The sequence below is a fragment of the Candidatus Palauibacter polyketidifaciens genome, assembly GCF_947581785.1.
GTDB lineage: Bacteria > Gemmatimonadota > Gemmatimonadetes > Palauibacterales > Palauibacteraceae > Palauibacter > Palauibacter polyketidifaciens.
Genome location: NZ_CANPVO010000046.1, coordinates 1 through 57,671 on the forward strand (window position 1 = coordinate 1; position 57,671 = coordinate 57,671).

Genomic DNA, 57,671 nt, shown 5'->3' on the forward strand with positions numbered 1-57,671 from the left:
CCGTAAGTTCCGTATTATCGGCCAATGTCCAATACACGAAACGTGTCTCTGGATGCGCGGAGGGTGAGCGCAACGGAGGCGGCGAAGAACTTCGGATCGATCCTCACGGAAGTGCGGGAGCGCGGCGCCGAGTACGTCGTGGAGCATCGCGGGAAGGCGGTCGCCCGGATCAGCCCGGAGGAAGATCCGACGCTGACCGTGAAGGAGTTCTTCGAGTACATCGAGAATCGTTCCGTTCCTCCCGTCGGGGAGGAATATCTCCGAGCAGTCGAAGAAGGCATCGCGATCTGGAACCGCGAGGAAGTCCCCGGAGGGTCGTGGGAACGCTGATCGATACCAGCGTTCTGGTCGCGGCCGAACGGGGTCATCTGAATCGCGAAGCGGTGTTCGCGGCTATTGCCGACGAAGATGGCGGAATGGCGATGGCCGCCATCACCGCTTCCGAGCTCATGCATGGCGTCCACAGGCTTCGCGGTGCCGGGCAGGCGGCGGCCGAGCGCTCGTGCAGGACGTGGCTGTCGCTGCTTCCCGTGCTTCCGTTCGATCTCGATGTGGCCCGGGTGCATGCGACGCTGACGACGCACCTACGCGGTGCGGGCACTCCCATCGGCGCCCACGACCTGATTATCGCGGCCACCGCGGTCCACCACGGTCATGCCGTCGCGACGCGGGATCGGCGGAGCTTTGCCCGGATCGATGGACTGGAGGTCGAATACTGGTAGCCGACCGCAGGCGGGTGAGCCCCGACGTTCCCGCGGGAACGCGTCCCGGGGGAGCCGTGGACCGGAATCAGCCTCCCCCGCCCGCGGCGGCGACGCTCTCGCCCGGGGTCTCCAGGTTGCCGCTGTCGTCCACGGCGCGGCTCAGGATCGAGACCTCGTCGCCCGCCGTGGCGGGGTCGTACTCGTAGCTCCAGTCCGTCCGTCCGTGGGCGGGGTGCCACGTCTCGCCTCCATCGAGCGAGACTTCGACGGCCGCGACGACGCCACCGCCCGAATCCGAAGCTGTCCCCGAGATCGTGACCATTCCGCCTTCGGCGTCCGGCGCCGAAGGCGGCCCGAACGAGGACGCGGGCGCCTCGAAGTCCATCGACGCCGTCGCGCGAACGAGATCCGGCTGCATCGTGGCGGGCTGGACGCCCATGTCCGCGAACAGGTTCACCGTCGCCTGCTGCAGGACGAGGTCCGGACCGTGCGGATCCACGCCGACGCGCGTGTCCGCGCCGTTCATCCGTTCCGGCGGCACGCCGGTCTCGGTGTCGTGATGCGCATCGAGGCCCCACGACCACTGCAGCGTCCCCGAGCCGAACGTGAGTGCGCCGCTCTCGTGTCGATGGAGGACGGCGTGGTGCGTGGCGGTCCCCGTCTCGCAGCCCCGCCCCGGGTGTACGCAGTAGAGCGTGTTGTCGATCTCCGTCGCGGCCACCCGGAACAATCCGGGCGGGCGGAACCCGTTGTCGATGTCCGAGTCCCACTCGTGGCCCAGGATCCCCTTGATCGACACGTACCGCTCGCCGGGCCGCAGCCGGGCGACCTCGGTGTTTCGCCAGAACCTCAGGTCGGCGAACTCCGCGTCCACGATGATGGGGTCGTTCCGCCACGCGTTCACCGTGAACAGCGTCCCCGTCAGCGCGTTCTCGGGCCAGGCCCCCTCGGCGTTGATCGAGCGGTGGTCGCGGAACTCTCCCGTCCACTCCACCGGATCGAGCCGCCGATGATCCTGCGAATCCTTGTACGTGACGAGCGTCCGGTACGGCTCGCCGGAGCCGTCGATGCTCGCCTCCCACCGAACCTTCCAGTAGACCTCGTTCGAGCTGAAGAAGGCGAGGTGCATGCCGGCGGCCCGGGCCGCCTCCACGTTCCGCCGCTGTCGTCCGCTCCAGTACTCGTCGTGACCGACCGAAAGGAGGATCCTGTGCTCAAGCAGTTCCTCGCCCCGCCGGTCCGTGTCGATCCCCGAGGAATAGCTCACGTCGTAGCCGTTCCTCTCCAGCCACCGGACCATCGGGTATTCGGAGTTGAAAACCATGTTCACGGCCCGGTAGTGCCGCGTCTCGAAGGGCCGGTTGTAGCTCACCTTCGGCGCGCGGGGTTCCCCGCCGTGGAGGCGAAGGCGCTCCGGGTTGAGGCGTCCGTACACGCTGTGCCCCCCGTACCGGTTGTACGCCTGCCAGGTGACGTCCGACGTCTGGAAGAGCATGTCGGACTCGCCGTCATCGTCCCGCACGACGAAGTAGATGTGGCTTGCGCGCGGTTCGCGCAGCGGGTTCCGCATCACGGCCCGGAAGCCCGGCGCCTCCCACAGCGAGTCCTCTCCTGTCGGCGGGAGCGGCGTCGCCTCGAACTGGTCGTTCTTCACCCAGCCCTCGATCGGGTCCTCGCGCACGAGCCGGGCGAAGTAGATCCCGGAAGTCGCGTCCTCCGGCGCCTGCCAGGAGGCCGAGACCGCCCAGTTGCCGCAGTCCACAAGCGGGGCGGGCCAGGTTTCCATGCCACCGCCCTCGGCCAGCACCGGGATCGGGCCCCGCAGGCAGTCCGGCTGGATCTGCGGCAGCGTCGCGGCCGGATCGAAGGAGTCCACTCTGCGCGCACCCATGCCGCCGTAGTAGCCCATGCGGTAGATGTCGATGCGATAGTCGTCCGAGTCCGTGTCGATCTTGAACTCGATCGTCTCGCCCTGCGCGATCGCGATGTCGGTGCCGAACCCCTGGATGCTGGGGTCGCCATAGCTGTTGATGTCCCACTCCGTGGGCGGGTGCCCCTCGAGACAGTTCTCGGCCACGATCTCGTTGGCGGGGTTCACGCACGGATCACCCGCCATCGAGACCTGCAGTTCGCAGCCGGCCGCCGCGACAGCCGCGACCAGGAAAACGGAGGATGCGGGGAGCGGACGAGAGCGGGCTGCTACGGACGCGATCATGGCGACATCTCCGGACCAGAGCAGGGCGTCGGCCGACACCCGGCCGCCGCGTTCCCGCAACATGCCCCCGCCGTCGGCCGTCTACAACGGCAGCGAAGGCTCGGGTCGGCTCAGGTCGAGTCCGTTCAGCCGTCCTCGCCCGGGGTCTCCAGGTTGCCGCTGTCGTCTACGGCGCGGCTCAGGATCGACACCTCGCCGTCCGTCGCATCCGGATCCCACGCGTAGCTCCAGTTCGCGCGGCCGCGGGCCGGGCGCCACGTCATCCCTCCGTCCAGCGACACCTCGACCGCCGCCACGACGCCACCCCCGGCGTCTGACGCCGTCCCCATGATCGTCATCATGCCGCTCTCCGGATCGGGCCCCGAGGGCGCCTCAAACGAGGAGGTCGGCGGCACCTCATCGGTCGAAGCCGTGGCCGGCACGAGATCCGGCTGCAGGGTGGCGGGTTGCACGCCCATGTCCGCGAACACGTTGAGCGTCGCCTGCTGAAGGACGAGGTCCGGGCCGTTCGGATCGACGCCGACCCGCGTGTCCATGCCGTTCTGACGCTCGGGGGGGACGCCCGTCTCCGTGTCGTGGTGTGCGTCGAGTCCCCACGGCCACTGCAGCGTCCCCGTGTCGAAGACGAGTGCGCCGCTCTCATGCCGGTACATGGTCGCGTTGTGCGTGGCCGAGCCCGTTTCGCACCCCCGCCCGGGATGGACGCAGTACTGCAGGTTGTCGATCGTCGTCGCGGAGAGGCGGAAGAGCCCCGGCGGGCGGAACCCGTTGTCGATGTCCGAGTCCCACTCGTGGCCGAGGATCCCCTTGATCGACACGTACCGCTCGCCGAGCTGCAGCCGCGCGACCTCCGTGTTGCGCCAGAACCTCAGGTCGGCGAACTCGGCGTCGACCATGAGCGGATCGTTCCGCCACGCGTTCACCGTGAACAGCGTCCCCGTGAGTGCGTTCTCCGGCCACGGACCCTCCGGGTTGATCGAACGGTGATCGCGGAACAATCCCGTCCATTCGACCGGATCAAGTTTCCGGTGGTTCTGCGTCTCCTTGTAGGTGACGAAGGTCCGGTACGGCTGCTCCGATCCATCGATGCTCGGCTCCCAGCGCACCTTCCAGAAGACATCGTTCGAACCGAAGAAGCCGAGGTGTACGCCGGCCGCGCGCGCGGCCTCCACGTTGCGCCGCTGTTGGCCCGTCCAGTACTCGTCGTGTCCGACGGAGAGGAAGACCTTGTGCTCCAGCAGTTCCTCGCCGCGCCGATCCGTGTCGATTCCCGACGAGTAGCTCACGTCGTAGCCGTTGCGCTCCAGCCAGCGGACCATCGGGTACTCGGAGTTGAACACCATGTTCACGGCGCGGTAGTGCCGCGTCTCGAAGGGACGGTTGTAGCTCACCTTCGGCGCGCGCGGGGGTCCTCCGTGGAGCCTGAGACGCTCGGGGTTCAGCCGCCCGTACACGCTGTGGCCCCCGTAGCGGTTGTACGCCTGCCAGTTGAGGTCCGAGGTCTGGAAGAGCAGATCGGACTCGCCGTCGTCGTCCCGCACCACGAAGTAGATATGGCTGGCGCGCGCCTCGCGCAGCGGGTTCCGCATCACGGCGTGGAAGCCCGGCGCCTCCCACAGCGAATCCTCGCCGGTCGGCGGGAGCGGCGTGGCCTCGAACTCGTCGTTCTTCACCCAGCCGTCGATCGGGTCCTCGCGCACGAGGCGGGCGAAGTAGATGCCCGAGGTCGCGTCCTCCGGAGCCTGCCAGGAGGCCGATACGGCCCAGTTCCCGCAGTCCACCAGCGGCGCGGGCCACTCCTCGATTCCGCCACCCTCGGCCAGCACCGGGATCGGACTCCGCAGACAGTCGGGCTGGATCTGGGGCAGCCTCGCGGCGGGCTCGAACGAGTCGACACGGCGCGCACCCATGCCGCCGTAGTAGCCCATCCGGTAGATGTCGATCCGGTAGTCAGGGGAGTCTGTGTCGATCTTGAACTCGATCGTCTCGCCGCGGTTGATCGCGATGTCGGTCCCGAACCCCTGGATGCTGGGATCGCCGTAGCCGTTGATGTCCCATTCGGTGGCCGGGTGCCCCTCGAGGCAGTTCTCCGCCACGATCTCGTTGGCGGGATTCGAACACGCCTCCTCCATCGTCATCCGCGGAGGCGCGCAGGCGGTCGCGAGGAGTGCGGCCGAAGTGGTGAAGGCGAGGAAGGACGGACGGAAGCGCGGGCGTGGCTGGGTCATGGCGACATCTCCGGGCCCGGGTCAGCATGCGGACGGCCGACCCTCCGGCCGCCCCTTCCCCGCAACATGAGCCCGCCGTCGGAAGTCTACAACGCCGCTTGAACGCAGCGGGGTTCTTGCCACGGGCTGCTAGGGGAGACGCAGGGCCTCGGAATAGGGGCGGCCGAAGCGGTCCGTGGCCTCCACGCGCACCTCCGCCACACCGGGTTCGACGGGCGCGTAGAACATGTGGTTGGTGATGCGGGGCTCGACCCACGGACGATGCGGGGGCAGGTCGTCGCCGGAGTGAAGCTCGACGCTCAGCGGGTCGCGTCCCGGCCGCCGGGCCATGAGGCCGCGGGGATCGCCATCGGCGAACCAGCGCACGGTCCACTCGGGGTCCCAGTCCCACACGTTCGCCACGATCTCGTCCGGCGCGGAGGGATCGGTCCCCGGCGCGTAGATCCGCATCTGGTGGGCCGCCTGGAATCCCGTGGACTTGTAGCGCCACGAGATTTCCTCGCCCGCGGCCTCGTAGACGCAATAGCCGTTCGGGGCGCCGTCCCAGCAGATCGGTCCGCTCCACCAGGCGCCGCAGATCGCGCCCGCCACATGCTCGTGCGTCCCCGCCTCGAAGACGTGCTCGAGTTCGTGCGTGTGTCCCGTGAGGATGTGCGCCTGGAAGGGCTCCAGCAGCCGGTACAGCGCGTCGCGGTTCATGATCGCGCCCGGCGGATCGGGCGAGGTCAGGCCGCGTCGAACGTGGTTGCTCCCGAGCGCCGGGATGTGCGTCGCTACGATGACCGGCGCCCCCGCCTCGACGCGGTTCAGATCCGCCGCCAGCCAGGTCAGCGCGTCCGCGTCCAGATAGCCGAGGTACCCGCTCCCGTGCCAGAACACGTCGTCCAGCACCACGTAGTGCACGGCGCCGCGGTCGAACGAGTAGTAGCGCGGCCCGAAGTGGCGCGAGAAGGTGTCCGTCGAGGCCTCGTCCGTACGGCTTTCCATGTCGAGGTCGTGGTTCCCGATGACCTGGAAGAAGGGGACGCCGATCCGCTGCACGCCGCGCTCGTACTCCGGATACAGTTCGAGACGGTCGTACATGATGTCGCCGTCGGAGATGCCGAAGACGTGCGTGTCACCCAACTCCCGCACTGTCTGCTGGAGGTCGGGGACGGAGCGCTCGTGGAACCACCCCATCTCTTCCTCGGTCTGGGTCTGGATGTCCCCGAGGAGGAGCAGCGTGTGCCGCTCATCCGACACGCCCAGCGGCGCGAGGTCGAAGGCGACGGACATCTCGCTCGCGGACGGATCGATGCGCTCGTAGAAGCGCGCGGTGCCGGACGGGTTCAGCGGGATCTCGTATCCTGCCGGCACCCGAACCCACACGAAGTCGCGGTCCGCCGAGGTCACGAGTTCGAAGCGGCCATCGGCGTCGGAATCCACGACCTGGAGTCCATCGGAGACCGACACGCGGCCCAATCCGCGACCTTCCCCCCGGACCATCCCTCGCACGCGAATCCGGTTCGCGGTCCGGCGAGCGACGGGAAGAGGATCGCAGGGCGCCGCGAGGAGGGACTCCGCACGAGTCGCCAGCGCGGCCGCGGAGAGGGCGCCGGTCTTCAGGAACGTCCGCCGGTTCAGCATTCGTCGTACCGTCAGCTGAAGTCGCGGCCCAGGATGACGGCGACGATGATCGCGCCCACCGCGATCGGCGCCACCCAGCGGATGAAGAAGCGCCACGCCCCGTAGTGGAACCAGCGCGGCTCCGTGCCGTCCACCAGTTCCTGCTCCGTCGCCTTCCGGGTCATGAACCACCCCGCCGCGAGCGTGATCGCGAACCCGCCGGTGGGCAGCATCCAGTTGGAGACGAAATGGTCGACGGTCGAGAACCAGCCCACCTTGCCTGCGAAGATCTCCAGCGTGGCCAGGAACGGCGTGCCCGTGAACGAGAGCGCCGCGAAGATCGTGAACACGAAGATCGCCGCGCCGCAGAGGACCGTCGCCTTGTGTCGAGGGATGCGGTGCTCATCGATGACGTAGCTCGACACGACCTCGAGCAGCGAGATCGTCGAAGTCAGCGCCGCCAGCGCCACGAGCACGTAGAAGAGCGGCCCCAGCACGACGCCGAACGGCACCGCGGTGTAGAACAGCTCCGGCAGCGAGATGAAGAGCATCCCCACCGGTGAGCCGCTGACCTGGTCGCTCATCCCCGTCACCGAGAAGATGACGGAGAACATGATCACCGTCGCCACGAGGGCGATCAGCGTGTCCAGCGCCACGATCGCCCCCGACGCCTTCACGATCGAATGCTTGCGCGAGATGTAGGAGCCGTAGGTGATCATCGCCCCCATCCCGAGGGAGAGGGTGAAGAAGGAGTGCCCCAGGGCCTCTAGAACCCCGCTCATCTCCAGTTCCCCGAAGTTGGCGCGGAAGATGAAGCGCATCGCCTCCCCCGACCCGCTCATCCCCAGCGCGCTCACCAGGAGGAGGAGCAGGATTCCGAACAGGATGGGGAGGAAGATGCGGGCGATCCGTTCGATCCCCTTGCTCACGCCGAAGTAAACGACCGCGATCGTGGCGACGCTGAAGCTGAGGGAGAGCGCGAGCTGGAGGCCGGCGTTCCCCACCTGCTCGTTGAAGAGGTCGCCCGCCGCCATCCCGGCGGGATAGCCGCCGAACGTCCAGCCGAGGGACTGGGCGAAGTAGTACAGCGACCAGCCCGCGATGACGGTGTAGTAGCTGAGGAGGATGAACCCCGCGAGCACGCCCCAGCCGCCGACGACGCCCCACCAGGGCCCGGCCGCCTCCTTGAGCGCCCCGACCGCGCTCTTCTGGCTCCTGCGCCCGATGAGCAGTTCCGCCATCATGATGGGCAGGCCCACGGCGAGGATGCAGACCAGGTAGACGAGGACGAAGGCGCCCCCTTCGTTTTCCCATGTGATGAACGGGAATTTCCACAGGTTGCCGAGGCCGATCGCGCTGCCGGTCGCGGCCAGCACGAGGCCGACGTTCGAACTCCAGTTATCGCGGGGTTGGCTCATGGGACATGTCCAGTCGGGCGTTATCCGGGCAGGGGACTTCCGCCCCTGCATGAGTTCGACGATCCAACCTACCCCGTCGTCACGAGAGGCCACCAGACGCACGCCATGCCGAACCTGAACGAAGTCATCCGGAGCACGCCCAAGGCGGAACTCCACATCCACGTCGAAGGCTCGCTGGAGCCCGGAATGATGTTCGACCTCGCCCGCCGGAACGGCGTGCCGCTCCCCTACGGCAGCGTCGAGGAGGTCCGCCGGGCCTACTCGTTCGGCAACCTCCAGGAGTTTCTCGACCTCTACTACGAGGGGATGAACGTCCTCCGGACCGAGGAGGATTTCTTCGATCTCGCCGACGGCTACCTGCGGCGGGCGGCTGTGGACGGTGTCGTCCAAGTCGAGATGTTCTTCGATCCGCAGGCCCACACCGGACGCGGCGTGCCGCTGGTGACGCTGATGGACGGGCTCGAGCGGGCCATCGTCCGCTCACGGGAGCGGGGCGTGAGCGTCTCCCTCATCCTCTGTTTCCTGAGACACCTCACCGAGAGGGAAGCGTTCGAGACGCTCGAGGCCGCGGAACCCTGGCGGGACCGGCTCCTCGGCGTGGGTCTCGACTCGAGCGAAGTCGGACACCCGCCCTCGAAGTTCGCGCGCGTGTTCGAGGCGGCGCGTGACATGGGCCTCCGGCTCGTCGCCCACGCGGGGGAGGAGGGTCCGCCGGAGTACGTATGGGAGGCGCTCGACATCCTCGGCGCGGAGCGCATCGACCACGGCAACCGGGCCCTCGAGGACGACGCCCTGGTCGCCCGACTGCGCGACGACCGCATCCCGCTCACGGTATGCCCGCTGTCGAACCTCGAACTCCGCGTCGTGGAGGACCTCGCCGCCCACCCGATCAAGCGCATGCTGGACCTCGGCCTCCTCGCGACCGTGAACTCCGACGACCCGGCCTACTTCGGCGGCTACATCAACGACAACTTCCGCCGGGTCGCCGCGGCCGTCGGCCTCACTGCCGACGACATCGAAACGCTCGCCCGCAACTCCCTTGAAGCCTCGTTCGTCGCTTGACGCGACAGACGTTCGTGACAACCGTCGGGCTTGAACTCCACGCCGAGGAGTTGACTATCGCTTCGTCCGGATCCTGACGCGTGACTCTCAACGTAGTTCGAGCGCCGGCGGCGGCCCCGCTGTGGGAGGGGTGCGTCGACCGTTTTCTGGCACAGGCCGCCTCATCGGCCGAGGCGGGCGCGGGGGCTGGCGCGTGGATCTGGCTCAACCACCGGAGCCTGCGGGATCTCCTGTTCGAGGCCGCGCATGAACGCGGCCTCCCCGGCTGGCTCGATCCTCCCGTTACGCTGTTCGGAGAGCTGACCGACCGTTTCGGTATCCGGGAGAAGTCCGTCGGGCTCCTCACGCGCCGCCGGCTCGTGAGCCGGCACGCGGCGCGGCTGGGGCAGCGGATCCTCGGGCGGGAGCCCGGCCGCGGGGACGGCGTGATCCGCGGACACATGCTCGACCGGCTGTTCGGCGACCTGCTGCCGGAGGGCGTACCGCCGGACGAGTTGGAGCGGGCGCTGGCCCGGCTGGGCGGCGACGACTTCGCGCGCCGCCGCAACGACTGGGCTGTGGCCGTCTACCGCGCGTATCTCGCTGCGCTTGAGAAGCGCGGGTTCCTCGACCGGCGCTCGGTGAACGCCCGCATCGCGGAGCGGATCGAGGCGGGAGGACTGGCGGCGGCGATCGGCGGCGCCCGGGAATTGCACGTGTACAGCATCGCGAGCCCTCGAACGCGCCGACGCATGCTTGAGGCCCTCTCCCGTCAGGAGGAGGTGGACGTCCATCTCTACCTCCCGTCCGAATCGGAGCCTGACCGCTTCTTTGACGAACTCGCCGACCGGACCGAGGTGATCGGCGTCCCCCGCGATGGCGGCGAAGATGGTGGGGGCGGTGCCGGGGCCGGGGCCGGGCCGGTGACGGTACAGCCGGTTCCGGATGCCGCGCGGGAGATGGCCTGGGTGGCACGGCAGGTCAAGGAGATTCTCGCGGCGGGTACCGCGGAACCGCATCGGATCGCCGTCGTCGCGAGGTCGGGTCGCGAGAACACGCATCGCGCGTACCGGGCGCTGCGGCGGGCGGGCGTCTCCGCGACGGCTCGCATCCGGACGCCGCTGGACGAGGTCCCGGCGCTCAGAGCGCTCCTCCTCGTGCTGCGGGGCGTCGGGCGGAACTGGGACTACCGGTCTCTGCGCGCCCTCCTCGCGCACCCCTACTTCGACACCCGCGTCGATCTGCGCAGCATCGACGCCATCGCGGCGCTCCGGCGCGTGGTGGGGCTCGAGAGCTGGACCGGTGCCCTCGAGCAGTTGCGTCCGCTCGTCGAGAACAAGGCGCGCGAGGTCCGCGGACGGGGGCTCTTCCTCGATCGTGTGGAGAAGGACATCGAGGCCTTTGGCGCCTTGCGGGAGGTGCTCGATCCGCTCGCCGACGCCCGCTCCGAGGCGGACTGGATCGATCTCACGCTCGCGCTCCTCAGGGAGGATCGCGGCGTGTTCCGGCTGAGGCGCCGCGTGTGCGACCCGGTCGAGGAACGGTGGGAGGTCGTGCGCTCCGACCAGCGCGGAATCCTTCTCCTGGAACGACTGCTGCGGGAGTGGAGGGAGCTCGACCACCCGGACGACCCGCTCCCACCGGCGGGGTGGCACGCGCTGCTCGGCAAGCTGTTGCAGGCGAACGAACTCGTCCTCTCGACTCCCGGGCAGAAGGGCGTCCAGGTGCTGGAGGCGCACGACGCGGCGCTCGTGCCCTTCGCCCATACCTTCGTCGTGCATGCGAACGACCGCGAGTTCCCCCGCGCCGGGGGCGCCACGGGCGTGTTCACGGACACGGAGCGCCGCCGCCTCGCAGCTCTCGGGTTGCCGCTGGCCCACCGGGACGAGACGCTGCGCCGCGAGCGGGGCCTATGGCGCGCGGTCACGCAGCAGGCCGGCCCGGTCTGCATCAGCTACCGCACCACGGACGCGGGCGGCACGCCGCTCCTTCCGTCGCTCATGGTCCCGAGTCACGAGGACGCCGCTGAGCTGCCCCGGATCCGTCGCCCCTCGGACGAGCTCGACCCCGTGACCCCGGCCGAGGCGGACCGGCGGGCCGCCTTCGCGATCCACAGGGCTCTCGGGGTTCCGGACCCGACGGAACGGCCGCGAATCGCGCCCGCCCGCCCGGAACGCGTCGCGCGTGCGATCGTGGCGGCGGCGGCCGAGATCCACCGCGGTCCGGGACTCGAGCGCTATCCCGGATTCCTCCTTCCGGCGCCATCGCCGGGCCCGGCGATGGCCGTGCACCCGGCCTTTCGGCCGAATCCATGGAACGGCCACCTGCGCGATCCGGATGTGCTCCGGGAACTGGAGCGCCGCTTCCACGACGACTATCGATGGTCCGCCGGCCAACTCGAGGCCTACGCCCGGTCTCCCTTCACCTTTCTCGTCGAACGCGTGCTCTGGCTGGAAGGCGTGGAGGAGGCGGAGGAGGAGACGACGCCCCTCACCTTCGGCAGCGTCGCGCATGAGATCCTCGAACGCTTCTACGCCGAGTTCATGGGGAGGCTTCCCGTCGCCCTGGAGGGGTCGGTCGAGGACCGCCTCGCGGAGATCTCCGCTGAAGTCTGTGCCGAGCGCGCGGAGAAGGGGGAGTGGCTCGGCGTCGCCAGCCTGTGGGAGCAGACCCGGGAGGGGATCGTCGCCGCCGTCCGCAACTACATCGAGTGGGAACTCGGACACATGGCCAGGAAGGGCGAGTGTCCCATCGAGACCGAGGTCGGGTTCGGCTTCGACGACGAGCGTGCGATGCTCGCGGGCACCGACATCCGCGGCCGCGCGGCCCGCCTGCGCATCTGCGGCCGCATCGACCGGCTCGACCGGGACGCGGGCGGGACCGGGGTATTTCACGTCCTCGACTACAAGAGCGGCAAGCCCCCGCCGGCGCCGAGATTCGATGACGCGACCGCCCTGCAGGGGGTGCTCTACGCGCAGGTGATGGCCGACCGGGGCTACGCGATGGGCAGCTGCCGGTACCGGTCCATCAGGAGTCCCGGGAGTCCTCTCAACGGAGGGCTGGTCAGATTCGGAGAGGAACGGTACGACCGGGCGCTCACAATGGCGCTCTCCATCCCCGCCCGCGTGCGGGCCGGGTGCTTCGAGGCGGTCGTCTCGCGGAAGGGGGACTGGTGGTCCTGGGATCCGCCTCGCGAGGTGCGCCGCAGCGACGCCCAGATCGCCGAGGGCCACCGCTTCGACGACTTCGGGGACGACGCCAGTGGCTGAGATCCGGTGGACGCCCGAGCAGGTGCGGGCGATTCGGTCGGAGGACGACACGTTGCTCGTTGCGAACGCGGGCACGGGAAAGACGACGACCGTCGTGGGCAAGATCATGTGGCGGCTGGGCCTTCCGTTCGGCGTGAATGGGGAGACGGGAGAACCGCTCGCGCCGCCGGCCGTCTCCTGCCGGCTGGATGAGATCGCCGCGATCACGTTCACGGAGAAGGCGGCCTACGACCTCAAGCGACAGCTTCGCAAGCGCATCGAGGCATCCCCGCGTGCGGACGACCTTCGCTGGGACATCGACCGCGCCTCGGTCGGCACAATCCATTCCTTCTGTGGCGAATTGCTGCGCGAACACGCCCTGCGGCTCGGGATCGACCCCACCTTCGAGATCCTCGATGAGGACGAGGCGTGGGCGGAACAGGACGACCTGATCAAGGCGCTCCTGCTCGAGCGGCTGGACGAGGAAGACCCCGCCGCGCAGAGGCTCCTGCGACGCTGGAAGCTCACCGGGTGGCAGCACTCCAAGGGGGCGATCGACCACGTACGGGACGTACTGCGTGACCTCCGCTGGCGGGAACAACGATACACAAAGTGGCTCCGCGGCGACCCGCCGCCGGAGACCGGCGACACGCTCGACCTGTTCCCGCACGAAGGCCCCGGCCTCGACCTGCCCGTGCTGAGGACCCTGTGCAGGGAGAGTGAGGCCAGCGACGAGGAAGCGCTCGCGATCTGCGCGGACCTCGTCGAACTGGGCCTCGAGGCCCGCGCGCGCTGGGACGCATGGCTGGAGGAAGAGAACCGGCGCGATTTCGACAGCCTGGTGCTCGGCGCGGCCGACCTCCTGGCCGGCCCCGCGGGCGAGGCCGCGCTCGCCGCGATCCGCGACCGCTACCGGATCCTCATCATCGACGAGTTTCAGGACACCGACTTCACGCAGCGCGACATCGCCTTCGCGATCGGGCGCGGCGTGGATCGCCCGCAGCTCTTCCTCGTCGGCGACCCGAAGCAGAGCATCTATCGCTTCCGCGGCGCGGATATCTCGGTCTGGAACGCGGTCGCCGACGATTTCGCCGAGAGCGGCGAGATCCTCGACCTCCCGAGGAACTTCCGCAGCGCTCCACCGATCGTCGACTTCGTGAACGTCGTCGGCCGCGTCTCGATGGACGAGACGGGCCGCGCGCTCGCGGAGGAAGAGCTCCCGAGCCGGATCGACTACGCCGAGCTCGTGGCCGGCGTGCCCGACCATGCGCAGACCGGCGTCGAGTGGGTCCGCGCCCAGGGGAACAACGTCGCCGAACGCCGGGAAGCCGAGGCCGTTCGCATCGCGTGCCGGATCCTCGCCTCGGTGGGCCGCGACGAGGTCCGCGACCCCGACAGCGGCGAGCTTCGCCCGCTCGCGTTCCGCGACATCGCCGTCCTCTACCGCGCCCGCACCGGTATCGAGCATGTCGAGACGACGCTCAAGCGCTATGGCATCCCCTACTTCGTTTCCGGGATGGCGCACCTCGGCGAGCGCCAGGAGATCCTCGATGTCCTCAACGCGCTGCGTCTGCTTCAGAACGAGCGCGATGACGTACGGGCCTTCGGCTACCTGCGCTCGCCCTTCGTGGGTCTCCGGGATGAGACGATCGCCCGCATGCACCTGCTCCAGCGGTCCGGGCCGCTGCTCCGCCGCGCGAAGCGGTGGCTCGCGGAAGGGGAGTGGCCCGAAGCTCCGGACCATCCGGAGCTGACCGACATTGAGCGGGGCGCGCTGGCGCAGGGCCTCTCGGTGCTCGACGGCCTGCGGCAGCTCGCGCCGCGGCTCGCGCTGGACGAGATCATCGAGGAGTTGCTGGAGCGGACCGGATATCGTCTCCACGTCCTGCTCATGGAGGGCGCGGAGGAGGTTCTCGCGAACCTGCAGAGCCTCATCCACTTCGCGGAATCCCATCGCGCCAGCGACCTCTCCACCTTCTTCGAAGTGTGGGATCGATCAACGAACCGGGAAATCGGACTTCCGCAGGCCCCGCTGTACTCGAAGGAAGACGATGTCGTCACGCTCTCGACGGTCCACCAGGCGAAGGGGCTGGAGTGGCCGCTCGTCTTCCTGATCCGCGTCGAGCGGAAGCTCTGGACCCCCCGTACGAACGAGTACTGGTCCGATCCCGAACTCGGACCCCTGTTCTGCCTCAAGGCGTCCGACCGGGGGGCGCGGGGCCATCGCATCCTGCGTCGCGAGGAACTCGAAGCGACGGCGGAGGAAGCCCGCCTCCTGTACGTGGCCGCGACGCGGGCCCGGGACCGGCTCGTCCTTGCGGGACCGAAGGAGGGCAAGGGCTACGACCGCTGGCTCGTCGAGGGGGAGGCTCCCGAGCGGGGTGATCCGGCCGCGCGCGCCGCCCCGGAGACGAGCCGACCCCCGACGCTCGCGTGGCTGGACGGATACGAGGTCGCCGAGCCCCCGGCGCTGATCCAGCCGCTCCCCGAGCCGCCGTTGCGCTGGACCCGCTCGGCGACCGAACTCATGCTCCTGGAAGAAGATCCGGAAGAATGGGAGCGCCGGTACAGGCACGGCGCCCTCGCCCCATGGCACTTCGCGCCCGAAACCTCGGCGCAGGAGACGGGACTCCCGGCCCTGGTCCGGGGCCAGATCATCCACGGCGTGCTGGAGCGGCTGGAGGCGGAGGCCGAGATCGCGCGCGTCGTCGAAGAGACCATCGGTTCGCTGGACGAGCCCGAACTCGAGGCCATGCTTCGCCCGGGGAGCGAATACCGCGAGCAACTGGAGGATGAGATCCGCCGCGTGGCGGCGAGCGAGGAGTGGGCCTGGTACACGGAGGGCGACCTCGGACGCGACTACTGGAAGGAACTCACCTTCACCCACCTCGTGGGAGCGCGGGATTGGCGGTTCGGCGCCTTCGACCTGTACCGGCGCCTCCGCGGCTCCGGCGCCGCCCCGGACCACGGCACCCCGCCCTCCTTCCTGGCCGGAGCCCTCGGCCTGAAGGAGGGACTGGACGCCCTCGTCATCGATTTCAAGACGCACGACATCACGGCGCCCCAGGCACCGCACGCGGCGCGCAGCTACCGGATCCAGGCCGACGTGTACCGGGCGGCCGCCTCGAGCATGGCCGGCCGGGTCGCCGTCGGCCTGCACTTCACCCACGCCAACGCGCTCGTCCCCATGCGCAAGAAGCCGGATCCGACCTGACCACCGGTGACGGTTTCCTGGCGTTTGGCGCTCATCGTGAAACGATTCGCAAATCCGTGAAGTGTTTTTGACGCCCAGCGGCCAACTTGCGAGCTTTTCTCCCGCCTCGACACGCGAGTGGCTGTTGCTTCCTCCCGGCCACGCCCCGGAGGAGAGTCTTCGAGGACACCTGGAGTTCGCTTTGAAGTGGGAGGGCGTGAGTTTGGGGGTGCTCTCCGCCCTTTTTGGGAAAATCGACCCTCGCGAGATCGTCCGTATCGTGCGTGACACGCCGACGGGCGCTTACGCTCGCCGCATCTGGTTTCTGTATGAATGGCTGACGGACAAACCTCTGGGCCTCCCTGAAGCCGCAAAAGTGAAGGCCGTTCCGGTGGTGGATCCAAAGCAACAGTTTGCTTCGGCGAGCGGCCCTCTCTCACGACGGCATCGTGTGCGCAACAACCTGCCCGGCACGAACCGGTTCTGTCCGCTCGTCCGGCGGACTCCCGAGCTTGAACGCTATTCGGACATGCGCCTCGGCGAGCAGGCTCAAGATGTCGTTGGTCATACTCAGCCGGATATCATTCGCCGCGCCGCGTCGTTTCTACTCCTCGAGGACAGCCAGGCATCGTTTCAGATCGAAGGCGAGCATCCGACGCCGGCCCGTGGGCTCCGTTGGGGCCAGGCGATCGGCGAGGCCGGCCAGCGAGACCTTGAGGTCGATGAACTGGAGCGCCTTCAGGAACTCGTGATCGGGGACTCGAGATTCGTCGAGCTCGGGCTCCGGACCGAGGGCGGGTGGATCGGCGAGCGCAACCGGGCGACGGGTGATCCGATTCCGGAACATATCAGTGCACGTCCGGATGACCTGGCCGATCTCATGCGAGGAGTGGTCGAGTATGGCCGACGGACGGAACAGGCGGCCGTCGATCCGGTCGTATCGGCGGCCGTTGTGTCGTTCGGGTTCGTATACATCCATCCCTTCGAAGATGGGAACGGCCGCCTTCACCGCTGGCTGATTCATCACGTCTTGGCACGTGCCGGATATAACCCGCCTCATGTCGTGTTCCCCGTGAGCGTCCCCATGCTGAGGCGGATCTCGGAGTACCGTGAGGTGCTTCGCAGCTACTCCTCGCAGGTGCTGCCCCTGATCGAATGGCGCGCGACGAGACGACACAACGTCGAGGTCCTGAACGAGACGGGCGACTTCTACCGGTTCTTCGACGCCACGGCCCACGCGGAGTTTCTGTATGGCTGCGTCGAGGAGACGGTGACACGGGATCTCCCCGAAGAAGTCGAATACCTGGAGCGGTACGACGAGTTCTCGCGGCGCGTCCAGGAGGAAGTGGCGGACATGCCGGACCGGACGATCGACCTGCTGTCCAGGTTCCTGCGGCAGAATCGCGGCACGCTGTCGGAGCGGGCGCGCACCGGCGAGTTCGAGCGACTTACTGCGGATGAGGCGGAGCGGGTCGAGGCGCTCTATGCGAGTTGCTTTTCCGCAGAGGTCTCTTGAGGGACAGATCACCACGGAACAGTCGGAGGTGAACCGATGACCGGGAAGCTGGAACGCTGGTTCAGGCTGTCAGAGCGCGGCTCCGACGTGCGGACGGAGGTGACCGCCGGGGTCACGACCTTCCTGACGATGGTCTACATCGCCTTCGTCAATCCGTCGATCCTCTCCGAGGCCGGCATGCCGTTCGGCCCCGTGTTCGTCGCGACCTGTCTCGCGGCGGCCTTCGCGACGCTCGTGATGGGGCTGTACGCGAACTATCCGATCGCCCTGGCGCCCGGGATGGGGCTGAACGCCTTCTTCACCTACGGCGTCGTACTCGGAATGGGGTACCCTTGGGAGGTCGCGCTCGGGGCTGTATTCCTGTCCGGGACGCTGTTCGTCACGCTGAGCGTGCTCCCGGTTCGGCGCTGGATCATCGACGCGATCCCGCGGGGCCAGAAAATGGCGATCTCGGCCGGCATCGGTCTCTTCCTCGGCGTGATTGCACTGCGGAACGCGGGCATCATCGAGGGAAGTCCGGCCACGCTCGTCACCGTGGGAGAACTGACGTCGGCGCCGGCCATGCTCGCCCTGCTCGGCTTCTGTGCGATCGCGGCGCTCTCCGCGCGGCGGATCCCGGGCGCGGCGATCCTCGGGATGCTCGGCGTGACGGCGCTTGGCCTGATTCTGGGCGTTTCGGAGTGGCACGGGTGGGTGTCCCTGCCCCCGGATCCGACCCCCACGCTGCTCGCGCTGGACATCGGCGCCGCGCTGCAACTGGGCATGATCGCGGTGATCTTCACCTTCCTCATCGTCGACCTCTTCGACACCGCCGGCACGCTGATCGGCGTCGCGCACCAGGCGGACCTCCTCGATGAGGATGGGAGACTGCCGCGCATCCAGCGCGCGCTGATGGCCGACTCGACCGGGACCGTGGCGGGGACGCTGCTCGGGACCTCGTCGGTCACCAGCTACATCGAGAGCGCCGCTGGCGTGAGCGCGGGCGGCCGCACCGGTCTGACCGCCGTCGTCGTGGCCGGCCTCTTCCTCGTCTGTCTGTTCCTCGCGCCGCTCGCCGAATCCGTCCCGTCCTTCGCGACCGCGGCGGCGATTCTCTACGTCGCCTGTCTCATGGCCCGCGCGTTGAAGGATGTGGAGTGGGACGACATCACCGAGTCCGCGGCGGCCGTCGTAACCGCGATCGCCATCCCCCTCACGTACTCTATCGCCGACGGAATCGGACTCGGCTTCATCACGTACGTCGCGATCAAGATCCTGGCCGGCCGCTGGCGCGAGTGTCCGCCGATGCTGGTCCTGGTGGCGCTGGTGTTCGCCGCAAAATTCATCTGGCTGTAACGTCACGACGTGTGAGCGCCCTGGCCCCGATCTTCCTCGACAGAGAGGCTGAATGAATCTCAGCACACGGCTTTCCGCCGGACTGCCCGCCATCGTCCTCCTCCTCGCCGCGCCGGGAGCCGCGGCCGGCCAGACGGAGTTCCAGCTCCAGCTCGGCAAGCTGGTGAATCCCTTCTCGGATACGGGGCACGGGACGACGGTCGTCACCTTCCAGAACGCGTCGCAGTGGTCGTTGGGCGACCACTTCATGTTCTTCGACTACACGGCGGACGGGGGGAACGACGGGTTCAACGAGAAGGACCTGTACGGCGAGTGGTATCCGTCGCTGAGCCTGGGGAAGATCAGCGGGAGCCACGTCGGGTTCGGCCCGATCCGCGACTTCGCCCTGCTCGGTGGCGTGAACTACGGCTCGCAGGCGAAGGTGCTGAAGTACACGCCCGGCCTCCGGGCGTCGTGGGACATTCCGGGGTTCATCTTCCTTAACACGGAATTCGCCCGCATGGTCGACGCCTCGAGCGGTGTGGACAACGGCGGTGCGCCGGCGACGGACGACGGCTGGATGTTCGACGTGAACTGGCTCGCGACGTGGGAGATGCTGGGGCAGACGTTCACGTTCACCGGCCATGCGGAGTACATCAGCGCCGTGACGAACGAGTTCGGCGACGAGGTTCGCGCCTGGATTCTCGCCCAGCCGCAGCTGACCGTGGACGTGGGCCGGATCATGGGCGGCGACGGAGGTCGTCTCATGAGCGGGATCGAATACCAGTACTGGCGCAACAAGCTGGGGACCGACGTGTCGGAGAGCGTGGTCCAGTTTCTCGTCGTGTGGCGGTTGTGAACGCCAGCCCCGCCCCTCGCGTGACGAACCGGCGGCCTGGACGCTGCCTGCTCGCGGGTTCTTTGCTTGCCGCCGCGGCTGCGGCCACGGGAGACATCGGCCGGCTCTCGGCGCAAACGCCGGAGCAGCGCTACTCGGACTGGGTCCGCCCGGGCTTCCGCCCGCAGGAATACGAGTTTCGCCGCAACCGGATCCTCGACGGCCTGCGCGCCACCGGAGGCGGCCTCCTGCTCGTTCCCTCCTCGGACGGGATCACGCACGGCGAGACCTTCCGGCAACTCGAGGACTTCTGGTACCTGACGGGACTGGAAGTCCCACAATCGATGCTCGTCCTCGATGCGCGACGCGACGCTTCAATTCTATTCATGCCGCAGCGCGACCCGCGCTTCGAGAACCCGGGCCGGCCCAACGATTTTCCGGGCCGGCCGCTGCTGGACGACTACCGGATCCGCGGCATCGGCGGCGCCGACGACTACCGCGACATCGCCGAACTCGGCGGCTTTCTCCGCGAACGCGCGGAAGCGGGGGAGGTGCTTCGGGTCAACGCGGGCGCCCCGGGTGAGGTCCCCGACCCGGTCGTCCCCGTCGTCGGGAGTCTCGACCCCATGGCTTCCCTGATCCGGCGACTTCGGGACGACCATCCGGACGCGCGCCTGGTGAACGCCTTCGAGATCGTCGCCCGCCTGCGCATGGTAAAGTCGCCCGCCGAGATCATGCGCATGCGCCGCGCGGCGGACGCCACCATGGCCGGAATCCGGGCCGCTGCCGCCCTCGTTCGGCCGGGGGTCGACGAGCGCACGCTGCAGGGTGAGTTCGAGCGCGCCTGCCGACAGGCGGGCGCCCAGTCCATCCCCTTCACGCCCATCATCAAGTCGGGTCCGAACAGCCTCTGGCCGTGGCGTGTTCTCGCGGCCCACTATGACCGACGCAACCGGCGGCTGGAGGATGGCGACCTCGTCATCTTCGATGTCGGGTGCGAACTGAACGGATACGTGAGCGACGTGGGACGGACCTTCCCGGCGAACGGGGCGTTCACCGACGTCCAGCGGGAGAAGCTCCTCGTGAGCACGCGGGCCGCGGAGGCCGTAATCGCAGCCATCCGTCCGGGCGTCACCCTGCGCGAACTCACGGACGTGGCCTACGATGCGATCCCCGACGAGGAGGAGCCGTACATGCAGACGCCCTCCTTCTTCGGCCACCACATCGGGCTTTCGACGGGAGATCCCGCACTTCTCGACGAACCGCTCGCGCCCGGAATGGTCTTCACCGTCGAGCCGTGGTACTACAACCACGACATCGGCGTCTCGGTGTTCGTGGAAGAGGTCGTCCTCGTCACCGAGGATGGTGCCGAGGTCCTCACCGACGCCCTCCCCCGCGACCCGGACGCCCTGGAGGCGCTCGTCCCCTGAAGGACCCTCGGCGTCAGGCGTAGCGGGCGCTACCCTGGGGGTTCCTCCGTTCCCTCCCGGAGAACGGCGAGGTAGCTGTCGCAGGCGAAGATCTTGCCCCGCTGGCGGCCCGTGATTTCGCTTACGAAGCCCAACTCTTCGAGGGACTGCAGAGCGGCGGCGACCGTCGGACCGGAGAGACTCGTGCGCTCAGCGAGTCCGTTGATGCTGTCGACCGGGCGTTCCACCAGCGCACGGTGTACCCGTAGAGTTGAACTTGCCCGTCGTCTCTCCTGGATCCGGGCACGGTTGTCCGCGACGAGTTCGAGTGCGGATCGGGCGGTCGCGACGGCACCCTCCGCCACCTGGCGCACGCCTTCGAGGAAGAAGCGCAGCCACATCTCCCAGTCTCCCGTGCGACGCATTTCGTTCAGGAGTCGGTAGTAGGTGTCCCGATGCTGTTTGAAGTAGAGGCTGAGATACAGGAGGGGCTCACGCAGAAGCCCTGCATCGCACAACATCAGGGTAATCAACAGGCGCCCCAATCGTCCGTTGCCGTCCTGGAATGGATGGATCGTCTCAAATTATGCCCTCTCGGGACGCCGCTAAGAAAAGAAAACGACGCCTTTTTTCGTTACGCGTCGGCTAACGAAGGAACTTTTCCTTACGCCCCTCCTGCCGCCGGGTTGCACGGCCCGGGTTGCCGGGCGCATGCTGCGACATGAGAACGGTGCGGAGGTCGACCGGTACCGGCTGGAAGGCAGTCATCGGATTGGCGGTGGCGCTGCTTTGCGCCGCCACGGTTGGCTGCACCCGCACCGGGTGGCCGGATCCGCAGCCGGTGGAGTCCGAGGTGCTGGCGGCCGAGCATGAGGAGTGGCGCGAGGGGCGGCGGCGCAGCCTCGCGAACCCCAACGCGGGCGTCATCAGTTGGGACGGGCTCTTCGAACTGCGCGAAGGCGCGAATGCCTTCGGGTCCGATCCGGCGTCGTCCATCGTCCTGCCGGGGGAGGACGCGCCGCCCCTGGCCGGAACGCTGTACCTCGAGGATGGGGCCGTGCGGCTCGTCCCCGAAGCCGGGAGCGGTCTGCATCTGAGAGAGCCGGTTTCCGGCGCGGCCGGCGACGCCGTCACGGAACCGATGCCGCTGCCGGACGACCGGAGCGAGGGGACGATCCGCCTGGGGCTGGGGTCGCTCGGGATGCGGGTCCACGCGGAGCCGGGAACCGAGAGGCTGTGGCTCCGGGTCTGGGATACGGACGCCCCGCGCCTCGCTGCCTTCGAGCTTCCCGAGTACTTCCCGATCACGAACGAATGGCGCGTGACGGCACGGTTCGAACCCTATGCGGAGCCGCGCACGGTCACGCTGGGGGATGTGCGGGGCGGTACGCTCGAGAACACGGCGCCGGGGGACCTTGTCTTCCGCGTGAACGACGCCGAACACCGCCTCATGGCCTTCGCCGGCGCGTCGAGCCGCTCCTACTTCATCAGCCTGTGGGACTCGACCGCGGTAACCGACACCTACCAGGCGGGCCGCTACATGCGCGCGCCCTTCCCGGACGACGACGGCTGGACGACGATCGACTTCAACCGGGCCTACAATGCCCCGTGCGCCTTCACGCCCTACTCGGTGTGCAGCCTCCCACCGCGCGAGAACTACCTCCGCTTCGCCGTCACCGCCGGAGAAAAGCGGCCGTAATCGACGACGCTATAAGCGGCAATATTTGGCTGTTTATCTTCCATCGAGGTCTGTAAAATGCCATATATGGCCTCTTGACGTATCGACCATCCGGCGACAATATGGGGCATGGCGGACGAAACTCTGACTTCCCGGGCGCTGCGGATCGAACTGGGGCGTCGCCTTGCGAAGCTGCGCCTTGCGAGAAACGTGACACAGCGGACGCTGGCCGAAGATGCCGGAATAGGACTGCGTACGCTTCGCCGTATCGAGGCCGGACAGTCGTGCGGTGTGGACAGCCTGCTGCGCGTCGCGATTGCGCTTGACTTGGGGGAGGGTCTGCTGAACGCGGTGCCGCCGCGGGAGGTTCGACCCATCGAACGCGTGGACTCGGGCGGCAAGGAACGGCAGCGCGCGCGCCCTCGGAAGGGTGCGTCGCCCGACGATCCCTGGTCGTGGGCCGAAGATCCGAATGACTGACGCCAGCGTGAACCTGTGGGGTCGCCGAATCGGCGCGGTGTCCTGGGATGCGGGGCGGCAAGTCGGCGTGTTCCAGTACGATCCCGCCTTCCTGTCGGCCGGCATCGAGGTCTCTCCGATGGCGATGCCCGTGCGGGAGACTCCGTATGCCTTCCCGGCACTCGGGGAGGCGTTCAGGGGATTGCCCGGCCTGCTCGCGGATGCGTTGCCGGACCGTTTCGGCCACCGGCTGATCGATGTCTGGCTGGCGGAGACCGGGCGCCGCCCCGAGGAGTTCAGTCCAGTGGACCGCCTTTGCTACATCGGCGGGCGCGGCCTCGGGGCGCTGGAGTTCGAACCGGCGCTGCGTAGCGGCGACGGGGGCGAGGTTGAGATCGCCCAACTCGTCGATCTCGCCAATCGGGTTCTCGACGAACGGGGACGGCTGTCGGGCAGGCTCGATGGCGAAGACGATGGCGGAGCGCTCCAGGACATCCTCAGCGTGGGAACCTCCGCGGGCGGCGCACGGGCGAAAGCGGTGCTTGCGTGGAATCCGGCTACGGGCGAGTTCCGGTCCGGTCAGGTCGACGCGGAGGTCGGCTTCGAGAACTGGATCCTCAAGTTCGACGGCGTCTCCAACAACCGGGACCGGGAACTGGCCGACCCGCTCGGTTACGGGCGGATCGAGTACGCGTATCACCTGATGGCGCGCGAAGCCGGGATCGAGATGGCGGAGTGCCGTCTGCATCATGAAGGCGACCGGAGCCACTTCATGACGCGGCGGTTCGATCGCGACGCGAAGGGACGGAAGATCCACATGCAGTCGCTCGCGGCGCTGCGCCACTTCGACTACAACCTGCCGGGCGCGTATGCCTACGAGCAGGCGGTGGAGACGATCCGGAGGCTTGGGCTCGGCATGGCGGTCGTCGAGGAGCAGTACCGCCGGGCGGTGTTCAACGTCATCGCGCGGAATCAGGACGATCACGTGAAGAACATCGCGTTCCTGATGAGCCGCAGCGGGATGTGGCGACTGTCGCCGGCGTATGACATCGCGTACGCCTACAACCCGCAGGGGAGATGGACAGGCCGGCACCAGATGAGCATGGCCGGCAAGCGCGACGGTTTCGAACGCGCCGACCTGCTGAAGTTCGCGGAGACTTCCGGACTCAGGATTCCGACGGCGGGCCGCGTCGTCGACCAAGTACTAGCCGCGGTCGGGAGTTGGCCGCGTTTCGCATCCCAAGCGGGCGTCGAGGAAAGGGATGCCGGGCGGATCGCGAAGACGCATCGCCCCGACCTGAGGTGACCGCTCAGGCCGAGGGGAGTTCCTTTTGCATCTCCTCGGCGGACATGAGGGAGAGGGCGCAGAAGGTGAGCGTCCCGTTCGCGCAGCCGCCGCTGACGATGGTCGGCGCGCCCACGACGAAGAGGTTCTCGTGGTCGTGGGTGCGACCCCGGCGGTCCACCACGCTCGTGGACGGATCGTCGCCCATCCGGCATCCGCCGCCCGGGTGCTCCCACAACTCGGACGGCTGCCCGATGCTTCTCATGGAGCCCCCGGCGGCGCGCGCCAACTCCTCGAAACGTCCCGAGATCGTCCCGACCGTGTGGTCCTCGAGGTCGATGCTCTCCTGCGCCGGGCGGTAGTCGATCCGGGGCATCGGGTCGCCCAGCTCGTTCGTCTTTCCGGCGTCGAGCGTGAGGCGGCTCTCGCGGTCCGGGAGCAGGTCGTAGTAGGCGCGGACGCGCGCGGTGGACTCGGACTCCGTGCGGGCCCTCCAGTCCGCCATGATTTCGTCGCCCCACAGGAGCTGTCCGTCTTCGTCCCTGAGTTTCGCGGTGCGGCCGACGTTCGACTCCCACAGGCGGAGGTCATGGCGCACGTAGCGGTCCAGGGGTCCCGGACTCGCGAAACGGCGGGACAGGAGGCTGTTGTAGACGAACATGCCGGGATAGAGCCGCATCGGCAGGTTGATGAAGCCGCTGAGGTACCAGTGCCCCGTCATGTACCGTCCCACGTTTCCCGCGCGGTTGGCGAGGCCGTCCGGGAAGCGGCTGTTCGCCGAGAGCAGGAGCAGGTGGGAGCTCCAGGCGTGCCCGGAGGCGATCACGAAGGTGCCCGCGCGAAACTCGACGGGCTCATCGGGCGCGTCCCGGTCGACGGCTTCCGCGACCGCGATCCGATCCGAACCCGGCTCCAGGCTCAGGCGCCGGACGAGCGTGCGCGTGACGAGGTCGATGCGCCCGTCCGCCAGCAGTCGGTCGAAGGCGAAATCGGGCGTGTACTTGGCGCCCGTCGGACAGACGGAGCAGGTGTCGCACCGCCGGCAGACGTTCCGCCCCTGCCAGGGCTCCGTGTTGCGGGCCCAGGGCTGCGTCCAGAAGGGGATGTCCGTCTTCTCGGTCCACTCCCGCATGCGTTCGAGGCTGTACGACAGGGGCAGCGGGGGCATGGGGTAGGGCTTCGAGCGCGGGTCGTACTCCGGCGGACCCTGTTCGCCCGCCACGCCGATGCGCTCCTCCGCCTCCTGGTAGTACGGCTCGATGTCGTCGAAGGAGATGGGCCAGTCGGACGCGACGCCGTACAGCGACCGCAGACGGAAGTCCTCCGGCGAAAAGCGCGGGACCGCGCCGCCCCAGTGCATCGCCGCGCCGCCCACGAGCATGGAATTGTACATGGCGCCCGTGCCCGTCTGGCCGCGGATATGGTCGTTGGGCCAGGGATTCTCACCGTAGGCCAGCATCCGCGCCCGGGTGTCGGACCGTTCCTCGAGAGCCGCCGTCCGTCCGCCGGCCTCGACCACGGTGATCGAGGCGCCGGTGCGCTCGGCGAGCCGTTCGGCCACCATCGCGGCCGTGATCCCGCCGCCGATGATGCAGACGTCGCTCTCGACGACGCGCCTCGCCGCCCGCCCACCCGCGGGGCTGCGTGGGCGGCTCACGGCGCGGCTCCCAGCGGCGCGGGTTCGTCCTCGGCCCCCTCGATCGAGCGGCAGAGTTCCCTCCGAATGGACCGCCCGTAGCAAATGTCCGTCGCGATCGCGGAGCCGAAGAAATGGGCCGCCAGGGCCAGCGCCACGTGGTCCGCGTTCTCGGGCGCCCCCAGGTCGGGCCCGGTGTCCGCGAGCGGACGCGCGAGGAGTTCCCGCCGACCGGATACTCCTAGGTCGGAGAGGGACACGCCGTGGCGGCTCTCACACTCCTTCTCGATGCCGTCGAGTTGCGCCACCCATCCCGGGCGGGGATCCGGCCCCGAATACCGGATCTCGGGTACCAGGTACGCGTGGCTCAGTTCGGCGACGGGCTCCAGCGCCTCGGACCAGCGCTCGAAGGCGCGCACGGCGCGTTCGCGACCGTCCTCCCCCAGTTCGTCCGGGAGGACGGCTTCGGCGACGGCCCGGAGGGTCTCGGTGGGGAGGGGGACCGGGGTGGCGCCGTCGGCGCGGGAGAGCGCGTCTCCGCCGGTCTCGGCCGCTCGCGCGCCAGCGGCTTCGGGAGCGCAGCCCGTCAGGGAGACGGCGGCCACCGTCGCGGCAGACTGCTTCAGGAACGTCCTGCGAGACTCGGCCATGGCCACCGGCCTTCCGGAAGTTGAGCTAATCGAGTCCTCAAGTGAGCGTAGGTGCCAGGCTTGAAGCGTCGCAACCCCGACCGGCCTCGACCGAAGCGGGGTGCTACGAAACTGGCGAGCGGAGCGCGGGCGCCCCATCCTTCACCACCCGGGACACCGCTGTGTCCCGCTTGTGTCGAGGGGCCGTAGCTCAGTTGGGAGAGCGCCTGCTTTGCAAGCAGGAGGTCGTCGGTTCGAATCCGATCGGCTCCATTGGACTTACGCGATTCGGGATGACCGAATTCCCGCCATTATTCCCGCTGAACTGGTCATGAGCGGGCTATCCGGCGGTCCTCGCCGGCCTTCGCGAGCTGGTCCTGATCGGCTGTCTGGTAGCGACGGAGCACCGTTCGGGCGGTCTTCCAGCCCCCGAGTTCGCAGAGGATCTTGAGCGGCTGGTCAATGAGGTCGGAGGCGAACTTCCGCCTCAGGGAGTGCCACCCGCACCCGCGCCTCCTCCAGCACTTGAAGCACCTCGGCCGTCACCGGTGTCCGGTGCTCGTAGCCTGTCTTCTCATGCTCGCCCCGCCACCGGATGGTCTCGTGCTCCATGTCGACGTCCGACCACCGCAGTTGACTGATGGCGCCGATGCGGTGTCCCGTCTCGTGAGCGATCACCAGGGCCACTCGAAGCGCCAGTCAGTTTGCCGGTTGTGATGTCGCCGCACGCGGTCGCCGCGAGCGCTGAGGCGATCAGTGCGACGGAGGCCAGTCTCATCCGGCGCCTCATTGGGGGTCAGCCACGCCTCTTTCGGTTGCAGCCACGGGGCTTGTATGCGTTGGTGTAGCGCTCCAGAAGGTCGGCCTGTTCGTTGAGGCGGTTCGTCGCGCTTGAGTTGCGATGGCAATGGAAGGGAGTCGCGCCCTTCCAGGTGCAGGTCTTCGGACTCACTGGGCTCCTCCGCTTGTCGTTGGGCGCTGCGGGTCTTCGGTACGCTCCTCCACCCGCGCCATCCGCTCGCGGAGGTCGCCGATGTCCCTCAGGGCCTTGAGTTGGAGCGGCCAGGATTACAATCCCCTTTCGTTTGCGCTGGCTGCATGTGAAGGACCGATGGGGCCAGTTGGTCCACCGGGACCGCATCTAGATTGATCGTCGGAGAACCGGCTTCTTCATTCCCGTTACCGCTCGTGATGTTCTTCGTAGTGCTTGCCGAGCCAGTCCTCGCCGTAGTCGTTGCCGGGATCGCGCATGATGCTGTGCACATGGTTCGCGGCGTTCCCGCCGACTCCTTCCTCGACGATGTACTCGATCAGGACCGAGGGGCCGTGGACCCGGTAGTAGTAGCGTGCCGTCCGGTCATCCGTCGGACCGATCCAGGCGAAATGAAGCGCATCCAGACCATCGGCGCGGATCTTATCGAGCTGCGCGTCGGCTGCGGCGTCGTCCGCGTTGGCCGCGTATTCCTGCACCAGTTCCCACATCAGCGTCCGTTGCACCTCATTCAACGAGGACGCTCGTAGCCCGGAGAACTCGCTCAGGCTTCCCTTGCGGCCCGGGCCGGTCAGCACGTCAAACGGGATTTCGCCACCGAGTACCGCGACCGCCCGCTGCTCCGCGCTCAAGGCCTGCAACAGCCGCCACCCGCGTTCGCCCTCGTTGGCGAGCACCCTCCAGCCCGCCTCGAGGCCGCGCTCGATCTCGTGCGGCTCGGCGCCGAGGAACAGCGGTGTGAACGCGATCCTGTCGCCAACCACGGTGAAGCTGGCCGCCATGTGGTGCCCGTTGATCAACCAGCCCCAGGCCGGGTCGCCGGGCTGCCCGAAGACCGCGATCCAGTAGTTGGCCGACGTCCAGCTTTCGAGCAGGCGTTCCGGGACCCGCTCTTCACCGCTCTCTACGGCCGCCGATGCTTCCTCGTGGAGCACCTCGTCCAGCCGGATCACGCCGGCGATCTTCTGATACCCCTGACTGCTCGTCGACGCGCGCAGCAGATGGTGCAGCCGGCGCCGCTGCTCATCGGTCAGGTCCCCCAACCGCGCGCCGGACCGGGTGACGATCGACGCCGGAAGGTTGCTCCAGCGAGTGCGTTCCGCATCGGCGTCGAAGGCGAACTCGGCCGCCTCCCGCTGCTCCGGGGAGAGGGCGGCGAGGAAGTTGCGCGCGGCGTCGGCCATGCGCTCCGGCGACATGCCCGTCGCGGCGGAAGGCGCATCGGAAGATGGTGGATCGGGAAGCGCCGGCCTCCCCTCGGCGGCGTCGCCGCGGCAGCCGCCGAGTGCCAGACCGGCGACGAGAGCGAGCGGGCCGACGGCCATTACGGAACCTGCTTGCGTGCGCTTCATGAGTTCCTCTTTCGTTCATTCCCTGCGGTTCACGTCCGAATTCGGGTCAACCGAAGAATCTGCGCCCTCTGTTGGATCCCATGCGCGGATTGACCACATTGTTGAAGACCGAGCCGAAAGTGAAGCTGAACCCGACATCCAGGTTGTACTCGAAGTCGGTTCCCAGCTGGCGACGCCGCAGGAGGATATCTTCGTCGGAAGTATTTTCCCGGCTCACGTAGATCTGGTCTTTCACCCGGGCTACACCTCCACGCACGTTGAGGTTCAGGCCCCTCACGAGCCGGTATTCCACGCGCGCGAACAGGTCGATCCGATGCAGCGAGGGGTCGTGGACGAAGCTCGAGGCTTCGAGCGAGCCGTTGATCTCACCCCAGGGTTGTTGAAACGCGGCCGACACCTCCATGCGCTGTTCCGGGTGCGTTTCCCCGGTCTTTCCGAAGAGTGTCACCTCCTCGTAGTCGAAGGACGCAAGGCCCAGCGAGTACAGGAACGTGATCTGTCTTCGCGTCGACTCGGCGTAGGGGAAGATGCTGTACTGCAGCGCCGGGGCCGCCCGAAGGGTCAGGTCCTGATTGACTCTCGTCGATGTGAGGGCCGACGCGCGGGCGCCGGCGGACCAGTGCGGCCCGAGACTCCAAACGATGAGGCCTTCGTGGTTGACATTGCGTGACCTGCTTTCCAGCACCTCGCCGTCGTTCAACTCGAACTCCTCCCTCTCGAACCAGGCGAACGAACTGACGTCGATCTTCAGGTCTTCGGTCGTGCGGCCTGCGGAGAACAACCCGTCGAAGGCCCGCGAGGTCTGGCGGCTCTCACCGTCGATCTCGGCGCCGGCCCGAACGCGAAACACCCACTGCTTCCAGGGATCTGTCGCAGCCGCTTCCTGCTGTGGGGTTTGCGCCGCCTCCGGGTATCGGATGTCCAGCAGAGGAGCGGCGGACGTGTGCGCGACGTGCCGGACGAGACCCAGCTTGAACGTCTGCGTCAGACCGGCTCGAACCTCGTCTTCCGAGTCGCTATCCTGCGAGAAGAAGCGCAGGGTGTCCTGTTGTTCGGCTCGCTCCTCGATCCCCATGAAATACATCTCGTAGGCTTCGCCGCCCGCGGTTTCCTGCGATGTGACCAGCACGTGGAGTTGCGCATCCACCCGGTCCCGAACGTAGTTCACGAACGAGACTTCGCGACGGAAGTGATCGAAGTCGCACATCCACGACTCGCAGTCCAGGAAGACGCGCAGGAGTGCGTCCTCCGGACCAGCCTCGGGCGTCTGTCCCTGCGCGCTTCCCGTCGACGGCGTCAGGGACACCGCCAAGACCGCCAACAGCAAGGCGTTGGCTCGTAGAGTTCCCGTGAGACGTGGGCTCATCGGGTCCTCCGGGATCCGCGGCGCCTGCTACGACGGCCATCGGGCCGGGCGGCGGCGGGATCGGTGAGATCGAGACCCAGGTCGAAGGTCGCGGCGTAGCCGCTGCCGTTCTCGCGTACGCTGGCCATCAGGCTCTCGCCGCCGTCGCGGTAGATCCCGTCGTCGGCGTTGGTCGTCCTGCGCCGTCCCCGCGCCGCATAGGGCGCCAGCGCGTGCACCTGGTCGGTGAGCGCGTCGTCGAAGTAGAGCTGCGACGTGAACTCGTACGGCTGTCCCGCGACATCGGTGCGCACCTTGAAGTGCACGTGGACGGTTCGCCCGGGGTACCAGCCCGGATAAATCGTGGTAAAGCGGACGACTCCGTCGTCGTCCGTTCGCCGGTAACCCCGCAGGAACGTCCGTTCGCCCGTCCCGGCGGGGAAATCGTCGTCCGAGACGCCGGAGTACACGCCGGCGGCGTCGCACTGCCACACGTCGATCAGCGCGCCCGGCAGCGGCGAGCAGGCGCCGTCGGAGATTTGCGACAGGTTGAACGTGAGCGTGAGCGGCACGCCCTCGCTGACCGCACCGGTCGACGGATCGAGCCTGATATCGGAGCGGTCGAGCCGCGCGTCGACGAAGAAGGGTCCTTCGGTCTGTTCGGGCCTCGCCACGCAGGCCGGCAGGGCGCGAGCGGTCCCGTCCGCTTCGGCGGCCATAGCCACGTCCGCGCCCCTCCCGAGAACCCAGCGGCCGGCGGCCAGGGCCCCGCCGCCCACGCCGAGAGCGGCGAGAACCTCGCGCCGCGTCAGCAGCCGTCCCAATTCAATGTCGTCGTGTTTCATGCCATACCTCCAGCGCCTGGATCCGTTTCAAGGGCCTGACGTTTGCCAGGGCGCGGAAGCATAGGGGCTCGGGGAGGCGTAGAGGTGGAGTCCGGGTCCGGAAGTGGTCAGAGAAATGTCAAGCCCGGTCCGGCGGGCCAATCTGGTTCGCTTTGCGAGGAGGCGCCTGAGGAATCGGAGCTAGCTTCGCAGCCTGTAACCGTATCGGTGGACCGTCAGGATGTGACGGGGCTCGCGTGGCTGCTCTTCGAGCTTTCGACGAAGCTCGGCGATGTGTGTGTCGACTGTCCGGCTCAGGATCGACGCCGGGTAGCCCCATACTTCCTTCATGAGCTGGATCCGGGTCGCCACCGCGCCGCGGCGTCTGACCAGCGCAACCAGAAGGTCGAACTCCTTGGGCGTGAGGCGTACCTCCCGGCCGTCACGCAGCACCGACCGTTGCTCGAGGCGAACCTCAACCTTTCCGAAGGTCTCCACCCGAAGTGGCTGCTCGTCCTTTCCGACTCTTCTGAGAATCGCGGATACGCGCGCCAGGAGCTCCAGGACTCCGAAGGGCTTGGTGACGTAGTCATCGGCCCCGAGGCGAAACCCCATGACCTTGTCGGCCTCCTCCCCCTGGGCGGAGAGGATCAGGACCGGAACGCTGAGGCCCTCGTCGCGAAGCGAGCGGAGGACCTGGTAACCGTTCATCTGCGGCAGCATGAGGTCCAGGACCACGAGATCGGGCTCCCAAGACAACGCGGCCTCCAAGCCTCGAGCGCCGTCCTCCGCCACATCGACCACATGGCCATCGATCTCCAGGTTGTTTCGAAGACCGTAGGCCAGCTGCGCGTTGTCCTCCACGATCAGAATCCGCGCCATCTCAGGCCTCCGTCGACCTGTTGGCAAGCGGCAGTTCGATGACGAACCGGGCGCCGGTCTCGGAGGTTCTCCTACTTTCTTCGACGCGCACCGTCCCTCCCTGAGCCTCGATGACCTCGCGAACCACCGCGAGGCCGATGCCCGAGCCGGCGGTCGCGGAGGCGCGATCGCGGTCGAGTCTCACGTAAGCCTCCCAAATCCGATCCCCCTGTCCAGGGGGGACGCCAGGCCCTTCATCCTCAACCCAGACCGTCGCGAAACCGGCCCGGGCCCCTGATCGCACGCCGAACTCAACTACCTGGCCGGCCGGACCGTACTTGACCGCGTTGTCGAGCAGGTTGAGCACGGCCTGGCGTGTCGCTTCGACGTCCGTCACGCACACGATGCCGGTCTCGATGCGCCGCTCGACGGTGACGTCGGCGACACGCGCGAGCGGCTCGAAGCTCTCGGCGACACGCTCGACCAGGGCGCCGAGATCCGCTTCGACGGGATTCAGGTTCAGCGCGTCCCGCTCGCCCCTGGAAAAGAGCAGAACGTTCTCCACTTGGTGCGCGAGCCGGTCGGCCTCGTCCACGATGATCTCCGCCGCCCGCGACCGCTCCGCTTCATCCCTCACCCGACCGAGCACCAGCGTCTCGCCAAACATGCGTATCTGGGTCAGGGGTGTGCGGAGCTGATGGGACACGCTCGATACAAAGTCTTCTCGCAGAGTGGCCAGTTCCGCCTCTCGGCGGAGTTGCCATAGGGCCGTGGCGAGCAGGCCGCACGTCAGAACCAGCAGCGCGACGATATACGGCATGCGCAGCTGCGGAACGCCGCCGCTGACGAGCTGATCGATGGCCTCTGCCCGCACACCCAGTTCCAGCACCATCCCGCCGAAGCTCTCGTCCAAGTCGTACCGCACCGCGATCCCGGACAATGAATCACCGGCGGATTCGTATACGACTTCGCCGTATGGCCCTCGGACGCGGGCGAGAAAAATATCCTCGTTCGCCCGCCCGCCCGAGATGGCCTCCGGGAGCAGGGGCTCCTCACGGAACGCCCTGTCGAGAGCCGGGCGGAATGCGGTCGGCGACAGAATCATGCCTCGTACCGTGTAGTCTCCCCGCCCTTCGTAGGAGAGACCGTGCACCATCACGCGGCTCCCTCCCGCTGCGAACAGCACGCGCACGTCGAAGTCGTCCGGGTTCCGCCGGGTGTGCTCCCGCACCTCGCCCACCGCCCAAGCCACCTCGGCGGAATCCGCCTCCCCGGCCACGGAGAGTTCGCCACCGCGAGGGTCGAGACGGAAGAACAGCGCCGCCTGGTCCATGGCATCCCACCGCCGGGCTCTCGCCGCCTCACGCACGCGGCCCAGAGTCAGGGGACGATTGCCGCGGCGGCCCTCGCTAGACTCGATGACCGCGAGGCCCTCTTCCAGGAGTTCGAGCCCCACTTCGCCACGAGCCTCGAAAGCGAAGTTCGAGGCGGCGAACAGCGCCTGATCGCGAACGCTTTCCTCGGCCAGCCGCACGCTCGAGCGACTGGCGTCCCAAGCCTCATAGGCGAGAACGGCGGTCAGGACCCCGGTGCACCCGAGGAGCGTGAGTGTCCAGCGTGGACGGCTCGTCTTACGATGTCTGCCCATGTCGTGGAGTATCGCTAGTACGGCGTCTGATCCCAAATCTAAGGTGTTCTTCGGGGGATCGGCGCGCGCCACCACGACGGAGGCTGGCGGGTGGACGGGCGGGGCCGCCTAGCGGCTCGGCTACGCTCCAAGCTCTTGGCGAGGCCCTGCTAATGGTCAACGATTTGATCGGCATGCACACGAGAAGCCATGAGTTGCGTCAAGGCGTCCGTGAACAAGCCGACCTTCTTACGTCTGAGCCGTCTTCCAGCCTCCGAGTTCGCAAAGCACCTTGAGCGGTTGGTTCATGAGATTCGAGGCGAGGGTCCTTCGGCGCGGGCAGCAGGGGAATGTCCCCGGTGCCGTGGTTCCGCTTCCGATTCGAGGAGAAGCCTGCCCTCCTCGTCCGAAAGAAGTCCGATGTCAGTGCGTGACGATGAATTGAGAGGCCGTACGTCTTCCGGAGTTCCGCCGCGGCCCGCCGGTACCATGCGGTGGAGCATCAGGGTGAGCGAGGGGATCCTCGTACGGCCTCCAGCGACAGGATCCGCCGCGCGAGTTCGGTCTGGCCCTTGATCCCCAGCTTGCGATAGGCGTGCTTCAGGTGTACCCGCACGGTACCCTCCGCCACGCCCAGAGTCTGCGAGATCTCGGCCGCGGAGCGGCCGGCGGCCAGCGCCACCGCCACACGGCTCTCCGTGGGCGTCAGGCCCAGGACCGTGGCCGCCAACGCCGGATCTATACGGGATCGACTCGCGGGGTCTACGATGAGCACCAGCACGCCGACCTTCCATGCCCGATAGTCCGCACGCATTCCGCCGACGGGATGGACTTCGACGACCAGCGGCGTTCCCGTGTCCGGGCGCGTGATCTTCATCGAGCCTCCGGCGCCCTGTGTGCCGTACGGGGGCAGGGCGGCCGCCAGCAGACGCTGTAGCCGGTCGTCTTCCGCCGGCAGCTCGGCGGTCAGCGAACCCTTCCTGTCGCGGAGCCCATCGCCTTTCAGCAGGAGGGCCCGGGCCTGGTCGTTCGCCTCCCGAATCCGTCCGCGACGGTCGAGCTGGACGATCCCCGGCCGTCTGTTGTCCAGCAGATCGGCAAGCGATGCACCCAGCGCCTCGGTGTCCATCATCAGGCGCCGGACGCGCGCGAAGTGGCGCATATGGGGCGCCAGGCGCTTGATGTCCCGGATCTGGTCGTATCCCCAGCCTCCGGATTTCATGGAGTCGGCAAAGGACCACACGATTCCGCACCCGTCGAGTCCGTCGAGCACCATGAAGAGGCCGTTCTGCGATCGGGTGGTGCGCCGAAAGTCGTTGTACACGGGCGAGGTCTTTTTCTCTTCGTCCGTGTAGAGATCCGGCTTGTGGGCCAGTTCGTCGGGACGAAGCGTGCCGAGCCGCAGCAGCGCCTCATCCTGGCCCCAATAGCGGCCGAAATACAGCTCTTCCCAGTCCCTGCGACGCTGCCGGCCGGAGAACGACCGTGCGAGGAAGACCTCGGGATCGCTCCCCGGACGCAGTTCGCCGTACCCCAGGCTGTGGCCGCTCGCCCGGATCAGGGAGTTGACGGAGGCGGCGGCCGAGACCCACGTGGCATCGCCCAGCGCCGCCCGGTGCAGCAACGCCAACGTCCGCTCGAACCTGTCCTGCGCGATCATGCTGTTTCTGCCGCCAGCCCTGTTTCGTGTGTGTCCCGGAGATCGTGGCCTCAAATCATGTGATACGACCATTCAGGCAAGCGCCAGCGTCCTACCTCAAATGGGGTAGTTGACGGGCGAGTCGTATGACAGTCCGCAATCTTGACGCGACATGCGGACGCGGCTGCACGTGCGGGGCGCGGAACTTGCTCGGCAACGGGTGTATTGGTGCGGTGTCGGCCGAGGGACGGATAGAGTCTCTTGCGCGACATCGCCTGTACCGTGAAGGGAGTTGGGAGAGCAACATGCCTCGACGAGCCGTTCGTGAGACCATCTCGCGAGTAAACCGGCAACGATGGCGCAGCGTGGGCGCACGCGCCGTCGGCATTGGAGAGAGGGCAACGAGCGGAGCAACCTACAACCCTTTGTCGCCGAGCGTGATCCAGGACCCCTATCGGACCTATGCCAGGCTTCGCAGGCGCAGCCCCGTGCATCGGAGCGCCATTCTGGGCAGCTGGCTGTTGACCCGCTACGAGGATGTGCTCGAGGCGGCAAAGGACCACGAGCGCTTTTCCAACAACCCGAGATGGCGCGAAGCGACGCGAAGCGTGCTCCCGCCGGCCCCGGACGACTACAGCATCCTGCTCGTGGATCCGCCCGAACACACGCGGCTGCGCAGGTGCGCCGCGAAGGCCTTCACGAGTGCGCGCCTGCGGACACTGGACGAGACCATCGCGCGCGTTGCGGCCGAACTCGTGGAGGGGGCGGCTGGACGGCGGACGATCGACTGGATCGCCGAAGTGGCGGAGCCGCTTGCCATGCGGGTGATGCTGGCGATGTTGGGGCTCCCCGAGAAGGACCACCGCCGATGGGAGGTATGGTCACGGAGGCGTGCCCGGCTCCTCGAGATGATCGCGACGCGCCGCGAGCGCAAAGCCGCGCACATCGCGGGGTCGGAGATCCGGCGCTACTTCACGGCCCTGCTACGTCAGCGGACGCAATCGAGCGAGGACGACGCCGTCAGCACGCTGGCCAGGCTGGCTGCTGCGGGCGACGGGATCAGCATGACCGAAGCCTCCGACATGTTGAGCGTGCTGATGATCGCCGGCAACGAAACCACGACCCACCTCATCGGCAACGGCATGCTCGCCCTCGTGCGCGATCGGGAACAAATGCAACGCCTGCGCGAAGAACCGAAGCGGACGCGCGCCGCGATCAACGAGATGCTGCGCTTCGACAGCCCGGTGCAGACGGACTTCCGGGTCGCAAAGGCGGACGTCGTGGTTCGTGGACGGACGATCAGGGCGGGCGATGGCGTGATCCTGCTCACCGGATCGGCGAACCGGGACGGGGCGGCGTTCGAGAATCCCGACACCTTCGACATTACCCGCACGGGTCCAAAGCACGCGGCGTTCGGACACGGGGTCCACCGGTGTATCGGCGCCGAACTCGCGCGCATGGAGGCAAGCGCGATCTTCACCGAGGCGCTACGCAAGCTTGGTACGATTGAACTCGCCTCGGGCAGCCCGCGCTACCGTAAATCAACGGTGATCCGCGGACTCGCCGCGCTCCCTCTGCGAGTCGCAGCGTGAAGTCACGTCTTAACGTCGCATCCGGGCTGCTCGGCCAGCGCATCCACAGCCCAGGACGGCGGCTCGACGTCGATTCGGCGGGCGGCTTCCACGACGCAACGGGGGCAGGCCTTCAAGGGCTGGGTGCGACTGGAGCCCACGGAGCCGGGCGTCGGAGGTGGCTTCACGGTGAACGCCGTGCATCGGGGCCTGGCGCAGGTGTTTCCCCATTTCCCGGGCACGCTGCCTAGCCTGACCCTTCCGGCAACACCCTGCCGGAAGCGGCGAAGGTCTTCTGAATCAACGGTTGCATGCGGACAGGCTCCGCCAGTCGCCGAAGCCGCGCAATTGCTCAAATGAGGTAATCCGGATCCGTGGACGCCGCGCAGACGGCGAAACTGCATCCCGAGGCCGCCGCGATGACCGCGCTCATGAGGTTGAACCCACAGCTCGAATAGAAACATTCGGTCCCGGGCGTCGCCCTCGGACCACACGACGAGGCGGACCACACGACGAGGCGCTCCACCCGAAACCGAGATGGAAAGCCCGGGGATGGCCCCGCGTGCCGTCTTCTCAACGCGCTTCCAGACGATCCGAGAGGAGCGCCCCCGGTGACGTCAGTTCACCGTCGGCGGCAGACGCTTCACGACCACAATCTCGATGTCGAGTTCGTCCCGTTCGATGAAGGCCGCGAGCCCAGCGGGTCCGAACGCGGCCGGGATCGTCGCTTCCCGAGGATAGCTGCCGACGTAACGCCCGTCCGCTTCGAGGACATCGAGGGGGCCGCCTTCGTGGGGTTGGTCGCCGCGGCGGCGGACCCAGATACGACCGTTCCAGGTCGTACGCAGTCCCCGGACCACCGGCACCTCTTCAAAGAACTCCTGCGACTCGATCATCTCCACCCATCGATCGCCGCTGCCTCCCCCCGTCACTGTCACTCCCCCAGGGGTCCGCGTGATGGAACTTCGACCCATTTCGCTGAGTCGACGGTCCCTGTCGGCTCGTTCCATGCGTTCGGTCACGGGTTCGGGCACGAACGGCCGCCTGAGGATGTGTGAGACTCCGCTTTCCCGGCCCGCGATCTTGATCTCGTAGGCGGAGGAATCCGAGAAGGCGACTCTCGCGCCGGGCAGCGTGCCCACCCAGAGCTCCGGCTCGAAAGCGCGACGCTCGTTTTCCTCTCCGCGTGGAGGCATCCAGGCCTCCATGATCGTGTCCCGCGCCACCTCCTCTCCCGCGAGGCCGAGGCGCACGATCGGACGCGTGGGAGGACCGGGCCCCCTTTCCGGAGCTCCAATGTACGAGGCGCCAGCCAGTCGGGTGCCCACGACAACCGACTCGCCGCCGCGCTCGGGCCACATCCACGGGACTCGGGCCACGCTGGCGTCACCGCCGAAGCGAACGTGCCGTTCGTACTCACCATGTTCGTCAAAGATCAGGTAGGCGCGATGGCGGGCGTCCGCGACCACGACCTGCCCATCGGCCAGGACCGCCATGGCGAGCGCAAACTGGAACTCGCCCGGCCCCTCGCCCAGGCGCCCGAACTCGCGAACCAGGCTTCCGTCCGGCCCCACGACCACGATGCGGCCGGCCAGGCTGTCGAATACGTAGAGGTTGCCGGCGCCATCAAACCCCAATCCGCGGATCCTGCCAAACTCTTCCCACTGCTCTCCATCGGCGGCACCGACGCGGTAGACCTCCTCGAAGTCGGCCTCGAGCCAGCGGTCCTCGCCCGGAAGCTCGATGACTTCCTGAGCGAGTCCCCCGCTCGCGGTCGCAGGTGCCGCCAACGCGGTCAGCAGCGTGGCAGCGATTCGGGTCGGCCTCCCTCTTGCGAGCATGTCGGTCACCTTCTTCCCGCTATCCCGCCGCCTCGGCGTATGCCTTCACGGCATCGAGGTCGGCGTCGATCGCCCTGGCGATCACTCTCTTCATGAGCGGCGTGGCGAGTCTGGCCAGGAGCTTGTGGGGCCGCGCCTCCATCACCATGACCAGCCGCGTCCCGCGGCCATCCGGGTCCGGCTCGACGGTGAAGGTCGTGTCCCAGACCGTGCCGCCCGCGTCGGACACGAAGCGAACGTGCTCGTCCTGGACGTATTCGGTCACCTCCAGCTCCGTGGTCGCCCTTCTGCTCCCCATGAGCCGTGTCTCTCGGAAGCGGGCACCGACGCCTGTCCTTGTCTCCGACAGGAACTCCACGTGCTCGATGTGCGGCACGGCCTTGGAAAAGTTGGAGATGTCGGCGACGGTCGCAAAAACCGTTCCGACCGGGGCGTCGATGGTCCGGCTGAGTTCGGTGCGCGTCATGGCGGGAGGCTTTCCGGTCGATGGCCTGTCGGGTCGATGGGGGATTCCCCGGCTTGTTTCGTTCGGGCCGACGTCCTAGGTATCGGCCCCGCTCATCATACCCGTCTCCCCAGCCGACGAGCCACCGTGCAATGACCGCCTACTTCACGCCCGACACCTTCAGCTTCCTGAGCGAGTTGGCCGCGAACAACGACCGCGAGTGGTTTCTGGCCAACAAGTCGCGGTACGAGGCGGAGGTCAAGGAGCCGGCGCTCCGCTTCATCTCCGATTTCTCCATGCCCCTCGAGGAGATCAGTCCCCACTTTCGCGCCGACCCGAGGGCGAACGGCGGCTCGCTCTTCAGGATCTACCGCGACACGCGTTTCTCCCGGGACAAGAGCCCGTACAAGACCCACACCGGCATCCAGTTCCGGCACGAGGCGGGCAAGGACGCCCACGCCCCCGGCTTCTACCTGCACATCCAGCCCGGACACTGCTTCACGGGTTGCGGCTCGTGGCGCCCCGGCGGGCCGGCGCTCCGCAAGATCCGCGCGTCCATCGACGAGGATCCGGAGGCCTGGAAGCGGGCATCGCGCGACGCCGATTTTCGCGGGACCTTCGAGCTCTCCGGCGACTCGCTCGTCCGGGCCCCGCAGGGGTTCAGCGTGGACCATCCCCTGATCGAGGACCTGCGGCGCAAGGACTTCATCGCGGTCGTGCAACTGGGCGAAGAAGATCTGATGTCGGACGACTTTCTCGACCGGTTCAACGCCCTGTGCCGCACCGCCGCGCCGTTCCAGCGCTGGCTGTGCCAGGCGACCGGCGTATCGTACTGAAGGCGCTGGCCAACCGGCCCGGCTGGAGTGCCTGACCTGAATCACGGTCTTCAGGGGATCGTCGGGTTCGGGTACGGGGGGACTCGCGTCAGCCCCGGGATCCCGAACGAGCGCGACACGCCGATCACGATCTCGACGTTGGCGTGCCCATGGTCCCATTCGTCGAGCCTCGTGGCGAGGCCGAAGTCGAGGACGCTCCAGTTGCTGACCTGGAGGCGAGTACCGATCTCGGCCCAGACCCGCGCTCGCCCCGCAGCAACCGGAGCCTCCACGTAGAGGTCGGCCAGGATCGCCCGGCTGAACAGTCCCAGGGGGTAGTCCGCGCCGAGGCCGAAGCGCAAGTAGTCGCCCCCGTCGCCCTCGGCGGCGAACCGGTAGCCGCCGTTGCCGTGCAGACGGAGTCGACCCAGGGAGCGCGTGGCGATTCCCATCACGCCGAACTGCCAGTCCTCGTGGCCAACGGCGCCGGCACCCGGCGTGCTCGCGTTGAGGCGCACGGCGACAGCGGGGAGCGAGATCGTCTCGCGGGCCAGTCCGTACAGGACGTGGGCAGAAACGGACTCGATCCCGCCGCCAGTCCCGTGCGCCGACGAGCGTTCGACGCCGCCCTCGATCTCGACTCCGAACTGTCCGTTGCGGAACAGCCCCGTCTTGAACTCGAGCAGACCGAGCAAGCCGCGGTCGCCCTCTCCCAGCGAGCCGCGGAGCCCACTTTGGAATTCCCACTCCCGGAACTTGATCGGATACGCATCCTCGACGCGTGTCGGGCGGTCGAGTTCCGCGGCGCGAAAGTCCTCTTGAGCGGCGACCGGCGCCGGCGCGGCGGCGGACCCCAGTCCCAGAGCGATCGTCGCCGAAACGCCCCGTATGGCGGTCGCCACGATACTCCTCGCGGCGGCCCTCATCGGACACCTCGCTCCGAGACGCCAGCTGGCCGGCCCGCCTGGGGTGCGGGGAGCGGTCGCATGAACTCGCCCATCGGAGCCATCCGCGCCTCGGGGTGCCCCTGCGGCAGCCATCGTCCCGTTGGAAGCTCCGTCGGGACGCGCATCGCTCCGTCGCTCATGCGATGGTCCCCGCCCATCGGCATCCCGGGCGCTTCAACCGTGTCCTGACCCGCGTAGACCATCTGCCGCCGCAGGCGCTCGATCTCCGCTGCTTTCTCCGACAGGGAGTAGGAAGGCTCGGCCATGATGTCGTTCACCACATCGTGCATCATGTGGAGGTTGTCGAAGATGTGCGCGGCGGCCGGGAACAGGCGCGAGAAACGCGGCGCGACCTCGGCCGTGAGCGGCATGACGTGCGGAAGTTCCACGAGGACGGAGTCCGTGAAGACGTCGATCACCCGGTCGAGTTCCGCGCGCCGTCGATCCGGGTCGGTCTCCATCAGCGCCTCGTACACGGCCGCGTGGTGCCAGTGGTAGGCCCACAGAATCCCGTTGATGTCGGGGTACGCGATGCGGAAGTTGCCGGCCCACTCGCCGCCCCCCTCCATGAAGCGGTGTCCGTAGCCGCGTGTGGAGAACGCCGCCTCCGTCTCCGACAGGTAGTAGGCGATGGCCCGCTCTCCGGCCGTTCGCTTATCGGTGATCCGGTCGTCCGTGAGGATGTCGTAGAGCTGGGAGTGCAGCATGTGCGCCCAGTCCATCGACTGGGCGGTTTCGAACGCGACCCGCGTCCAGCGCGGCGCGATGATCTCCGCGGGCGGCTCGAACTTCGGCGGCTCCGCGATGTACGCCCGGACCCGGGCCTCGAACTCGGACATCCGTCCGGGCGTGTCCTGCCCCGGGCTCATCAGAATCTCGTAGGTGGCGAAGTGAGTGAAGTGCGCGGCGTAGAACGATCGAGCCGCCTCTTCGTGCGTGTCGTAAAACGCAAAATTGTACGGCGCGGCCAGGCGGTAGACGTCGTTGCGCTGAGCCGATCCGCAGGCGGCTGCGGCGAACGCGACGAACCCGACGATCCCCGCGGGACGCCGGAAGAGATGCGTGGATGGCATGGCTTGCCCCTCGTCTGAACGATGATACTCCACCGCGGCCCGCCATCGCAGCGGCGGTCGCGGCGCCTGCTGGACTACGTCCGTTCAGGCGGTTCTTGGAGGGGGCGTGTCCGGAGAGGCGCGCGAGGGAATCGGGGCGACGCTGCCCTGCAGCGCGGGATCCCATGCCTCCGAGAAGGCGCGGAAGCCGGCGCCGGTCTCCGCGAGTGACGCCAGGAGCACGACAGTGCACGCCATAAGCGTATGGCAGTCTCCCGGCGTCCCTGCCTCGTCACCCGCGACGGGGGTCAACGCCGCGGCGATCGCATGGTTGTGCGACGGGTGGTCGTGCGACCCCACCTCGCAGAGCGGGGCGCGCGCGTACGGCAAGACGACCGCGATCAGAAGCAGGGAGATGGCAAACCGGCGCATGGCCGCAGTCTACCGGGTCCTCGTCGATGTGTCGATGCCCGCGAACCCGGATCAGCCGACGCTAGCGCGCGGGCATGAAGAAGGCGTCGTTGTCCGTGATGACGGGGCCGCGGCCGATGTAACCCGTCAGGTCCGCCTCGGCCATCGCCACGTAGCCTGCGATGGTCTCCGGCGGCCCGAGGTCGCGGGTGACGATCGGGTTGGCGGCCGCCCGCGTGAGCACCGACTGCATCACGACGGACGACATCGGCTCCCGCGTCGCGACGACGTAGCTGTGCGTCGACCCGGTAGACCACAGCACCATGTTGGGGAAGATGTCCCATACGGTCCGCAGGATGTCGCGATAGTCGTCTTCGCGGACGCCGTGGATCGGGATCCACTGCATGAAGACGCCGTCCGCGGCGAGCCGGCTTTCGATCAACTGATAGAACTCGCTCGTGAACAGCGCCCATGAACTCGCGTTCGCGGGGTGCGTCGCGTCCACGGAGATGATGTCGTACGACTCCTCCGTCCGGAGAAGGAAGTTCCGCCCGTCCTCGACATGGAGCCGCAGCCGGTCGCTGTCGAGAACATCGTAGTTCTCCTCGGAGTAGACCGCGGCCGCCTCCATCATCTCGGGAGAAAGGTCGACGGCGTCGATGACCGGGATGTCGTGCGTGTTCATCGTCCCGGTTGCGATCCCGTTGCCGAAGCTGAGGACGAGCGCGTTGCGGGCGCCGGGCCGGAGCAGCGGCGGCAGATGTCCGAGCAGCCGGAAGGCCGACATGCTCGCGCGGTCCGTCGGCACTTCGTCGCGGCCGTTGACGAAGGAGATCTTGAAGTTGTCCTCCGGGACCTCGAGCACGGCGACGGTGGTCTCGACGCCCTCCTTGTAGAAGATGAGCCGGTCCGTCTCCGTGTAGTACGAGCCGAGATAGAAGCCGGTGGGGAGGATCGCGACGGCCAGCAGCGTGGCCACCATCGCGCCCGCCGGCGCAAATCGCAGCGTCCGCCGGCCCCCGCGGTCGAAGCGCAGGGCCACGGCCCCGAGTGCGAGGTTCAGCACCGCCAGCGCAACCGTCGTGTTGCGCAGTCCGAGGAGCGGCACGAGCACGAACCCCGCGCCGAGGGAGCCGGCAATCGCTCCCACCGTATTGAACGCGTTCACGCGGCCGATCCGAAGCCCGACGACTTGGGTCCGCTCGCGCGTGTACAGGCTCCCGACGACGGGGAACAGCGCCCCGAGGAGAAGGGTGGGAGGAAAGAGCGTGACAAGGGCGATGAGGAACTCGTAGGCGACGGTGTAGCCGCCGAACCAGTCCTCGAGGTGGAGCGCGGGAAGTCGCGCGAAGGCGTGGAGGATGATGACGGCGAGCAGCCCGAGCGCGAGCTGGATCGCCCCGAAGTGCCTCAGCGTCGCCCGTTTCCGCCGCAGGACCCAGCTCGCGCCGGCGCTTCCGAGCGCGAGCCCGGTGAGGAAGACCGTCAGCATGAGCGAGAACGAGTACGAGGCGTGCGAGGAGTGGATGTAGAGGATCCGCGCCCACACCACCTCGTAGCCGAGGGCGATGAAGCCGGAGATGCCGAAGGCGACCGCGACGTAGCGCAGCGCCCCGGCCGAGATCGGGAGCGCGCCTTCCGCGGGTCCGGTCGCGGGCCGGCCCCCAACCGCCGAATCCGTTGCGGAACCGCGGGCCCCGCCCACTGCGGAGTCGCCGGCCTCCCTCGCCGCGTCGCCCGCCAGCCGGGCCGGAGCCAGCCGGGTGAGCGCGAGGGCTCCCCCCGCGACGAGCAGATTGATCGCCGCGCCGAGGAAGATGGTCTCCCGCGCGCCCAGGTACCGGAGGAAGACGAGTCCGGTGAGGACGCAGCCCAGGGCGGCGCCCGCCGTGTTCACGAGGTAGAGCCGACCCACGTCGCTTCCCACGCGCCCGCCGTGAGTCGCGTAGATCCGGCTCATGACGGGCAGCGTGGCCCCGATGAGGAAGGTCGTCGGCGTGAGCACGGCCAGGGAGAAGACAAGCCGGCCCAGCGTGAGCCAGAAGCCTCCGGCCGGCAGGGCGTTGCTGAGCCCCGGATAGATTGTATGCAGGGCCCCGAGCAGGAAGGGCGACAGTGCGGCGAGCGCGGCGATCCCCACTTCGAGTGCCGCGTACGTGCGCAGGGGCCGTGCGTGCGCGTCGATGCGCCGACCCATCAGGTAGCTGCCGAGCGCGAGCCCGATCATGTAGGCCCCGATGACCGTGCTGTAGGCGTAGATGCTGACGCCGAACGTGAAGACGGACTGCCGCACCCAGGCGATCTGATAGATGAGCCCGCTGACCCCCGACAGGAAGAAGAGGGCCAGCAGCGCGATCCGCCGTACACGGCTATCGGACGTCATCGATCGGGGCATCCAGGGCGGCGGGTTCGTTCTGGACGGGAGATGAGGTGTCGGTCGGCGGCAACGTAGTCTGCCTGCCGGGCAGTCGATAGCCCGACCCGGTGCGCCGCGCCGGCCCAACGCCGGGCGCTTCCCGCCGTCTGGCCGCGCTCGGACCCGGACGACAGGTTTCGCAGGTGCCGACCACGCGATGATCACCCGCCGACTTGAGGAGCGTCCGATGCGAACGACAGCGATGAGCCTTCGGACCGCGGTGCTGGCCGCGGCCTTCGTCCCCCCCGCTCCCTCCCCGGCGTACGGCGCCGTTCCCGCGATGGCGGTGGCCGACCATCCGGCGGCCCAGGAAGTGACCGCGATCCGGGCCGGCCGACTCATCGACGGCACGGGCCGGCCGGCTCGCGAGAACCAGGTCATCATTGTACGCGGAGAGCGGATCGAAGCCGTGGGCGACGCGTCGGCCATCGCCATCCCGGACGGCGCCCGGGTCGTCGACCTGGGCGGCCACACCGTGATGCCCGGGATCGTCGACGCGCACGCGCACCTCTCGATCCGGCCCGACATTCGCACGCTTCGGGGTCAGCTGGAAGGCATGGAGCAGCACGACGCCATGCAGATGGCGCGCATCGTGCGGAACATCCGGGTCCAACTCATGTCCGGTGTCACGAGCATCTACGTGGTCGGCGAGGTCCATTACAACGACATCCAGGCGTCGCAGGCCGTGGAGCAGGGGATCATTCCGGGCCCCCGGATCTATCCCAGCGGGAACTTCATCTCGACCACCGCCGGCCACGGCCCGGCCGAGTACCGGACGACGAACGGGCCCTGGGAGATGCGCACATTCGTCCGACAGAACTACGAGATGGGCGCGCACCACATGAAGCTGACGATCACCGACCGCGCCAGGGTGGGTCCCAACAACGGCACCCCGTACGCTCCCGGCGAGAGCAACTACACGAAGGAAGAGATCGACGCCGCCGTGAACGAGCTGCACCGGCTCGGGATCGAGGCCACCGCGCACGCGAACGGTCAGTCAATCCGCCTGGCGGTCGAGGCGGGAGTCAACTCGATCCAGCACGGGGGGAACCTCGACGAAGAACTGATGGACCTCATGGCGAGCCGCGACGTGGGGTTCGTGAACACGTACACCATCGGCTTCCAGAGCGTCTTCAACGAGTGGGGCTTCCTCGACAACGAAGCGGGCGACATCGGCGACTGGCTCGAGCGCGGACGCCAGGTGCACGAGCAGGAGCTGTCACGGAACGAGGGTCGTGCGCAGCGGCGCGTGGCCCGCCTGGGACAGCTCAGCCGCTCCAAGGAGAAGGGGGTCAAGGTCGGCATCGGGACGGACAGCATGCACGGCTACATGCTGCTCGAAATGGAGAATCTCGTCGCCGCCGGGTTCACGCCGCTCGAGGCGATCACCGCGGCCACGGGGCTGAACGCCGAGATCGTGGGGATCGAGGATGAAGTGGGCACGGTCGAGGTGGGCCGCTTCGCGGACATCATCGCGATCGATGGCCGGCCCGACGAGAATATCCGCGACATGGGGAACGTGGCGTTCATCATGGTCGGCGGCCGCGACCAGTCCGCCCTCAGCTTCCGGTAACCGGCGCGTCTACCAGGAGCGTGACGCTTCGTCGTGGAGCGTGGTGGGCAAGCTGTAGGACTGTTCGAAATCGCCTACGTTGGAGATGTCGAGCATCTCCATGTAGTCGTAGCCTTGGTCGAGTTTGTGGAATCCCGGAATCCACTCCAGTGCCGCCCTCCTCAACCGGTGCTTCAACCACAGCAGGGGAACCTGCGGGACCTTCCCGGATGGGGGAAACAGGAACTGGTCGGCCAGCTCGTCTCCGACCAGTTCCCGGCAAACCTGGTAGATGAACGTGGCGAACGGCCGGCGTTCCTTGGGATCCTTTACACCCAGCAGGAGCGGGGCACTGTTTACGATGCTGTTCGCCATGATGATGGCGTCGTCGTCCGGGATGGGCTCGCACAGCATCCCGATCTCGAATCTGCGGCGCGCCACGTCATAATCCTCGAAGAGGAGCGCCTCCGGGACGCCCATGATCCAGGCGGTGTATCTCCACACATGGACGTAGCCTTCCCATTCCATGTCGCTGAATTTTGCGCCGAGGCGCTTGGCGTGCTGCAGGAGACGCGCCGAGAAAGTCGTGGAGGCGAGCATGATGTGAGCCGCACTGAGGGGCATGCCGTGAGCCGCCGCGTCCCATTCGTCCGAAGCCTCGAGCAACATCCTGGACTGTGCATGCACGAGTCGGATTCGAAGCGTCAGCCTCCAGCCATCCCCGCCCGGTTCCATCCCGCCCGGGAGATACTGGTCGGCGAGGTGCAGCAGGTTCTGGCGAAGGCGGCGAACCCCGTTCTGCGTGATGCGCCCCCGGATCCTGAAGGACTTGCTGATCAGCGTCGAAAAGCCCTCGACGATCGCGGCCCCGGCCAGGGCTGCCGGAATGATGTTGGAATTGCGGATGAAGCCGCGCGTAGCCGCCTGGGCGAGGTCCGGATCGTACCAGTCCGGAACGACGGATACCTCGGCCACCAGTTCCCTGAGAGAGTCCGGGAGACCATCGGGCAACCGGAACGGATCCCGCAGGGCGGACGCTATGAGCGCGTGTACCTCGCCGGGGGCACAGGACGCCGCAAGATCCTCGACGACCCGATCGGCAAGGGGATCTCCGAGCGTGGTATGACGGATGTAATCGTCCGCAAGCCGGGAATCGATGGCCCGCGCGGCCTCGTACCCGGGAACGTAGCTGGACGGAATCCTCATACGTGAGTTGATCTCATCTCCCCAATTCAACCCAAATGTCTCCCCATCTCAACCGAAGAGAATACGTTCGGACAACGAATGGCAAAAGTTTCGGGGACATGACGCCCGGGATCCGTCCGCCCGGCGCTCTGGCGAATCGGTCGCGCGCGGCGTAAACCGTTAGGCCTGCGAGCGTCGACAGTCAGGCCTGCGAGCGTTGGCTGAGGGGAGGTGGGACACATCACGGAAGAGCGCCGTGTGAGTGACGACGGTCACTTCGACCGAAGCAGTGTCCGGGGCCCCATCGGCTTCATGGCGAAGAACGGCATCGCCGCAAACGTGGTCATGCTGTTCCTCGTCCTCGCCGGCCTGGCCTCGGCCCGGAACCTGGTCCAGGAAGTCCTGCCCGATTTTTCCCTGGACCGCGTCCAGATCGTCGTACCCTATCCCGGTGCGGCTCCCGAGGAGGTCGAGGAATCCATCGTCCGCCGGATCGAGGAGCAGATCCGGGCGGTGGACGGCCTGAGCCGGGTGGAAGCCACCGCGTCCGAGGGGCTCGCGTCGGTGATTGCGGAGTTCACCTCGGGAACGGACGTCAACCGCGCCCTCAACGAGGTGAAGGCCGAAGTCGACCGCATTCCGACCTTCCCCGCCGCCGCCGAACGGCCCGAGATACGGGAGATCACGAGTCGGCAGAGCGTCCTTCGTCTCCTCGTGTACGGCGATGTCCCGGAGCGCACGCTCAAGGAGCTGGCGTACGGCATCGAGGAGGGCCTCTCCGCCCTTCCCGAGGTGTCGCTGGCCGAGATCAGCGGCGCCCGTCCGTATGAGATCTCGATCGAGGTGCCCCAGAGACGGCTCCGCGCCCTCGGTCTGACTCTGGACGACATCGCGTTTGCGGTGCGGCAGAGTTCGCTCGAACTGTCCGCCGGCCGGGTATCCACCAGTGGCGAGGACATCCTGGTTCGCACGCTGGGGCAGAACTACGAGCAGGTGGATTTTGAGGAGATCATCCTCCTCGGCCGTCCGGACGGCACGTCGGTGCGGCTCGGCGAGGTCGCGACGGTGCGGGACGGCTTCGCCGACACCGATCTGAGCGTGCGCTACAACGGGCAGACCGCGGTTCGGGTCGATGTCTACCGGACCTCCGATGAGCAGGTGCTGGACATCGCCGAAGCCGTAAAGCGGTATCTCGACATCGAAGTCGTGCCGGCCCTGCCCGAAGGCGTCTCGGTGGACCTGTGGAAGGATGATTCGGAGGAAGTCAGCGGGCGTCTCGGCCTCATGACGGAGAACGCTCTGATCGGGTTCGCGCTCGTCTTCGTGGCGCTGGCGCTCTTCCTGGAGATCCGACTCGCCATTTGGGTGGCCGTGGGTTTGGCCGTCTCCTTCATGGGCGCGTTCCTCGTGATGGGCTTCCTGGGCATCTCGATCAACATGTTCTCGCTGATGGCGCTCGTGCTGGCGCTGGGCATCGTCGTGGACGACGCGATCGTCGTTGGAGAGAGCATCTTCGCGGAGAGAGAGCGGGGATACCGGGGACTTGCGGCCGCCATCCGCGGCACGCGCCGCGTCAGCACTCCCGTCATATTCTCGGTTCTCACGACGATCACGGCCTTCGCCGCGCTGCTGAACGCCCCCGGCCCGCAGGGAGAACTCGGCCGCGGGATTCCACTCGTGGTGATCGCGGTGCTCGTGATCTCGCTGATGGAATCGCTGCTCGTTCTCCCGAACCACCTCTCCCACCTGGCGGCCCCCGGCCGCGTGCGGAGGTCCGGCGCCGCCCATCGGATGCTGGAGCGGGCCCAGGGTGCGGTTGACCGGACCATGAAGCGAATCGCGGACGGACCCCTCGACCGCGGGCTCCGCGTTGCGACGGAGCAGCCCTCCATCATCCTCGCCGCGGCGGCCGGTCTGCTCGTGATCTCGATGGGGACGGTGGCGTCGGGCATCGTACCCAACCAGTTCATCACCCCGATCGAGGGCGATGTCGTCTCGGCGAACCTGGAGATGCCGACGGGGACCCCGGCCGAGCGCACCGCCCGGATCGTCGCGGAAATCGAAGCCGCGGGACACCGGGCCGTGGCCCGCCTCGCGGAGGATGAGGCTGGAGGCGAGGATCCGCTGGGGTTCGACGTCGCCGTCACCGTGGGCGAGTTGGCGGCGCTGTACGATCCTCTCGGCGGGGACGCGGTGGAGGCGGCTCGAGGCCACCTCGGCACGGTGCAGTTCAAGCTCCACGACTGGAACAGCCGGGGCATCGCCGCGTCCACCTTTGAACGCGTGTGGCGGGAGGAGGTCGGCGTCGCGGCCGAAGCGAAATCGCTCTCGATCTCATCGAACCTTCTGGGTCTGGGGCTGCCCGTTCACTACGAACTGTCCCATCCGGATCCGGATCGCCTGGAGGCTATTGCGGGTGAATTCGCGGCTGAACTGACGGCCATGGAGGGGACCTTCGACGTTCGGAGCAACCTCGATGAAGGGTTTCGGGAGCTTCAGTTGGAGTTGAATCCGGAGGGCCGCTCCCTGAACCTGACGCTCGACCGCTTCGCGACGCAGGTGCGCTCGGCCTTTTTCGGGACGGAAGCGCTCAGGGTGCCTCGGGGGCGCGAAGACATGCGCGTGTGGGTCCGGCTTCCCGAGGAGGAGCGTAACTCGGCGGCCGACGTCGAGAACTACCTCGTCCGCACGCCGGGGGGCGAAGTGCCGCTTGGTCAGATCGCGTCCGCCGGATTTTCCCGCTCGTCAGCCGCCATCCACCGGGTCGACGGACGCCGCGCCGTGACGATCACCGCGGACGTGGATCCGCGCATCGCCACTGGCCAGCAGGTGAACGCCAAGCTGGACAACGAAGTCCTCGCGCGACTGACGGGCGAGAACCCGGATCTCGCCTACACGTACGGCGGTCAGAGGAAGGAGCAGGATCACGCGATCTCCGTGCTGGGCCGGTCGCTCATTCTCGCTCTCCTCATCATGTACAGCCTGATGGCGATCCCGTTCGGCTCGTACACGCAGCCCCTCATCATCATGGCCGCCGTTCCGCTCGGCGCGATCGGCGCGCTCGCCGGCCACATGCTGCTCGGTCTCAGTTGGGGACTGTGGTCGCTGTACGGACTCGTCGGCGTCTTCGGCGTGGTCGTGAACGACTCGCTCATGATGATCCGGTTCATCAACGACCTCAGGGACTCCGGCCTCGAGCCCGCGGATGCGGTCATCAGCGGGGCCAAGGAGAGATTCCGGGCAATCATGCTCACGTCGATTACCACATTCCTGGGCGTGGCCCCGCTGGTTTTCGAGACGAGCACGTACGCTCAGCACCTCGTTCCGCTGGCGACCTCCGTCGGCTTCGGCGTGTTCATCGCTACGATCCTCCTCATGGTCGTCGTGCCCGCGCTGGTGATGACGCAGTACAACCTCGAGGCGCGGCGGGAACGCTGGCGGCTGGCGCGCGCCTGATCGCCGGCTGCCGAATCGCGGTGGCTGTCAGGCGCCCCGGGCGGCGAGCCGCCGGCAGTACCGCGCGATCCAGCGATTGGAGAAGCCGAAGAGCTTCGCGCGGCGCGTGATCGCGAGGACCTCCCGCCGGGACATCTTCGTCTCCCGGTCCAGCACCTCCGGATTCGTGCGGCTGATGGCCAGGGTCCGCACGGCGAAGAGGAGCGGGAGCAGGCAGAAGAGGCGCACCCGGTGGTACCGTCGTGGGATCATCCGCATGTAGCTCCGCGCCGCCGCCAGGTGGCGGTCGGCCTTCTCCACGAGTCGCTCGAGCACGGTCATCGCCGCCGCGTGGTTCGCGGGCTCGAACAGTTCGCGGGGATCCATGCCGTCGGGGAGGAAGGACGCGGGCACGTACACCCAGCCGCGATGCCGGTCTTCGTGCAGCCCCCTGATCACGTTGACTGTCTGCAGCGCGAGGCCGAACTCCCGTCCCAACGCCATCATTCGGGCATGGTCCCTCCCGACGCCCGGCAACCGATGGACGAACAGTTCCGTCAGCAGATGGCCCACCCGCCCCGCGACCTCGTGCATGTAGTCGTCCAGATCCTCCTCGGTCTCGAACTTCGACCCCCGCTCCGTCCACCGCGCCATCCCGGCGCTGGATTCCCGCACTCGGCGCACGACGATCTCCCGGGCCTCGGGCGCCAGACGGTCGAGTCCCTCCAGAACGCGCGCCGTGTGCCGGGCCACGGACGCGTCCGGGGTGTCTTCCGCGGCTTCTCCCAGGCGATCGATGAGCGCCGCGCGACCGGGACCTCCGTCGAGCACGCGCCGCCACTCTTCCAGCAGGAAGACCTTCTCGTCCCCCGCGATTTCCTGGTTGTCCTCCAGGTAGTCGGAGACGCGCAACAGCAGGTAGGCCACGGTGATCTCGCCCCGCAGCGGGTGCGGGAGGATCTCGATGCCGACCGCAAACGTGCGGCTCGCACGCACGAGAAGTTCGTGAAGGGTGGTCATATCCCGGGACGGCTCCGGGTCAAGAAACGGTCGCGCGCGGTGATGCCGACCCGGATCGCGCGGCGCGACACTTCCCGCGCTTCCATCGCCCGGTCGAACGCGTTCTGCACGCCCGGCATCGCCTCCGTCTCCTCCGGCCGCATCACGTAGGCGACACGCTCGAGCAGCCGGTCCATGAGCCACCATGCCACGTCCCGTAGCGTCGTGACGCCGGGCGTGACGACTTCGTTCGAGAGGGCCGTTCCGCGAGTTCGCGCGAGATCTCGCCCGCCTCGGCGAAGCCCGCGATCTCCGATGCGACGCGGCGTGACCCGAAGTCGGAGACGAGCTTCTCCGCGGAGACGAAGCGCGACGCCCACGGTTCGCCCAGCGTCTCCGCGAGGTGCTGGTAACCGGTATGGGAGAGTCCGTCGGCCGCGCCGATGTTGGATCCCATGTTGAGGCCGATCCGCTCCGGATCCCGCTCGGCGACGAACTCCCGAAGATCGAAGTTGCCGCTGACGATGTCGTAGGCGCCGTTTCCGGCCAGCAGGTATCCGCCGATTCCCAGGGCGGCGCGTTCGACCCGGTCTCCGCCGCGGTCGGTGAAGATGTAGTACCCGATGGGATTCACGTACCCGGGCCCGAAGTCGGGGGTGAGCGGATCGTCGAGTCCCTCCTTGCGCACGGTGATCCACATGTCGATCCCGTTCTCGCGCATCTCTTCTAGAGATCTCTCGGCCAGAGTTGCGGCTGCCCCTCCAGGGATACGGCTCCAAAATCGCCCAAGTCGACAGTCGCAATCGCCCGCGCGCGTAGGCGTTCGGCCACGGCCATGACCACGCCGTCCACCAGCCCGAGACGCAGAGAACGGTAGGATACGTTCAACTCCTCCGCTCGCTGCAGATCGGCGAATCTTCCCCACTCGATGGTGAACTTTCCACGGGCGAGGTCCTCACGCAGAGCAGCCGCTACACCCCGCCCCAGCCTCGCTGCGGCGATGTAGTCCAGTTCCGGGAGGATGGCCCAGGGGAGGATCCACTCTCCGGGTCGCAGCTCGTAGGCATCGCGTAGCGTGTCATGATCCCGTGCCCCGCGGTCGAGCAGCGCCACCATTGCGCTGGTGTCCGCGACAATCACGCGCGGTCGCCGTGCTGCCCGGTGCGGCCGTCCGGCGCTCCCGGTTCACCGTCCGCTTCCAGCCCGTCTCCGACGGGCGTGTCCTCACCGAATCCGTGGAGGTAGTCTTCGTATCGTTCGGCCAGATGCGGCATGCCGCTGTCGCCCATTCCGATGCTGCGCGGCAGAAGGGCCCGTACCTTGCGTGTGGTGTATTCGCCCACCGCTTCACGGATCAGTTCCGCCGCCGAGCGGTTCTCGGCGTCGGCGATTGACTTCAGCCTCCCGTAGTCCGTCGCGCGCAGGTAAACCGTCGTCTTGATTCTACTCATTTGTATATGGTATATGGCTACCAGCCATCGGGCAACACGGCTCGCGACCGGCTCGTTCGGTGCCGTGCTCGCCCCGGAGTGACGCTTCTTCTCTCTCCACTGGCAGCGGGTGGGCGAGGGGGACATTATCGGGCATGCCCATCCTGGCGCAGCGCCTCGCCGATCTCGGGACCGAGAACGCCTTCAAGGTCAACGACGACATCCAGGTGTGTCTCGACCGCGGGATGGACGTCATCCGCTTCAACATCGGCGCGCCGGACTTCCGCAGCGCGCCGCACCTGAATCGCGTTGCCGTCGCGGAACTCGAGGCCGGGAACTCGGGGTACTGCGACGCGGCGGGACTCCCGTCCTTCCGCGAGGCGATCGCACGTCACGTTTCGGCTACGCGCGGGATTTCTGCGGGGGCGGATCAGGTCGTCGTCACCCCCGGGGCCAAGCCGCCGATCGGCTACACCTTCCAGACGTACGTGGACCGGGGCGACGAGGTCGTCTACCCGAGTCCCGGATTCCCCATATACGAGTCGTGGGCGACGTTCGTGGGGGCGCGTCCCGTGCCCCTGCACCTCTCGGAGGAGAAGGGCTTCGCGTTCACGGCGGACGACCTCGGGGCGCTCCTCACCGAGCGCACCCGGCTCATCATCCTCTGTTCGCCCTCCAATCCGACCGGAGGCGTGCTGTCGGCGGAAGATCTTGCGGGCGTCGCGGCCGTGATCCGCGAACGCTGTCACCCGGACATCCGGATCTACTCCGACGAGATCTACGAGCACATCCTCTTCGACGGCCTGGAGCACCACAGCATCGCGTCGCACGAGGGCATGGCGGAGCGGACGGTCATCGCGAGCGGCCATTCGAAGGGGTTCGCCATGACGGGGTGGCGTCTGGGCTGGGCCGTCCTGCCGACGGCGGAGGAGGCCGACGTCTTCAAGAATCTGAACATCAATATCATGTCGTGCGTGCCGCCCTTCCTGCAGGAAGGTGGGCGGGCGGCGTACGAGGACCCGGCCACGGCCGGCGTCGTGGCGCACATGGTGGGGGAGTTCGAACGTCGGCGGGACTTCATCGTACCCGCGCTCAACGCGATCGAGGGCCTGAGTTGCCAAGTGCCGAAGGGAGCGTTCTACGTCTTCCCGAACATCTCCGGCGTGTGCGAGCGGCTGGGCGTGTTCGAGGCGTACGGCGCCATGCCGCCGGAATCCCGCGCGCGGACGACGCCGTCCGGCATGCTGCAGATGTTTCTGCTCTACCGGTACGGCGTGGCGACGATGGACCGGGCCTCCTTCTGCCGCATCGGCTCCGGGGGCCAGCACTTCCTCCGCATCTCGATCGCGAACAGCATGGAGGACATCGAGCGCGGCGTGGCTCGGATCGAGTGCGCCGCCGACGATCCGGATGGATTCAGGGAGTTCCTGGAGACGGAGCGCCTGTGGGGCTGAGGACCGCGGCGACCCTGCCGCTCGCCGTCCTGGCCATCGGGGCCATCGCGGGCGAGGGCAGGGCACAGATCGTCCAGCCGGCCCGGGACGCCTACCGCGCCCTCGTGCTCCAGGCGCCGGCCAGCGTGGAAGCGGCCGCCTACGGGAACGCGCCCTACCTGCGCGGTGGCGGAGCGGACCTCCTCTTCTACGCACCTGCCCTCATAGGGCGCGCGGGCGGCATGGCGGCGAGTCTGCACCGATACGGCTCGGAGGGCACCCTCGCGACGCTCGCCTCGAAGGGCAGCGTCGGCCTGGGCGACTTCGCGGTGGGTCTGCAGTACATGCGCTACGGCGGCTCCGGTACCGCCGCGCTTCCGGACCTGCAGTACGCGGCGTTCGGCGACGGCGAACCCGTGACCGAGTTCGCTGCCTCGCTCGGCTACGCACGCACGCTGTTCGGCGTGGTCGATGCCGGTGTCGTAGCAAAATACCTCGAACTTCACTTCCTGCGCGCGCTCCGGGATCGCGCGCTAGTGGTGGACCTGGGGGTGGCGCGCGAGTTCGGACCGACGATGGTCAGCCTGACGGCCCGCAACCTGGGATCGGATGTGAAGACGAGGACTGTCACGGACATCACGGACAGAATCCCCACGCAACTGGCCCTGGGCATCTCGACGGAGAGCTTCGAGGTCGGGGAACTGGACATGTTCCTCACCAGCCAGATCGCCCGGCGTCGGGATGGCGAGATCATTCCGGCCGGCGGCGTCGAGATCTCCTACTGGCCCGTCCAGGGCTACACGTTCCGCCTCCGCGCCGGACTCCAGCGCGTCGTGGAGGACGAACGGAGCCCGTTCACCTTCGGCCTCGCGTTCACGGGCGACGCCCTGACGCTGGAGTACGCCTTCCAGGCCTTCGACGTGGACGGAGACGCCCACCGCTTCGGCCTCAGCTTCCGCTAGACGTTTCGGCGGGAAGCCTGCCGGCGCCATCTACCATGATGTTGATGGTAGAACGGACCTTGAATACCCTCTCCACCGTCGGCGACACGATTCCACTCGACTCCGCCAGCACGGTTCCCCCGGCGCGCTCACGTTTCGTCCGCCCTTCCGCGGTCATTTCTCCTGCCTGCGTTGCGTCATCGAAACCGGGAACGGTGGCTACCGTCCTGCCGGCTGCGAGAAAAAGGCCGCGCAGTCTTCAGCCGTATCAATGCCGCTTCGCAAGGCGCCGTTGGTCGAGGGAACCCCCATGTACTCGCCCGCGAGAAACAGCCCCCTGACGTCGGCGAGGTCTTGCCCGCGCATCCGATCCAGCGCCGTCATCATGCCGCCGGGTGCCAGACACACGGCTTCGTCCCAGCGATGGACGTGGGTGAACAGCGGCCGGGCCATCGTCGGGAAGTAGTTGCGGATCTCCGCGAGAACCTGCTGCGACGCCTCTTCGTCGCTCAATGCGAACAGTTCCTCGGCCCGCCTCCCGATCACGAGCGCGTCCACGAGCGCCCTCCCCTCCGGCACGGTCTCCGGCGCCATCACCGCGGAGTCGCTCATGCCCGTCATCAGCGCTCCCGTCTCCCTCGGGAAGGCGACGGCGTACCAGTCGGTGGGGAACGGGCTCGAATCGACGCCGAAGAACACGCGGCAACACTTGGAATAGGTGACCCGGCGCAAGACGTCGCGGATGCCGGATGGGAGCCGGGGGATGATCTCGAGGGCCTTGGTGGCGGTCGTTGCGCAAACGACCGCATCGGCCTCGATAAAGCCCGCTTCCGTGACCACGCCACGCACCGCACCGTCCTCGAGAACGATCCGGTCCACGGGCGTGGATACCCTGATACCACCACCTCCCTCGGCACAGGCCCGCGCAAGGGCGTTCACGAAAACGCCGGGACCACCATCGGGCAAGCAGGGCCAGGCGCCGCCGTTCAGGCCAAAATCCCAGGCGGCTACCATCGCGTAGGCCGCGCCAACCTCCTCGGGATACCCGAGCGTGTAGCTGCTCAGGTTCGGCTGGATAAACCTCTCGAGGACCTCGGTGCCGAAATTGGACTCAAAAAACTCAGTAGTGCTGACACCCGTATCGAGGTCAAGTATGCGCCGATGATCGTCGAAGCTCAGGTCGTTGGCTCGCGCTTTCAGCATCTTGACGAACCGGAGCGCCTGCCGGAGTCCCCTGGGCGACAGCAAACGGAACTGCAGAAACGTCCCGGCCGTCTTCAACTGACTTGCCGGTGATCCGCCACCATAGAAACCATGAAACCTGCCGCTGCGGTACACGCCGCCGTTTATCGGAACGGGGGTTCGCTTTAACGAAACGCCAAGTTCGCTCGCCAACTGCCTGATCGTGCCGTACGACTCGAGGAAGACGTTCGCCCCGACATCCATATGGAAGCCATCAATCTGCTTTCCCGTGACGCGGCCTCCGATATCAGGAGAAGCCTCGAAGACGGTGACGTCCAATCCGTGTTTGCGGAGAGTGTATGCGGCGCCCAATCCTGCCATTCCGGCACCAACCACAACGACGTTCCGATTCCCGCTCATATGTCACCCATATAGATACTTCAGCTTGATGCACGGGCTTCTTTGGAAAGGAAGCTGTTGTAACTTCGGGTGATGCCGGAACGAAGGAAGGGACGACTTTTATGAATATGGAACGAAGGACGAAGGAAGGGGGCGATTCTTATTGAGGGCTCGGAGCGGCCATGGAACCTTCGGCCCAGGTCAGTTGCCGACTGTCTCCCGATCTGGTCCGCTCAGCAACGGCCGTACGAACTTTTCGTTGAACGCGGCGAAGAGCTGGTCCGGGTCCATACACTCAAGTTCCCGCAGCGTGCATCCGGGCCATCGCTGGCTTTTTCGCGTCAGCGTCGGGCGGGCGAAGCGGACGATCCTGCTCACGCTCTCCCAGTTCAAGCCCGACAGGTGAAGCTGATGGGCGCGCAGCAGCACGAGACCGCCGAGGAACCGGTTCAGCGTCGTCGCGCGCGCAGTGGCGTCGGCGAACTGCTGGGAGAGCGTGACCGGAGAGCAGCGGATGGCACGGGCTAGTTCGCCGGCGCAGCGTACGGGCGTACCCTGGGCT

General features: G+C 67.5%; 46 protein-coding genes and 1 tRNA gene (1 of these 47 running past the window's edge). 19 read left to right on the top strand and 28 right to left on the bottom strand.

Features of this window, described 5'->3' with window-relative positions; genetic code table 11:
• Positions 1 to 63 precede the first annotated feature (63 nt).
• Both RN729_RS12545 and RN729_RS12550 read left to right on the top strand, forming a co-directional pair.
• Positions 64 to 330: a hypothetical protein gene (locus tag RN729_RS12545; protein ID WP_310785276.1), complete on the top strand. Its 267-nt coding sequence runs from the start codon at positions 64 to 66 to the stop codon at positions 328 to 330.
• Entirely contained in the window at positions 318 to 722 is a 405-nt protein-coding gene (locus RN729_RS12550; protein ID WP_310785278.1) for a PIN domain-containing protein, read from the top strand. Before RN729_RS12545 ends, RN729_RS12550 begins: the two co-directional genes overlap by 13 nt.
• Before the next feature lie 67 nt (positions 723 to 789).
• Here RN729_RS12550 and RN729_RS12555 read toward each other — a convergent pair whose 3' ends face one another.
• From RN729_RS12555 to RN729_RS12570, 4 genes are all read right to left on the bottom strand, one after another.
• Positions 790 to 2,919 (bottom strand): N,N-dimethylformamidase beta subunit family domain-containing protein, encoded by a 2,130-nt coding sequence (locus RN729_RS12555; protein ID WP_310785280.1) that lies wholly within the window; start codon positions 2,917 to 2,919, stop codon positions 790 to 792.
• A 125-nt stretch (positions 2,920 to 3,044) separates the two neighbouring features.
• Positions 3,045 to 5,147: a N,N-dimethylformamidase beta subunit family domain-containing protein gene (locus RN729_RS12560; protein WP_310785282.1), complete on the bottom strand. Its 2,103-nt coding sequence runs from the start codon at positions 5,145 to 5,147 to the stop codon at positions 3,045 to 3,047.
• Between the two features lie 129 nt (positions 5,148 to 5,276).
• A complete protein-coding gene (locus RN729_RS12565) occupies positions 5,277 to 6,773 on the bottom strand; it encodes a calcineurin-like phosphoesterase C-terminal domain-containing protein (RefSeq protein ID WP_310785284.1) in 1,497 nt (498 codons plus the stop codon).
• Between the two features lie 11 nt (positions 6,774 to 6,784).
• Positions 6,785 to 8,170, bottom strand: a complete 1,386-nt coding sequence (locus tag RN729_RS12570) for a sodium-dependent transporter (protein ID WP_310785286.1) — start codon at positions 8,168 to 8,170, stop codon at positions 6,785 to 6,787.
• Between the two features lie 105 nt (positions 8,171 to 8,275).
• Between RN729_RS12570 and RN729_RS12575 the strand changes: the two genes are divergently transcribed.
• The 7 genes from RN729_RS12575 to RN729_RS12605 all read left to right on the top strand — a co-directional run bounded on the left by RN729_RS12575 (position 8,276) and on the right by RN729_RS12605 (position 20,750).
• Positions 8,276 to 9,232 (top strand): adenosine deaminase, encoded by a 957-nt coding sequence (locus RN729_RS12575; RefSeq protein WP_310785288.1) that lies wholly within the window; start codon positions 8,276 to 8,278, stop codon positions 9,230 to 9,232.
• Positions 9,233 to 9,312: 80 nt separating this feature from the next.
• Positions 9,313 to 12,480, top strand: a complete 3,168-nt coding sequence (locus RN729_RS12580; protein ID WP_310785290.1) for a PD-(D/E)XK nuclease family protein — start codon at positions 9,313 to 9,315, stop codon at positions 12,478 to 12,480.
• Entirely contained in the window at positions 12,473 to 15,673 is a 3,201-nt protein-coding gene (locus tag RN729_RS12585) for a UvrD-helicase domain-containing protein (protein WP_310785292.1), read from the top strand. The genes RN729_RS12580 and RN729_RS12585 overlap by 8 nt, the downstream gene beginning before the upstream one ends.
• 430 nt (positions 15,674 to 16,103) lie before the next feature.
• Complete coding sequence (locus RN729_RS12590) at positions 16,104 to 17,168, top strand: Fic family protein (RefSeq protein ID WP_310785294.1); 1,065 nt, start codon at positions 16,104 to 16,106, stop codon at positions 17,166 to 17,168.
• Positions 17,169 to 17,204: 36 nt separating this feature from the next.
• Positions 17,205 to 18,503: an NCS2 family permease gene (locus RN729_RS12595; RefSeq protein ID WP_310785296.1), complete on the top strand. Its 1,299-nt coding sequence runs from the start codon at positions 17,205 to 17,207 to the stop codon at positions 18,501 to 18,503.
• 52 nt (positions 18,504 to 18,555) lie between these two features.
• A complete protein-coding gene (locus tag RN729_RS12600) occupies positions 18,556 to 19,341 on the top strand; it encodes a hypothetical protein (protein WP_310785298.1) in 786 nt (261 codons plus the stop codon).
• Complete coding sequence (locus tag RN729_RS12605; RefSeq protein ID WP_310785300.1) at positions 19,338 to 20,750, top strand: Xaa-Pro peptidase family protein; 1,413 nt, start codon at positions 19,338 to 19,340, stop codon at positions 20,748 to 20,750. The genes RN729_RS12600 and RN729_RS12605 overlap by 4 nt, the downstream gene beginning before the upstream one ends.
• A gap of 29 nt (positions 20,751 to 20,779) precedes the next feature.
• Here the strand turns inward: RN729_RS12605 and RN729_RS12610 are convergent, their stop codons facing one another.
• Positions 20,780 to 21,250 carry a hypothetical protein gene (locus RN729_RS12610; RefSeq protein WP_310785302.1) on the bottom strand — a complete coding sequence of 157 codons (471 nt, stop codon included), beginning with the start codon at positions 21,248 to 21,250 and terminating at the stop codon, positions 20,780 to 20,782.
• 200 nt (positions 21,251 to 21,450) lie between these two features.
• Between RN729_RS12610 and RN729_RS12615 the strand changes: the two genes are divergently transcribed.
• From RN729_RS12615 to RN729_RS12625, 3 genes are all read left to right on the top strand, one after another.
• Positions 21,451 to 22,428 carry a DUF1684 domain-containing protein gene (locus tag RN729_RS12615; RefSeq protein ID WP_310785304.1) on the top strand — a complete coding sequence of 326 codons (978 nt, stop codon included), beginning with the start codon at positions 21,451 to 21,453 and terminating at the stop codon, positions 22,426 to 22,428.
• A gap of 108 nt (positions 22,429 to 22,536) precedes the next feature.
• Positions 22,537 to 22,887 (top strand): helix-turn-helix transcriptional regulator, encoded by a 351-nt coding sequence (locus RN729_RS12620; protein WP_310785305.1) that lies wholly within the window; start codon positions 22,537 to 22,539, stop codon positions 22,885 to 22,887.
• A complete protein-coding gene (locus tag RN729_RS12625) occupies positions 22,880 to 24,172 on the top strand; it encodes a type II toxin-antitoxin system HipA family toxin (RefSeq protein WP_310785306.1) in 1,293 nt (430 codons plus the stop codon). The genes RN729_RS12620 and RN729_RS12625 overlap by 8 nt, the downstream gene beginning before the upstream one ends.
• 4 nt (positions 24,173 to 24,176) lie before the next feature.
• On the opposite strand, the gene RN729_RS12630 is transcribed toward RN729_RS12625, so the two are convergent.
• Both RN729_RS12630 and RN729_RS12635 read right to left on the bottom strand, forming a co-directional pair.
• Complete coding sequence (locus RN729_RS12630; RefSeq protein WP_310785307.1) at positions 24,177 to 25,808, bottom strand: GMC family oxidoreductase; 1,632 nt, start codon at positions 25,806 to 25,808, stop codon at positions 24,177 to 24,179.
• Positions 25,805 to 26,437 carry a twin-arginine translocation signal domain-containing protein gene (locus tag RN729_RS12635; RefSeq protein ID WP_310785308.1) on the bottom strand — a complete coding sequence of 211 codons (633 nt, stop codon included), beginning with the start codon at positions 26,435 to 26,437 and terminating at the stop codon, positions 25,805 to 25,807. Before RN729_RS12635 ends, RN729_RS12630 begins: the two co-directional genes overlap by 4 nt.
• Before the next feature lie 179 nt (positions 26,438 to 26,616).
• On the opposite strand from RN729_RS12635, the gene RN729_RS12640 reads away from it, so the two are divergent.
• Positions 26,617 to 26,689, top strand: a tRNA-Ala gene (locus RN729_RS12640).
• 186 nt (positions 26,690 to 26,875) lie between these two features.
• On the opposite strand, the gene RN729_RS12645 is transcribed toward RN729_RS12640, so the two are convergent.
• The 7 genes from RN729_RS12645 to RN729_RS12675 form a co-directional block, all read right to left on the bottom strand.
• Positions 26,876 to 27,103, bottom strand: coding sequence for a tyrosine-type recombinase/integrase (locus tag RN729_RS12645; protein ID WP_343218931.1), 228 nt, complete (start codon positions 27,101 to 27,103; stop codon positions 26,876 to 26,878).
• Positions 27,104 to 27,595: 492 nt separating this feature from the next.
• Positions 27,596 to 28,732, bottom strand: coding sequence for a DUF3500 domain-containing protein (locus tag RN729_RS12650; protein ID WP_310785310.1), 1,137 nt, complete (start codon positions 28,730 to 28,732; stop codon positions 27,596 to 27,598).
• Positions 28,733 to 28,805: 73 nt separating this feature from the next.
• A complete protein-coding gene (locus RN729_RS12655) occupies positions 28,806 to 30,125 on the bottom strand; it encodes a hypothetical protein (RefSeq protein WP_310785312.1) in 1,320 nt (439 codons plus the stop codon).
• Entirely contained in the window at positions 30,122 to 30,949 is an 828-nt protein-coding gene (locus RN729_RS12660) for an intradiol ring-cleavage dioxygenase (protein ID WP_310785313.1), read from the bottom strand. The genes RN729_RS12655 and RN729_RS12660 overlap by 4 nt, the downstream gene beginning before the upstream one ends.
• Positions 30,950 to 31,129: 180 nt before the next feature.
• Positions 31,130 to 31,810: a response regulator transcription factor gene (locus RN729_RS12665; protein WP_310785315.1), complete on the bottom strand. Its 681-nt coding sequence runs from the start codon at positions 31,808 to 31,810 to the stop codon at positions 31,130 to 31,132.
• A 1-nt stretch (position 31,811) separates the two neighbouring features.
• Positions 31,812 to 33,437 (bottom strand): HAMP domain-containing sensor histidine kinase, encoded by a 1,626-nt coding sequence (locus RN729_RS12670; RefSeq protein WP_310785317.1) that lies wholly within the window; start codon positions 33,435 to 33,437, stop codon positions 31,812 to 31,814.
• A 481-nt stretch (positions 33,438 to 33,918) separates the two neighbouring features.
• On the bottom strand, positions 33,919 to 35,076 hold the full coding sequence (locus tag RN729_RS12675; protein ID WP_310785319.1) for a helix-turn-helix transcriptional regulator: 1,158 nt from the start codon (positions 35,074 to 35,076) through the stop codon (positions 33,919 to 33,921).
• Between the two features lie 467 nt (positions 35,077 to 35,543).
• Here RN729_RS12675 and RN729_RS12680 point away from each other — a divergent pair, with 467 nt between their 5' ends.
• Positions 35,544 to 36,647 (top strand): cytochrome P450, encoded by a 1,104-nt coding sequence (locus tag RN729_RS12680; protein ID WP_310785320.1) that lies wholly within the window; start codon positions 35,544 to 35,546, stop codon positions 36,645 to 36,647.
• Positions 36,648 to 37,243: 596 nt separating this feature from the next.
• Here RN729_RS12680 and RN729_RS12685 read toward each other — a convergent pair.
• Positions 37,244 to 38,467, bottom strand: a complete 1,224-nt coding sequence (locus RN729_RS12685) for a hypothetical protein (protein WP_310785321.1) — start codon at positions 38,465 to 38,467, stop codon at positions 37,244 to 37,246.
• A 19-nt stretch (positions 38,468 to 38,486) separates the two neighbouring features.
• Positions 38,487 to 38,933: an SRPBCC family protein gene (locus tag RN729_RS12690; RefSeq protein ID WP_310785323.1), complete on the bottom strand. Its 447-nt coding sequence runs from the start codon at positions 38,931 to 38,933 to the stop codon at positions 38,487 to 38,489.
• 131 nt (positions 38,934 to 39,064) lie between these two features.
• On the opposite strand from RN729_RS12690, the gene RN729_RS12695 reads away from it, so the two are divergent.
• On the top strand, positions 39,065 to 39,748 hold the full coding sequence (locus tag RN729_RS12695; protein ID WP_310785324.1) for a DUF2461 domain-containing protein: 684 nt from the start codon (positions 39,065 to 39,067) through the stop codon (positions 39,746 to 39,748).
• A gap of 50 nt (positions 39,749 to 39,798) precedes the next feature.
• On the opposite strand, the gene RN729_RS12700 is transcribed toward RN729_RS12695, so the two are convergent.
• The 4 genes from RN729_RS12700 to RN729_RS12715 form a co-directional block, all read right to left on the bottom strand.
• Positions 39,799 to 40,653 (bottom strand): hypothetical protein, encoded by an 855-nt coding sequence (locus RN729_RS12700; RefSeq protein ID WP_310785326.1) that lies wholly within the window; start codon positions 40,651 to 40,653, stop codon positions 39,799 to 39,801.
• Entirely contained in the window at positions 40,650 to 41,747 is a 1,098-nt protein-coding gene (locus RN729_RS12705; RefSeq protein ID WP_310785328.1) for a hypothetical protein, read from the bottom strand. Before RN729_RS12705 ends, RN729_RS12700 begins: the two co-directional genes overlap by 4 nt.
• An 84-nt stretch (positions 41,748 to 41,831) precedes the next feature.
• On the bottom strand, positions 41,832 to 42,158 hold the full coding sequence (locus RN729_RS12710) for a hypothetical protein (protein ID WP_310785330.1): 327 nt from the start codon (positions 42,156 to 42,158) through the stop codon (positions 41,832 to 41,834).
• Positions 42,159 to 42,219: 61 nt separating this feature from the next.
• Positions 42,220 to 44,520 (bottom strand): fused MFS/spermidine synthase, encoded by a 2,301-nt coding sequence (locus tag RN729_RS12715; protein WP_310785332.1) that lies wholly within the window; start codon positions 44,518 to 44,520, stop codon positions 42,220 to 42,222.
• A gap of 220 nt (positions 44,521 to 44,740) precedes the next feature.
• Here RN729_RS12715 and RN729_RS12720 point away from each other — a divergent pair, with 220 nt between their 5' ends.
• Entirely contained in the window at positions 44,741 to 46,126 is a 1,386-nt protein-coding gene (locus RN729_RS12720) for an amidohydrolase family protein (RefSeq protein WP_310785334.1), read from the top strand.
• Positions 46,127 to 46,135: 9 nt separating this feature from the next.
• Here the strand turns inward: RN729_RS12720 and RN729_RS12725 are convergent, their stop codons facing one another.
• Positions 46,136 to 47,311 (bottom strand): oxygenase MpaB family protein, encoded by a 1,176-nt coding sequence (locus RN729_RS12725; RefSeq protein WP_310785336.1) that lies wholly within the window; start codon positions 47,309 to 47,311, stop codon positions 46,136 to 46,138.
• 237 nt (positions 47,312 to 47,548) lie between these two features.
• On the opposite strand from RN729_RS12725, the gene RN729_RS12730 reads away from it, so the two are divergent.
• On the top strand, positions 47,549 to 50,746 hold the full coding sequence (locus tag RN729_RS12730; protein WP_310785338.1) for an efflux RND transporter permease subunit: 3,198 nt from the start codon (positions 47,549 to 47,551) through the stop codon (positions 50,744 to 50,746).
• Between the two features lie 27 nt (positions 50,747 to 50,773).
• Here RN729_RS12730 and RN729_RS12735 read toward each other — a convergent pair whose 3' ends face one another.
• From RN729_RS12735 to RN729_RS12755, 5 genes are read right to left on the bottom strand one after another with little or no spacing between them, the layout of a single operon-like run.
• On the bottom strand, positions 50,774 to 51,745 hold the full coding sequence (locus tag RN729_RS12735) for a squalene/phytoene synthase family protein (RefSeq protein WP_310785340.1): 972 nt from the start codon (positions 51,743 to 51,745) through the stop codon (positions 50,774 to 50,776).
• Positions 51,742 to 51,921, bottom strand: a complete 180-nt coding sequence (locus RN729_RS12740; RefSeq protein ID WP_310785342.1) for a hypothetical protein — start codon at positions 51,919 to 51,921, stop codon at positions 51,742 to 51,744. The genes RN729_RS12735 and RN729_RS12740 overlap by 4 nt, the downstream gene beginning before the upstream one ends.
• Positions 51,888 to 52,445, bottom strand: coding sequence for a hypothetical protein (locus tag RN729_RS12745; protein ID WP_310785344.1), 558 nt, complete (start codon positions 52,443 to 52,445; stop codon positions 51,888 to 51,890). Before RN729_RS12745 ends, RN729_RS12740 begins: the two co-directional genes overlap by 34 nt.
• A 5-nt stretch (positions 52,446 to 52,450) precedes the next feature.
• The gene (locus tag RN729_RS12750) at positions 52,451 to 52,864 is read right to left on the bottom strand and encodes a PIN domain-containing protein (protein WP_310785346.1); all 414 of its coding nucleotides are present in this window, start codon (positions 52,862 to 52,864) and stop codon (positions 52,451 to 52,453) included.
• Complete coding sequence (locus tag RN729_RS12755) at positions 52,861 to 53,175, bottom strand: CopG family transcriptional regulator (protein ID WP_310785347.1); 315 nt, start codon at positions 53,173 to 53,175, stop codon at positions 52,861 to 52,863. The genes RN729_RS12750 and RN729_RS12755 overlap by 4 nt, the downstream gene beginning before the upstream one ends.
• 134 nt (positions 53,176 to 53,309) lie before the next feature.
• Here RN729_RS12755 and RN729_RS12760 point away from each other — a divergent pair, with 134 nt between their 5' ends.
• On the top strand, positions 53,310 to 54,608 hold the full coding sequence (locus RN729_RS12760) for an aminotransferase class I/II-fold pyridoxal phosphate-dependent enzyme (protein WP_310785350.1): 1,299 nt from the start codon (positions 53,310 to 53,312) through the stop codon (positions 54,606 to 54,608).
• Positions 54,599 to 55,549: a hypothetical protein gene (locus RN729_RS12765; protein WP_310785351.1), complete on the top strand. Its 951-nt coding sequence runs from the start codon at positions 54,599 to 54,601 to the stop codon at positions 55,547 to 55,549. Before RN729_RS12760 ends, RN729_RS12765 begins: the two co-directional genes overlap by 10 nt.
• Positions 55,550 to 55,747: 198 nt before the next feature.
• Here the strand turns inward: RN729_RS12765 and RN729_RS12770 are convergent, their stop codons facing one another.
• Both RN729_RS12770 and RN729_RS12775 read right to left on the bottom strand, forming a co-directional pair.
• Positions 55,748 to 57,130, bottom strand: coding sequence for an NAD(P)/FAD-dependent oxidoreductase (locus RN729_RS12770; RefSeq protein ID WP_310785353.1), 1,383 nt, complete (start codon positions 57,128 to 57,130; stop codon positions 55,748 to 55,750).
• 180 nt (positions 57,131 to 57,310) lie between these two features.
• Positions 57,311 to 57,671, bottom strand: partial view of a hypothetical protein gene (locus tag RN729_RS12775; protein WP_310785355.1) — the final stretch only. 425 nt of this gene lie beyond the right edge of the window; only the last 361 of its 786 coding nucleotides appear in the window; its start codon lies off the right edge, out of view — the gene reads right to left on this strand; its stop codon occupies positions 57,311 to 57,313.

What these genes read in the sequence shown, in the direction of transcription:
- RN729_RS12555 (WP_310785280.1), bottom strand. Translation starts at nt 2,919, where the DNA reads ATGATCGCGTCCGTAGCAGCCCGCTCTCGTCCGCTCCCCGCATCCTCC.
- RN729_RS12560 (WP_310785282.1), bottom strand. Translation starts at nt 5,147, where the DNA reads ATGACCCAGCCACGCCCGCGCTTCCGTCCGTCCTTCCTCGCCTTCACC.
- RN729_RS12565 (WP_310785284.1), bottom strand. Translation starts at nt 6,773, where the DNA reads ATGCTGAACCGGCGGACGTTCCTGAAGACCGGCGCCCTCTCCGCGGCC.
- RN729_RS12570 (WP_310785286.1), bottom strand. Translation starts at nt 8,170, where the DNA reads ATGAGCCAACCCCGCGATAACTGGAGTTCGAACGTCGGCCTCGTGCTG.
- RN729_RS12575 (WP_310785288.1), top strand. Translation starts at nt 8,276, where the DNA reads ATGCCGAACCTGAACGAAGTCATCCGGAGCACGCCCAAGGCGGAACTC.
- RN729_RS12595 (WP_310785296.1), top strand. Translation starts at nt 17,205, where the DNA reads ATGACCGGGAAGCTGGAACGCTGGTTCAGGCTGTCAGAGCGCGGCTCC.
- RN729_RS12600 (WP_310785298.1), top strand. Translation starts at nt 18,556, where the DNA reads ATGAATCTCAGCACACGGCTTTCCGCCGGACTGCCCGCCATCGTCCTC.
- RN729_RS12610 (WP_310785302.1), bottom strand. Translation starts at nt 21,250, where the DNA reads ATGTTGTGCGATGCAGGGCTTCTGCGTGAGCCCCTCCTGTATCTCAGC.
- RN729_RS12615 (WP_310785304.1), top strand. Translation starts at nt 21,451, where the DNA reads ATGAGAACGGTGCGGAGGTCGACCGGTACCGGCTGGAAGGCAGTCATC.
- RN729_RS12620 (WP_310785305.1), top strand. Translation starts at nt 22,537, where the DNA reads ATGGCGGACGAAACTCTGACTTCCCGGGCGCTGCGGATCGAACTGGGG.
- RN729_RS12625 (WP_310785306.1), top strand. Translation starts at nt 22,880, where the DNA reads ATGACTGACGCCAGCGTGAACCTGTGGGGTCGCCGAATCGGCGCGGTG.
- RN729_RS12635 (WP_310785308.1), bottom strand. Translation starts at nt 26,437, where the DNA reads ATGGCCGAGTCTCGCAGGACGTTCCTGAAGCAGTCTGCCGCGACGGTG.
- RN729_RS12650 (WP_310785310.1), bottom strand. Translation starts at nt 28,732, where the DNA reads ATGGCCGTCGGCCCGCTCGCTCTCGTCGCCGGTCTGGCACTCGGCGGC.
- RN729_RS12655 (WP_310785312.1), bottom strand. Translation starts at nt 30,125, where the DNA reads ATGAGCCCACGTCTCACGGGAACTCTACGAGCCAACGCCTTGCTGTTG.
- RN729_RS12660 (WP_310785313.1), bottom strand. Translation starts at nt 30,949, where the DNA reads ATGAAACACGACGACATTGAATTGGGACGGCTGCTGACGCGGCGCGAG.
- RN729_RS12665 (WP_310785315.1), bottom strand. Translation starts at nt 31,810, where the DNA reads ATGGCGCGGATTCTGATCGTGGAGGACAACGCGCAGCTGGCCTACGGT.
- RN729_RS12670 (WP_310785317.1), bottom strand. Translation starts at nt 33,437, where the DNA reads ATGGGCAGACATCGTAAGACGAGCCGTCCACGCTGGACACTCACGCTC.
- RN729_RS12675 (WP_310785319.1), bottom strand. Translation starts at nt 35,076, where the DNA reads ATGATCGCGCAGGACAGGTTCGAGCGGACGTTGGCGTTGCTGCACCGG.
- RN729_RS12685 (WP_310785321.1), bottom strand. Translation starts at nt 38,467, where the DNA reads ATGCTCGCAAGAGGGAGGCCGACCCGAATCGCTGCCACGCTGCTGACC.
- RN729_RS12690 (WP_310785323.1), bottom strand. Translation starts at nt 38,933, where the DNA reads ATGACGCGCACCGAACTCAGCCGGACCATCGACGCCCCGGTCGGAACG.
- RN729_RS12695 (WP_310785324.1), top strand. Translation starts at nt 39,065, where the DNA reads ATGACCGCCTACTTCACGCCCGACACCTTCAGCTTCCTGAGCGAGTTG.
- RN729_RS12700 (WP_310785326.1), bottom strand. Translation starts at nt 40,653, where the DNA reads ATGAGGGCCGCCGCGAGGAGTATCGTGGCGACCGCCATACGGGGCGTT.
- RN729_RS12705 (WP_310785328.1), bottom strand. Translation starts at nt 41,747, where the DNA reads ATGCCATCCACGCATCTCTTCCGGCGTCCCGCGGGGATCGTCGGGTTC.
- RN729_RS12710 (WP_310785330.1), bottom strand. Translation starts at nt 42,158, where the DNA reads ATGCGCCGGTTTGCCATCTCCCTGCTTCTGATCGCGGTCGTCTTGCCG.
- RN729_RS12715 (WP_310785332.1), bottom strand. Translation starts at nt 44,520, where the DNA reads ATGACGTCCGATAGCCGTGTACGGCGGATCGCGCTGCTGGCCCTCTTC.
- RN729_RS12720 (WP_310785334.1), top strand. Translation starts at nt 44,741, where the DNA reads ATGCGAACGACAGCGATGAGCCTTCGGACCGCGGTGCTGGCCGCGGCC.
- RN729_RS12725 (WP_310785336.1), bottom strand. Translation starts at nt 47,311, where the DNA reads ATGAGGATTCCGTCCAGCTACGTTCCCGGGTACGAGGCCGCGCGGGCC.
- RN729_RS12735 (WP_310785340.1), bottom strand. Translation starts at nt 51,745, where the DNA reads ATGACCACCCTTCACGAACTTCTCGTGCGTGCGAGCCGCACGTTTGCG.
- RN729_RS12740 (WP_310785342.1), bottom strand. Translation starts at nt 51,921, where the DNA reads ATGGACCGGCTGCTCGAGCGTGTCGCCTACGTGATGCGGCCGGAGGAG.
- RN729_RS12745 (WP_310785344.1), bottom strand. Translation starts at nt 52,445, where the DNA reads ATGCGCGAGAACGGGATCGACATGTGGATCACCGTGCGCAAGGAGGGA.
- RN729_RS12755 (WP_310785347.1), bottom strand. Translation starts at nt 53,175, where the DNA reads ATGAGTAGAATCAAGACGACGGTTTACCTGCGCGCGACGGACTACGGG.
- RN729_RS12760 (WP_310785350.1), top strand. Translation starts at nt 53,310, where the DNA reads ATGCCCATCCTGGCGCAGCGCCTCGCCGATCTCGGGACCGAGAACGCC.
- RN729_RS12770 (WP_310785353.1), bottom strand. Translation starts at nt 57,130, where the DNA reads ATGAGCGGGAATCGGAACGTCGTTGTGGTTGGTGCCGGAATGGCAGGA.